Origin of the sequence: Burkholderia sp. BCC0097 (genome assembly GCF_902832985.1) — a bacterium.
GTDB classification, from domain to species: Bacteria; Pseudomonadota; Gammaproteobacteria; order Burkholderiales; family Burkholderiaceae; genus Burkholderia; species Burkholderia orbicola.
In genome coordinates, this window is record NZ_CADFDM010000014.1 from 113005 (window position 1) to 161315 (window position 48311).

Annotated in this window: 52 protein-coding genes and 6 pseudogenes (1 of these 58 running past the window's edge); 30 read left to right on the top strand and 28 right to left on the bottom strand. The window is 62.1% G+C overall.

Annotated elements, in window-relative coordinates; translation table 11 throughout:
- Positions 1-1897, bottom strand: partial view of a heavy metal translocating P-type ATPase gene (locus HWX07_RS34200; protein WP_080289699.1) — the 5' portion only. It extends 497 nt beyond the left edge of the window; 1897 of the gene's 2394 nt are visible here — the first part of the coding sequence; the start codon lies at positions 1895-1897; its stop codon lies off the left edge, out of view.
- Between the two features lie 82 nt (positions 1898-1979).
- Here HWX07_RS34200 and HWX07_RS34205 point away from each other — a divergent pair.
- The 18 genes and pseudogenes from HWX07_RS34205 (at position 1980) to HWX07_RS34290 (ending at position 14716) form a co-directional block, all read left to right on the top strand.
- Positions 1980-2402, top strand: a pseudogene (locus HWX07_RS34205) (Cd(II)/Pb(II)-responsive transcriptional regulator).
- Positions 2403-2490: 88 nt separating this feature from the next.
- Positions 2491-3477 (top strand): cation diffusion facilitator family transporter, encoded by a 987-nt coding sequence (locus HWX07_RS34210; RefSeq protein WP_027810736.1) that lies wholly within the window; start codon positions 2491-2493, stop codon positions 3475-3477.
- Positions 3478-3536: 59 nt separating this feature from the next.
- Positions 3537-3845: pseudogene (locus HWX07_RS34215) on the top strand (DDE-type integrase/transposase/recombinase); the annotation flags it as partial.
- Positions 3846-3907: 62 nt separating this feature from the next.
- Positions 3908-5176, top strand: coding sequence for an IS256 family transposase (locus tag HWX07_RS34220; RefSeq protein WP_080001177.1), 1269 nt, complete (start codon positions 3908-3910; stop codon positions 5174-5176).
- Positions 5177-5215: 39 nt separating this feature from the next.
- Positions 5216-5410 (top strand): annotated as a pseudogene (locus HWX07_RS34225) (integrase core domain-containing protein); the annotation flags it as partial.
- Positions 5411-5485: 75 nt separating this feature from the next.
- Positions 5486-5737 (top strand): annotated as a pseudogene (locus HWX07_RS34230) (sigma factor-like helix-turn-helix DNA-binding protein); the annotation flags it as partial.
- Positions 5738-5998, top strand: a pseudogene (locus tag HWX07_RS34235) (NrsF family protein); the annotation flags it as partial. It lies immediately after the preceding pseudogene.
- Between the two features lie 389 nt (positions 5999-6387).
- Positions 6388-6972, top strand: coding sequence for a cytochrome b/b6 domain-containing protein (locus tag HWX07_RS34240; protein WP_046544053.1), 585 nt, complete (start codon positions 6388-6390; stop codon positions 6970-6972).
- 4 nt (positions 6973-6976) lie between these two features.
- Positions 6977-7771: a molybdopterin-dependent oxidoreductase gene (locus HWX07_RS34245; protein ID WP_027810693.1), complete on the top strand. Its 795-nt coding sequence runs from the start codon at positions 6977-6979 to the stop codon at positions 7769-7771.
- A gap of 79 nt (positions 7772-7850) precedes the next feature.
- Positions 7851-8072 (top strand): hypothetical protein, encoded by a 222-nt coding sequence (locus HWX07_RS34250; protein ID WP_027810694.1) that lies wholly within the window; start codon positions 7851-7853, stop codon positions 8070-8072.
- Between the two features lie 239 nt (positions 8073-8311).
- Positions 8312-8962, top strand: a complete 651-nt coding sequence (locus tag HWX07_RS34255; RefSeq protein WP_027810695.1) for a DUF1109 domain-containing protein — start codon at positions 8312-8314, stop codon at positions 8960-8962.
- Between the two features lie 955 nt (positions 8963-9917).
- Positions 9918-10820, top strand: a complete 903-nt coding sequence (locus HWX07_RS34260; protein WP_143282323.1) for a hypothetical protein — start codon at positions 9918-9920, stop codon at positions 10818-10820.
- Positions 10813-11274, top strand: a complete 462-nt coding sequence (locus HWX07_RS34265) for a cytochrome c (protein WP_034175753.1) — start codon at positions 10813-10815, stop codon at positions 11272-11274. The genes HWX07_RS34260 and HWX07_RS34265 overlap by 8 nt, the downstream gene beginning before the upstream one ends.
- Positions 11275-11444: 170 nt before the next feature.
- Positions 11445-11978 (top strand): SCO family protein, encoded by a 534-nt coding sequence (locus HWX07_RS34270; RefSeq protein ID WP_223274318.1) that lies wholly within the window; start codon positions 11445-11447, stop codon positions 11976-11978.
- A gap of 16 nt (positions 11979-11994) precedes the next feature.
- Positions 11995-12519 (top strand): TlpA disulfide reductase family protein, encoded by a 525-nt coding sequence (locus tag HWX07_RS34275; RefSeq protein WP_027810698.1) that lies wholly within the window; start codon positions 11995-11997, stop codon positions 12517-12519.
- A gap of 13 nt (positions 12520-12532) precedes the next feature.
- Positions 12533-13702, top strand: a complete 1170-nt coding sequence (locus HWX07_RS34280; protein WP_027810699.1) for a cytochrome c biogenesis protein CcdA — start codon at positions 12533-12535, stop codon at positions 13700-13702.
- Between the two features lie 14 nt (positions 13703-13716).
- Positions 13717-14226, top strand: coding sequence for a protein-disulfide reductase DsbD domain-containing protein (locus HWX07_RS34285; RefSeq protein WP_048985210.1), 510 nt, complete (start codon positions 13717-13719; stop codon positions 14224-14226).
- 52 nt (positions 14227-14278) lie between these two features.
- The gene (locus HWX07_RS34290) at positions 14279-14716 is read left to right on the top strand and encodes a DUF411 domain-containing protein (RefSeq protein WP_027810700.1); all 438 of its coding nucleotides are present in this window, start codon (positions 14279-14281) and stop codon (positions 14714-14716) included.
- Positions 14717-15178: 462 nt separating this feature from the next.
- On the opposite strand, the gene HWX07_RS34295 is transcribed toward HWX07_RS34290, so the two are convergent.
- The 14 genes from HWX07_RS34295 to cueR (HWX07_RS34360) all read right to left on the bottom strand — a co-directional run bounded on the left by HWX07_RS34295 (position 15179) and on the right by cueR (HWX07_RS34360) (position 26413).
- Positions 15179-15811 carry a TlpA disulfide reductase family protein gene (locus HWX07_RS34295; RefSeq protein ID WP_027810701.1) on the bottom strand — a complete coding sequence of 211 codons (633 nt, stop codon included), beginning with the start codon at positions 15809-15811 and terminating at the stop codon, positions 15179-15181.
- A complete protein-coding gene (locus tag HWX07_RS34300) occupies positions 15808-16482 on the bottom strand; it encodes a c-type cytochrome (RefSeq protein ID WP_046544057.1) in 675 nt (224 codons plus the stop codon). Before HWX07_RS34300 ends, HWX07_RS34295 begins: the two co-directional genes overlap by 4 nt.
- 325 nt (positions 16483-16807) lie before the next feature.
- On the bottom strand, positions 16808-17422 hold the full coding sequence (locus HWX07_RS34305; RefSeq protein ID WP_027810703.1) for a class I SAM-dependent methyltransferase: 615 nt from the start codon (positions 17420-17422) through the stop codon (positions 16808-16810).
- Between the two features lie 57 nt (positions 17423-17479).
- Positions 17480-18430 carry a hypothetical protein gene (locus tag HWX07_RS34310; RefSeq protein WP_027810704.1) on the bottom strand — a complete coding sequence of 317 codons (951 nt, stop codon included), beginning with the start codon at positions 18428-18430 and terminating at the stop codon, positions 17480-17482.
- A gap of 69 nt (positions 18431-18499) precedes the next feature.
- The gene (locus tag HWX07_RS34315) at positions 18500-20887 is read right to left on the bottom strand and encodes a heavy metal translocating P-type ATPase (RefSeq protein ID WP_080289696.1); all 2388 of its coding nucleotides are present in this window, start codon (positions 20885-20887) and stop codon (positions 18500-18502) included.
- A 359-nt stretch (positions 20888-21246) separates the two neighbouring features.
- Positions 21247-21900 carry a peroxiredoxin gene (locus HWX07_RS34320; protein WP_027810705.1) on the bottom strand — a complete coding sequence of 218 codons (654 nt, stop codon included), beginning with the start codon at positions 21898-21900 and terminating at the stop codon, positions 21247-21249.
- A 141-nt stretch (positions 21901-22041) separates the two neighbouring features.
- Positions 22042-22701 (bottom strand): isoprenylcysteine carboxylmethyltransferase family protein, encoded by a 660-nt coding sequence (locus tag HWX07_RS34325; protein WP_027810706.1) that lies wholly within the window; start codon positions 22699-22701, stop codon positions 22042-22044.
- Between the two features lie 73 nt (positions 22702-22774).
- Positions 22775-23011, bottom strand: coding sequence for a thioredoxin family protein (locus HWX07_RS34330; protein ID WP_223274314.1), 237 nt, complete (start codon positions 23009-23011; stop codon positions 22775-22777).
- A gap of 28 nt (positions 23012-23039) precedes the next feature.
- Positions 23040-23708 (bottom strand): peroxiredoxin family protein, encoded by a 669-nt coding sequence (locus HWX07_RS34335; protein ID WP_159068964.1) that lies wholly within the window; start codon positions 23706-23708, stop codon positions 23040-23042.
- Positions 23683-24630 (bottom strand): cytochrome c biogenesis CcdA family protein, encoded by a 948-nt coding sequence (locus HWX07_RS34340; RefSeq protein ID WP_046544059.1) that lies wholly within the window; start codon positions 24628-24630, stop codon positions 23683-23685. The genes HWX07_RS34335 and HWX07_RS34340 overlap by 26 nt, the downstream gene beginning before the upstream one ends.
- A gap of 151 nt (positions 24631-24781) precedes the next feature.
- Complete coding sequence (locus HWX07_RS34345) at positions 24782-25030, bottom strand: DUF2933 domain-containing protein (RefSeq protein ID WP_027810708.1); 249 nt, start codon at positions 25028-25030, stop codon at positions 24782-24784.
- 56 nt (positions 25031-25086) lie between these two features.
- Positions 25087-25401 (bottom strand): hypothetical protein, encoded by a 315-nt coding sequence (locus HWX07_RS37085; protein ID WP_027810709.1) that lies wholly within the window; start codon positions 25399-25401, stop codon positions 25087-25089.
- Positions 25402-25537: 136 nt separating this feature from the next.
- Positions 25538-25891 carry a hypothetical protein gene (locus HWX07_RS34355; protein WP_143282321.1) on the bottom strand — a complete coding sequence of 118 codons (354 nt, stop codon included), beginning with the start codon at positions 25889-25891 and terminating at the stop codon, positions 25538-25540.
- Between the two features lie 60 nt (positions 25892-25951).
- Positions 25952-26413: a Cu(I)-responsive transcriptional regulator gene (cueR, locus tag HWX07_RS34360; RefSeq protein ID WP_063777000.1), complete on the bottom strand. Its 462-nt coding sequence runs from the start codon at positions 26411-26413 to the stop codon at positions 25952-25954.
- Between the two features lie 911 nt (positions 26414-27324).
- Between cueR (HWX07_RS34360) and HWX07_RS34365 the strand changes: the two genes are divergently transcribed.
- From HWX07_RS34365 to petA, 5 genes are all read left to right on the top strand, one after another.
- Positions 27325-27507 carry a hypothetical protein gene (locus HWX07_RS34365; protein ID WP_143330922.1) on the top strand — a complete coding sequence of 61 codons (183 nt, stop codon included), beginning with the start codon at positions 27325-27327 and terminating at the stop codon, positions 27505-27507.
- A 52-nt stretch (positions 27508-27559) separates the two neighbouring features.
- Positions 27560-28377, top strand: a protein-coding gene (locus tag HWX07_RS34370; RefSeq protein ID WP_085954470.1) for an IS5-like element IS402 family transposase whose coding sequence is annotated in 2 segments (ribosomal slippage) — positions 27560-27908 and positions 27908-28377 — 819 coding nt in all. Because the reading frame shifts where the segments join, the coding sequence is not laid out codon by codon here.
- The gene (locus HWX07_RS34375) at positions 28374-28601 is read left to right on the top strand and encodes a DUF4148 domain-containing protein (protein WP_080353693.1); all 228 of its coding nucleotides are present in this window, start codon (positions 28374-28376) and stop codon (positions 28599-28601) included. The genes HWX07_RS34370 and HWX07_RS34375 overlap by 4 nt, the downstream gene beginning before the upstream one ends.
- 128 nt (positions 28602-28729) lie before the next feature.
- A complete protein-coding gene (locus tag HWX07_RS34380; RefSeq protein ID WP_050068885.1) occupies positions 28730-29182 on the top strand; it encodes a DUF4148 domain-containing protein in 453 nt (150 codons plus the stop codon).
- Between the two features lie 175 nt (positions 29183-29357).
- Positions 29358-29978, top strand: a complete 621-nt coding sequence (petA, locus tag HWX07_RS34385) for a ubiquinol-cytochrome c reductase iron-sulfur subunit (protein WP_027810164.1) — start codon at positions 29358-29360, stop codon at positions 29976-29978.
- Positions 29979-30015: 37 nt separating this feature from the next.
- Here the strand turns inward: petA and cueR (HWX07_RS34390) are convergent, their stop codons facing one another.
- Positions 30016-30465 (bottom strand): Cu(I)-responsive transcriptional regulator, encoded by a 450-nt coding sequence (gene cueR, locus HWX07_RS34390; RefSeq protein ID WP_027810165.1) that lies wholly within the window; start codon positions 30463-30465, stop codon positions 30016-30018.
- Positions 30466-30747: 282 nt separating this feature from the next.
- Between cueR (HWX07_RS34390) and HWX07_RS34395 the strand changes: the two genes are divergently transcribed.
- The 5 genes from HWX07_RS34395 (at position 30748) to HWX07_RS34415 (ending at position 34339) form a co-directional block, all read left to right on the top strand.
- On the top strand, positions 30748-31104 hold the full coding sequence (locus tag HWX07_RS34395; RefSeq protein ID WP_039362793.1) for a hypothetical protein: 357 nt from the start codon (positions 30748-30750) through the stop codon (positions 31102-31104).
- Positions 31105-31338: 234 nt separating this feature from the next.
- Positions 31339-31902, top strand: a complete 564-nt coding sequence (locus HWX07_RS37090; protein WP_223274497.1) for a PCYCGC domain-containing protein — start codon at positions 31339-31341, stop codon at positions 31900-31902.
- 80 nt (positions 31903-31982) lie between these two features.
- On the top strand, positions 31983-33629 hold the full coding sequence (locus tag HWX07_RS34405) for a multicopper oxidase domain-containing protein (RefSeq protein WP_027810166.1): 1647 nt from the start codon (positions 31983-31985) through the stop codon (positions 33627-33629).
- Between the two features lie 54 nt (positions 33630-33683).
- Positions 33684-33995 (top strand): high-potential iron-sulfur protein, encoded by a 312-nt coding sequence (locus HWX07_RS34410; RefSeq protein ID WP_027810167.1) that lies wholly within the window; start codon positions 33684-33686, stop codon positions 33993-33995.
- A 26-nt stretch (positions 33996-34021) separates the two neighbouring features.
- Positions 34022-34339, top strand: coding sequence for a P-II family nitrogen regulator (locus tag HWX07_RS34415; RefSeq protein WP_027810168.1), 318 nt, complete (start codon positions 34022-34024; stop codon positions 34337-34339).
- 193 nt (positions 34340-34532) lie between these two features.
- Here the strand turns inward: HWX07_RS34415 and HWX07_RS34420 are convergent, their stop codons facing one another.
- The 10 genes from HWX07_RS34420 to HWX07_RS34465 form a co-directional block, all read right to left on the bottom strand.
- Positions 34533-34745: a hypothetical protein gene (locus tag HWX07_RS34420; RefSeq protein ID WP_223821135.1), complete on the bottom strand. Its 213-nt coding sequence runs from the start codon at positions 34743-34745 to the stop codon at positions 34533-34535.
- Between the two features lie 153 nt (positions 34746-34898).
- The gene (locus tag HWX07_RS34425) at positions 34899-36491 is read right to left on the bottom strand and encodes an IS66 family transposase (RefSeq protein ID WP_027813733.1); all 1593 of its coding nucleotides are present in this window, start codon (positions 36489-36491) and stop codon (positions 34899-34901) included.
- A gap of 39 nt (positions 36492-36530) precedes the next feature.
- Positions 36531-36884, bottom strand: coding sequence for an IS66 family insertion sequence element accessory protein TnpB (tnpB, locus tag HWX07_RS34430; protein WP_205713959.1), 354 nt, complete (start codon positions 36882-36884; stop codon positions 36531-36533).
- Complete coding sequence (locus HWX07_RS37220) at positions 36872-37294, bottom strand: transposase (RefSeq protein ID WP_027813735.1); 423 nt, start codon at positions 37292-37294, stop codon at positions 36872-36874. Before HWX07_RS37220 ends, tnpB begins: the two co-directional genes overlap by 13 nt.
- Before the next feature lie 33 nt (positions 37295-37327).
- Entirely contained in the window at positions 37328-39034 is a 1707-nt protein-coding gene (gene dsbD / locus HWX07_RS34440; RefSeq protein ID WP_080353683.1) for a protein-disulfide reductase DsbD, read from the bottom strand.
- A 62-nt stretch (positions 39035-39096) separates the two neighbouring features.
- Positions 39097-39456 (bottom strand): copper-binding protein, encoded by a 360-nt coding sequence (locus HWX07_RS34445; protein WP_027810174.1) that lies wholly within the window; start codon positions 39454-39456, stop codon positions 39097-39099.
- Positions 39453-42659 (bottom strand): efflux RND transporter permease subunit, encoded by a 3207-nt coding sequence (locus HWX07_RS34450; protein ID WP_027810173.1) that lies wholly within the window; start codon positions 42657-42659, stop codon positions 39453-39455. The genes HWX07_RS34445 and HWX07_RS34450 overlap by 4 nt, the downstream gene beginning before the upstream one ends.
- Entirely contained in the window at positions 42656-44191 is a 1536-nt protein-coding gene (locus HWX07_RS34455; RefSeq protein ID WP_027810172.1) for an efflux RND transporter periplasmic adaptor subunit, read from the bottom strand. The genes HWX07_RS34450 and HWX07_RS34455 overlap by 4 nt, the downstream gene beginning before the upstream one ends.
- A gap of 11 nt (positions 44192-44202) precedes the next feature.
- On the bottom strand, positions 44203-45495 hold the full coding sequence (locus tag HWX07_RS34460; protein ID WP_027810171.1) for a TolC family protein: 1293 nt from the start codon (positions 45493-45495) through the stop codon (positions 44203-44205).
- A 92-nt stretch (positions 45496-45587) separates the two neighbouring features.
- Complete coding sequence (locus HWX07_RS34465) at positions 45588-45956, bottom strand: hypothetical protein (RefSeq protein WP_027810170.1); 369 nt, start codon at positions 45954-45956, stop codon at positions 45588-45590.
- A 171-nt stretch (positions 45957-46127) separates the two neighbouring features.
- Here HWX07_RS34465 and HWX07_RS37095 point away from each other — a divergent pair, with 171 nt between their 5' ends.
- Positions 46128-46457 carry a four-helix bundle copper-binding protein gene (locus tag HWX07_RS37095; RefSeq protein WP_080289672.1) on the top strand — a complete coding sequence of 110 codons (330 nt, stop codon included), beginning with the start codon at positions 46128-46130 and terminating at the stop codon, positions 46455-46457.
- Positions 46415-46663, top strand: a complete 249-nt coding sequence (locus tag HWX07_RS34470) for a hypothetical protein (protein ID WP_146125846.1) — start codon at positions 46415-46417, stop codon at positions 46661-46663. Before HWX07_RS37095 ends, HWX07_RS34470 begins: the two co-directional genes overlap by 43 nt.
- A gap of 141 nt (positions 46664-46804) precedes the next feature.
- On the opposite strand, the gene HWX07_RS34475 is transcribed toward HWX07_RS34470, so the two are convergent.
- Together HWX07_RS34475 and HWX07_RS34480 are read right to left on the bottom strand one after the other, a co-directional pair.
- Positions 46805-47353: a DUF305 domain-containing protein gene (locus HWX07_RS34475; protein ID WP_226112406.1), complete on the bottom strand. Its 549-nt coding sequence runs from the start codon at positions 47351-47353 to the stop codon at positions 46805-46807.
- Between the two features lie 684 nt (positions 47354-48037).
- A pseudogene (locus HWX07_RS34480) lies at positions 48038-48311 on the bottom strand (hypothetical protein); the annotation flags it as partial.

Sequence of the window (48311 nt, forward strand, 5' to 3'; positions counted from 1 at the left end):
CGATGGCTGCGCGGCTGGTGTCCTTCACGGTGTCTGCGACCGCAAAGAGCGCCACGACGCGGTCATTATTGACCAGCATGACGACCGTCTTTCCCTGTCGCTCAAGGGTATCCAGACGGGCCTCCAGGTCCGGCGAACAACGTCCCATTTCTTCGACCAGCCGGTGGTTGCCGAGCGACCAGGACACGCCATCGATCGTGCCGCGCACGCCGCGGCCGGGAATTGCTTCGAAGTCATCGACCGGCAGACGCGGAAGATGCTGCACCTCCGCGGCGTTGGCGATCGCCAGTGAAACCGGATGATCGGAGCGACTTGCAAGACTCGCGGCCAACGCGCAGCAGTTCGCGAGGTCGACCTGCGCACGCAGTTCGAAATCAGTCTGCACCGGCTTGCCATGGGTGATCGTGCCTGTCTTGTCGAGAGCGAGCCAGGTCAGCTTTCGCCCCTGTTCAAGGTAGGTGCCGCCCTTGATCAGGATGCCACGGCGCGCTGCAGCGGCGAGGCCACTGACAATTGAGACCGGCGTCGAAATCACAAGGGCGCACGGGCACGCGATGACGAGCAGCACGAGCGCCTTGTAGATCCAGTCATGCCAGTTCCCGTTCATCACCAGCGCCGGGACGACCGCGACCGCCATGGCGATCGCGAACACGATTGGCGTGTAGACTCGTGCGAACTGGTCGACGAACCGTTGAGTTGGCGCCTTCGCGCCTTGCGCTTCCTCCACCGCGTGGATGATACGGGCGAGCGTCGTGCTGCCCGCCGCCGCGGTGACGCGATATTCGAACGAGCCCGCTTCGTTGATCGTCCCAGCGAACACCAGGTCACCTTCGGCTTTTTCGACCGGCAGGCTCTCGCCCGTGATCGGTGCCTGGTTGATGCTCGAGCGCCCCGCCACGATGTTGCCGTCGAGGCCGATACGCTCGCCCGGTTTCACGCGCACCACGGAGCCAACGATCACCGACCCCGCCTCGATTTCGGCCCACGAGCCGTCCGGTTGCCTGACGGTGGCCTTTTCAGGGGCAAGCCGCATGAGACCCTGAATCGCGTGGCGTGCGCGGTCGAGCGACTTCGCCTCAACCAGCTCGGCAATCGTGAACAGCACCATCACCATCGCGGCTTCCGGCCACTGGCCGAGCGCCAGTGCGCCGGTGACGGCGATGCTTATCAGCGCGTTGATGTTCAGATTGCCGTTGCGGAGTGCCACCCAGCCCTTTCGGTAAGTCGTGAGACCGCACGCCAGGACAGCAAGGATGGCCAGTGCGGCGCTCACCCATCCCGGCTGTCCCAACCAGCTCGCTGCTTCCGACGCAATCGCCGCCAAACCGGCTAGCGCGAGTGGCCACCACGGCTTCGCGGGCGCTTCCGGAACCGCTGCAAGCTGCCCACCGGCTTTGGCAACCTCAGGAGTAAAGTCCAGCGAGCGGATTGCGTCGAGCACCGGCGCGAGGGCGTCCGGCGCGTGGGTAACAGTCAGCACCCGCTGCATCAGATTGAACTCCATGCCCTTGACGGACGCCATTGCGCCGAGCTTGTTGCGAATCAAGGCTTCTTCCGTGGGGCAGTCCATCTGCAGAATGCGGATCGGCGTGCAGACGCTGTCACTGGCCACCGTCGGCGAGGCGAGCGCACCCAACGTTGCTGCGCCGGGAGTGCAGCAGCTGCCGTCGTGGTCGTGGTCGTGATCACGGCCATGATCATGGCTGTCGCTGTGTACGGGAGCGTGCTCATGCCAATGGGCGGTGCCACAGCAATGCTCCTGGTCGCGATCGTGAGCATGAGCGGAGCCGTCGGTTGCCGCGGCGAGCTGACCGCCATGGCTGTGAGCGGATTGATCCTGATGGCCAACCTGCTGGAGATTGGTGTTTCCGCCAGACGAAGGGGTCGTTTTGGACATTGCTGGATTCCTTAAGCGCGTTGTGGTCTAGTAAACACCTTGGAGCCGCTCCAAGGTCAAGCACAGCGCAAGGAAATTTTGTATGAAAATTAGCGAGCTGGCCATGCAGGCAGCTGCACGGCCGATACGGTCCGGTTCTACGAGAAGGAAGGCCTTTTTCCCGTTGCGGAACGGTCCGATACCAATTACCGGATCTACGGCGACACGCACCTTCAGAGGCTGCGTTTCCTTCGAAACTGCCGGGCCTGGGCATGAGTCACACCGAGATCCTGACGCTGCTGGATGCAAGCGAAGCCTCAGGCGTTGACTGTGCTGGCGTAAACGGGCTTGTCGATGAACATATTGGTCACGTTGCGGAACGGATTGACGAACTCAACGCGCTGAAAGGGCAATTGCTGTGCGCAGCCGGTGCGCCGCCAGGAATGCAGTCGAAGACTGCGGCATTATGCAGGAGCTTCGCACGACGGTGATGGCTGGTTCGCCCCCATCGCACAGCCACGTCTGAGCATTACCGCAAGTCGACATGGCGCGCGAGTGCAAGGCATCCACATTGCTATCGCGTTGGCATGACCATGAAGAACGTAGGAGCCAGGATGACACGCCCCAGCGGACACGACCATCATCACGACGACCACGGCGAGCACGCTCATCATCAGGATAGCCACGGGCATCACCACCACAATCACGCACCGCCCGCCGGGTTCGATAGCGCGTTCGCGATCGGCTCAGCGCTCAATGCCGGTTTCGTGGTGGCAGAGGTTGTATATGGTCTCGCGGCGCACTCCATCGCTTTGCTCGCAGACGCCGCACACAACCTTGGCGATGTCCTTGGACTCCTGCTGGCCTGGTTCGCGGCATGGCTTGGACGGCGAAAACCAACGCATAGTCGCACCTACGGATACAGCAGAAGCTCGATCCTCGCGTCGTTGACCAACGCGGTTGTACTGCTGGTCGGCGTTGGCGGCATTTCCGTGGAGGCGATCCGGCGACTGACTTCGGGGCTGGCTAACGACCAGGTCGGCGGCAGAACCGTCATGATCGTCGCTGCAATCGGCATCCTGATCAATGGCGCAACGGCGCTGTTATTTGCCCGCGGACGTGCGGGCGATCTGAACATCAAAGGAGCGTTCCTGCATATGGCTGCGGACGCCGCCGTCTCCGCCGGAGTCGTGATCTCGGGACTCGTCATCATGATGACCGGTTGGTCCCTGCTCGATCCGATTGTCAGCCTCGGCATCGCGGCGCTGATTCTGTTTTCAACATGGGGACTGCTGCGCGACAGCGTCAATCTGGCGCTCGATAAAGTACCGGAAGCGGTAGATGCAGCGAAGGTACAGGCCTTTCTCGCTTCTATGCCTGGCGTGCAGGACGTTCATGATCTCCACATCTGGCCGCTGAGCACGACAGAGACTGCGTTGACAGTACATCTGGTACGACCCGGGGGCGGCATCGATGATGCGTTTGTTCAGTCAGCCTGCGAGGAACTACGCACGCGCTTCTCCATCAATCACGCTACGTTTCAGATCGAGGCCGGTGATCCGTCGCATCCGTGCCTTCTGGCTCCCGCACACGTTGTGTAGCCGGGGAGTCAGTCTCAGTGTAAGCCTCCGGCGAAGTCATCTTGAAGGCGATCATCGAAAGCAAGGTCTGGGCACTCGACACGACGTACGTTCCGATGGCGCGCGGCTTCGTCTATCTGACGGCAGTCGTCGACTGGGCAAGCCGCCGTGTGCTCGCGCACCGGGTAGCCATCACGCTCGAAGCCGAGCATGCCGTCGCCGTGCTGGAAGAGGCGTTCGCGAGGTATGGGCAGCCGGAAATCGTCAATACCGATCAGGGTAGCCAATTCACCAGCGACGCGTTCACTGAGATGGTGCTCGGCAAAGGCGTCCGGCTGTCGATGGATGGCAAGGGCAGTTGGCGCGACAATGTGTTCGTCGAGCGGCTAGGACCTATCCGTCATTTTGTGGGCGGGGCATATCATGAGGTGTAAAAGCCATGGATATGCCGATGAAGAAGAAAAGACAAACCGTAGCGCGTCAGGCAGCGGCCCGCGGGCCGCTGCCTGAGTTGCCCAAGGAACTGCTGGACCAACTGGTCAAGGGGCCGATGACGCCGACCGAGGTCCAGGATCTGATGCTGGCGTTCAACAAAGCGATCATCGAACGCGCAATGGGCGCCGAGATGAATCTGCATTTGGGCTACCCGTCCGGCCAGTCCAAGCCTACCGGGCAAGCCAACGAGCGCAACGGCGCCAGCGGCAAGACGGTCATCACCGATCGTGGCCCGGTTCGGGTCGAAGTCCCCCGCGATCGCGACGGCAGCTTCGAGCCGATTCTGATTCCCAAGCACGAGCGCCGCTTCACCGGCTTCGACGAACGCATCATCGCGATGTACGCCCGCGGCATGAGTGTGCGCGAGATTCAAGGGTTTCTGGCCGAGCACTACGGCACCGAAGTGTCGCCCGACTTCATCAGCTCGGTCACCGACGAGGTGATGGCCGAGGCGCTGAGCTGGCAGAACCGCCCGCTCGAGCCAATGTACCCGGTGGTGTTCTTCGATGCGCTGCGGGTCAAGATCCGCGACGACGGCGTGGTCAGCAACAAGGCCGTCTATCTGGCCTTGGGCATCCAGGCCGACGGCCAGCGCGACGTGCTGGGCCTCTGGATCGAGCAGACCGAGGGCGCCAAGTTCTGGCTCAAGGTGTTCAACGAACTCAAGACGCGCGGCTGCCAGGACATCCTGATCGCCGTGGTCGATGGCCTGAAGGGGCTGACCGAGGCCATCAGTGCAGCCTATCCGCGGACAACCGTTCAGACCTGCATCGTGCATCTGATCCGCAACAGCCTCGAGTACGCCAGCTACAAGGACCGTAAGGCGCTCGCCACAGCCCTGCGCCCGATCTACGCAGCCGCTAGCGAAGAGGCGGCAAGGCAGGCGTTACAGGACTTCGCCGACGGCCCGTGGGGCGAGAAATATCCGACCATCGTGCAATCGTGGCAGCGCGCCTGGGAGCACGTCATACCGTTCTTCGTGTTTCCGCCGGAGATTCGACGGGTCGTGTACACAACGAATGCCATTGAAAGTCTGAACATGCAACTGCGCAAGATCATCAAGACCCGTGGTCACTTCCCCAATGACGAGGCGGCGATCAAGCTGCTCTGGCTGGCGCTGCGCAACGTGCTGGCCAAGACCGTGCGGGCCGCCTTCGACTGGAAATCAGCGATGAACCAGTTTGCTATCCTGTTCGGCGAGCGATTCACGCAGGCGCGTGGATAACCTGTTGTTCAACCGCCTCGCCCACAAAAATGCGGACAGGTTCAGCGGCTATGGCGGAGTGTGAAATATGAATAGGTATATTTAAAACCGTATGAATCGGTGAGCCAGGCCCGCGAGTCGATCGCCGCTTACATGACGTGGTACAACCGGCAACGGCCTCATTCCAGTCTGACCGACCGGACGCCGGACGAGGCTTACTTCGCGATGCTGCCTGCGATCAAAACGGCAGCTTAACGATCAGCGGCTTCCACTTTAAATCGCGAAACGACTGTCCGAACGTACGGAGCCACCTCTGCCTGCCTGATACAACGTCGCCGGGGCCGTGCGGCATCACGCGAGATGTCGCTCGACCCCGACCACGAAACCTTGGCCGGCCACGGAGCGAATCTTATGGAGGAGGCAGCCGATTCGCGGGTGCTGCGCGACGCGCCCTCCCGGTTACCACAGGGCCAGCGCGACGCGATCCGGACGCTCAAACTCGAGGAAATGTCGTTGAAGGAAGCGGCCGTCGCGAGCGGCATGACGGTTGCCGCCCTGGAGGTCGCGGTCCATCGAGGGGTCACGCTCGTGCTCACCGGTGTGCCGCTTTCGTTGACACTGCTGATCATGCTGCGCCATGCCGCACGTCTCGCGCCGGTGCCCGTGGTCATGGCGGGAAGCGTTGCCGTCTCCGCGATGACGGCGGTCGCGCTATCGCTCTATCATCCGCTCGACGCCACGATGATGATTCTCGCGTGGAACGTCGGGCTGATAATCGTCCTGTTGATCGCGAGCGCGTCGTACGGCGCGCGGCTGTTCCGTTGGGTCGGAGCGGGCGAGTGATTAGCGGATGGGATTTCGCTCTCCTTCTTGCGACGCCGCAATTGCCACGAACCTTCTTCGCAAGCACGCCAACGTCGAATCTCGACATAACAGGATGGTCGGACACGGTCTCAAGTGTTGGTCGACGCGGAGCGTGCCGGTACTTCGGCGACGAGCGGGTCTTGCAGCCGGTTCAAGCAGACGAAAGCGGCGGCAAGACGCTCGTGGCTGACGGGCGGCGGAGCTGCACGTCGTGCAGCCGTCGAAATGTGCCAGAAAATCGCGGTCGGCAGTACCAGCTAAATCTACAATCTGATACATGCGGCATCGTCACCGTCACGCATGGGCGCAAGGGACAGCGGCGAGCTGCAGGCGACCGCTCTGACGGTGTGCGGTTAAGAGAGGCGATCATGGCGATTCATCCGATCTGGCTACGCATCACGCACTGGGTGAACGCACTCGCCGCGATCGTGATGGTGCTGTCCGGCTGGCGCATCTATGATGCGTCGCCGATCTTCAAAGGATTCATGTTTTCGCCGGACATTACGCTGGGCGGGTGGCTCGCCGGCGCGCTGCAATGGCATTTCGCGGCGATGTGGGTATTGGTTTTCAACGGCATCGTCTATCTCGTGCTGAACCTCGTGACCGGGCGCCTCTTTCGTAAATTCTTTCCGCTGGCGCCGGTGGCCGTGCTGCGCGATCTCATGCGAGCGCTGGCTGGGAAGCTGCATCACGACGATTTGCACAACTACAACGCGGTGCAGAAACTCGCCTACCTGATTGCGATCATCGACTTGATCGTACTGGTGCTGTCCGGGATAGTGCTCTGGAAATCAGTGCAGTTCCCGCTGCTTCGGGAATTGATGGGCGGTTACGAGTCCGCGCGCATCGTCCATTTCTGCGCGATGGCCGTGCTGGTAGCGTTCGTCGTGGTGCATGTCGCGATGGTCGCCGTGGTGCCCCGCTCGCTGCTGACGATGATCCGCGGACGCTGAGGAGATTGCGATGTCCATTAGGCAGAAGATCAGTTTTCCTGTCAGCCCGTCGCTCGATCGCAAGTCGATCCTGAAAGACGCGCAACGCGAACTGGCGCTGCCGTCGCGGCGCCTCTTCACCCAGCGCGCGCTGACGCTCGGCGGCCTCGCGATGCTGACGGGCTGCAGCCTCACCGACGACCAATCGGTCAACGCCTTCCTGATGCGGGTGTCGCGGATGAACGACCGCGTGCAGGCGTGGCTGTTCGACCCGACCCGGCTGGCGCCGACTTACACCGAAGCGCAAATCACGCGGCCGTTTCCGTTCAATGCGTATTACGGAATAGACGAGGTGCCCGACGTGGACGGCTCGAACTACCGGCTGCAGATTGGCGGCCTTGTGACCGGAAAGCGCACTTGGACGCTACCGGAGCTGTACGCACTGCCGCATGCCGAACAGATCACGCGTCACATTTGCGTGGAAGGATGGAGCGCGATTGGCCGCTGGGGCGGGACGCCTTTCCGCGAATTCCTGCAGCGGATCGGTGCGGACACGTCGGCAAAGTATGTCGGCTTCAAATGTGCGGATGACTATTACGGAAGTATCGACATGGCGACGGCGCTGCACTCCCAGACACTGCTGACGTTTCAGTACGACGGCAAGACGCTGCCGCCCGAATACGGCTTTCCGATGAAGCTGCGGATGCCGACAAAGCTCGGCTACAAAAACCCGAAGCACATTATGGAGATGTTCGTCACAAATACGTACCCTGGCGGTTACTGGGAAGACCAAGGGTACAGTTGGTTCGGCGGCTCCTGAGGCGCGAAGGAACGCGTAGCGGGCGCCCTCGACGCAGCCGGCGATCCGTCGGAATCAAGTAATGAACAAGGAGCGCAAAATGAAGAACTTGATCATTGCTGCATGTTCCGCTGGCCTATTGATGGCGGGCGGTGCAACGTTTGCACAAGCGAGCGGCGTGATGAGTAACAATGCGATGTCGTCCGAAACGCTGGCTGCCAGCGGGACGATGGCCAAGACACCGATGAAGCATCAAAAGAAAATGATGAAAAAGCAAGACAGCGGGATGGGGAACCACGCCTCCGGCGCGAAGGGCTACTAGCCCTCTGAGCCAGAAGAGTCGCACTGCATAGTGCTGCAGGTGCCGGAGGCTCTTCGACCGGATGAGCGCGTGACGGAGGCGCAGTGGGATGCGATCCGGATCACTGGAAATGCGACGAAGCGTCGTTAGCATGGGAAGCTGCGGTGGCCAGCGGGATCCCGACGGCCACGCCGAAGGTCTGCGACACACCGGGCGCGGCACAATCAGCGTCAGCCGAGCGGAAAGCGGGGAGGCGAAGCATGACATCTACCCAGGATCTGATCGAATCGCTGGTCGCCGAGGCAAAACCGGTTCGACGCCTGCTGCCGCCTACGCTGCGGGCGGCATGCTGGCTGGCGTTTGCAGCCCTGATATTGACGCTGGTGGCACTCGAACACGGGGTGCGGCCGGACTTGATGAATAAGCTGGGTCAGCCCACTTTCGTCACCGGCGTGGCAGCAGCAACCACCGGCGTTCTCGCCGCGGTGGCCGCTTTCATCGTCAGCGTTCCGGGCCGCTCACGGCGGTGGTTGCTGCTTCCCGCGCCCGCACTCGCCGTGTGGATAGCTACCATCGGTTACGGGTGCCTCACCAATTGGATCAAAATTGGGCCGGACGGTATATCCGCCGGGGAAACCGCGCGCTGCTTCGCCACGCTGACCCTCACCGGCACGCCGCTGTCACTACTGATGCTTGCGATGCTGCGCCACGCAGCGCGCTTCGCGCCGGTGCCCGTAGCGATAATGGGCGGTCTCCGTTCGGCCGTGACAACGATAGCGCTGTCACTACTCCATCCGCTCGACGCAACGGTGATGGTTCTCCTGTGGAATTTCGGCGTTACAGCTCTCCTCCTCGTGCTCAGTGCCTGGTATGGGCCACGGCTGTTGGGGTGGCTCGCGCCGCAGCGATGACGAGCTACGCTTGTCATCGCCACTCCCGGGGCGCGAACGCGGACGTGGAGTCGTCGCCGCCACCCCACCTGACACGTCGATTCAGCGATCAGCTCGCGTGCCCCTGACGCGTGAAACCCATCCGGGACCGCCCGGGGCGACGCAGCCGCGTGCCGATACGCCGGCATCATGCGGAAATTGCTGCGATGCACTGCGCAAGCAGCGGTGGACGGATGATCGAACTTCGGCCGCCTTCTCACGCAACGTTCAATTCAATGTTGCCGATCAGCGCGAATACTTTGATATAGTCTTCGTCATGCTTGCGCCATTGCCGGGGCGTCCGTCCCCCCTTGTATGACCGCTGCAGTCCGCCTTCTCCTTTCGCTGTTCGTTTGTCTGGCCTTCCTGGGACAGGCGGGAGCGGCATTGTCAGCGTCGGGGGAATGCGCGGAAGGTTCGGCGATGGCAACGGGAACGGTGGCAGCCACCGCCGATTGCTTGCCAGCGGACGCCAGCCAGCATGCGTTGATGGGCAAGCCGTGCAAGGCTGCTACGGTGTGCAGTCCCACCATGCCGGTACTCCAAGCGGATTCCAGTCTCCCTGATTCTCAATATCAGCGGTTCCGCTATCCCCACCTCCCCTCGCATTTCATCCTGCAGGACTTCCCGCGGACGCTGCTGCGTCCTCCCAGTCTCGGCTGATTTTCCTTCGCGTCCGCAGCACGACGGTGTCGTTTCGTCGCACTGCGCGATTAGTCCGTTGGCCGATTGCCGCCTTCGACGACGCACCGCTCCGTCCGCCATACCACTGCGGAAAAGACGGATTTCGCCGCCTATCCCGCGTGTGGGATTGAAGCCTGCGCGCTGAATTGTGTCCCGTCCGTCGGCTGAGGGCCGGCGGGCGCGGTTGCGGTGCGGACGAACGGATTGACCGGAAATCGTCGGCAAACGGGAGTCGTTTGTCTTGGAGACTTCAATGAAACCCAAAAAAGACGGCAAGCGCAGAATCTTCGGACGGTGCAACTTGCCAGCACACGCGCTGAGCGTGGTTGTTGTCCTGTTCACTGGCTTGCTCGCGCTGCACGATGCCAGCGCGGATGCGCTGACGACGGCCGCGCGAAGCCCGATCGTCGCGCTCGGGATCGACGCGTCCCACCATGTGCTGCTGAAAGCTACCGTCGATGCGCTCTACCGGAGCGTCGACGACGGGCGGCATTGGAATCGAATCGCGCTGCCGCAAACGCATGGCCGCGTCTTGGCCATCGCGACGTCGGCGCGGCGACCGGGCCTGCTGTACGTCGGCGGGCCCGGTCTGGGCGTCCTTCGTAGCGACAACGACGGTCAAAGCTGGCAATCGACCAACGCGGGACTGCCCAGCCGTACCGTCGAGGCCCTTGCCACGCATGCCGATCAGGCCGATACGGTTTACGCCTATGTGGCCGGGCGTGGAATTTTCCGGAGCCAGAAGGACGGACGGGATTGGCGCCTGATGGATGCCGGACCGCGAGCCACGATCCTGCGTCTTGTTCACTCGAACATGCCCGGCAGCATGCAGACCGGCTGGCTGTTGGCCGCGACCTCGAACGGCGTCAGCCGGTCGATGGACTGCTTCTGCGGCTGGCGCAAGGCCGGCGGGCTGACCGGCAAAGTGGATGCGGTCACCTACGATCCACGCGAACCGCAGCAGATCTACGCGGCTTTGGGCAAGGAACTCCTGCTGAGCCGGGACGGCGGCGAGCAATGGACGCATCTGGCCGCGCCCGGCCCGGCGATCACCGCTCTGCTAGTCACCCCGGACGGGGTGCTGTACGCGGCTGGCGACGGCGCGCTCTTTCGCCGCGCAGATCACGCAGGAACATGGGAGCGCCTCGATGGCTAAGCCGACACCCGCCGCGTTCGCCGCGCTGCTCACGCTGGCGCCGCTCGCGCATGCCGGCGATACCTCGGCATCGCCGCACAGGTTCGACTTGCTTAAGGCCGGCCTGACGATATACCAGCAAAACTGCGCGTCGTGCCACGGGCCACACGGTGAAGGTGCACCGAACTGGCAGCAACCCGATGCATTGGGCGAGATGCCCGCGCCCCCGCACAACGCAAAGGGACACACGTGGAAGCACGCCGATGGCATGTTGTACAAGCTCGTCCACGACGGTTGGCGCGATCCGTTCAACAAGACCGAGCGGCTGACCATGCCGCCCTTTGGCGCCACGCTGACGCCGATCGAGATTCGCAGCGTGATCGAATATCTGAAGACGATGTGGACACCTGAACAACGCGCATTCCAGCGGTCCGAGAGTCGCGACGCATCGTTTCCGCCGGAGGCTCGGCAATGACACCGGCCTCCCGAACCTGTTCGCCCGCTGACGCAATCCGACAGCCGCCAGTCACGCGCCACCATAAAGGATCGTATATGCAGTTTCGCAAGCCCCCAGTGACCCATGCCAAGCCGTTGTGCACGGGCCGGCGTACCGCGTTGCGTTACCTGTCGCTCGTGCCCGCCGCGATGCTGCTGGTCGCGTGCAGTCGGACGCCCGACTTCAAGGGCTTGGACATCAGCGCATCGCCACTGACGATGACCGTCACAATGACCGACCATACGGGCCGGCGGCGGTCGCTGGCCGATTTCCGGGGAAAGGTCGTCGCGGTGTTCTTCGGGTACACACACTGCCCGGACGTATGTCCGACGACGATGGCGGAGCTTGGACGGGCGATGCAGCAACTCGGCAAGGACGCCGGTCAGGTGCAGGTACTGTTCGTGACTGTCGATCCCGAGCACGACACCTTGCCCGTGCTACGGCAGTGGGTATCCGCGTTCGATCCGCGCTTTCTCGGCTTGCGCGGCACGCCGGAGGAACTGAAGACCGCGACCAGCCAGATGAAGGTGTTTGGCGGCCGATCCGGAGAACCGAGCGATAACACCATTATGCATAACGGCAATGTCTTCCTGTTCCACACAAAGGGCGCCGTGCGCGTGCTGGAGCAGACCGGTGCCGATGCCACGACACTCGCGGCGGACATACGGCAATTGCTGGAATGAAATCATGAGGCCCGACATGACCGCGACGCGCAGATTCAGGCTTTCAATCGGCAAGGTCGCCGCCGCGCTGGTAACGGCCGCTCTTCTCGTATCCGCATACCTCGCACTGGCTCCGACGAAGTCCGTGCCGAAGGCGACCTTCGTCCTGCTGTCGGGCCAGAAGCTGACGACGGCCGACCTGCGCGGCAAGGTATATCTGGTCAATTTCTGGGCGACAAGTTGCGCGACCTGCATCAAGGAAATGCCACAGATGATTGACACGTACAACAAGTTCAAAGGGAAAGGATTCGACTTCATCGCGGTATCGATGAAGTACGACCCGCCAGTGTACGTCGTCAACTACACCCGTACGCACGGACTTCCTTTCAAAGTGGCAATGGACTCGGACGGCGGCCTCGCTCAGCAATTCGACAACGTGAACATGACGCCCACGACTTTCGTGGTCGACAAAAAGGGGGAGATCCTGAAACGAATTCTCGGCGAGCCCGACTTTCCCGCGCTGCATCATCTGATCGAGCAGGCGCTCGCGCAAGCTTCCTGATGAGTGTGCCGACATGCTGTCTCTGCTCTTCGTTCAGATTCCGCTCGCGTTCGGCGCCGGCGCCCTGCTCAATCTCACGCCGTGCGTGCTGCCAGCCATCCCCCTCAAGGTTCGCGCGATCCTGCGCGAAACCGGGCAACGGCTGAGCGCGCGCGCGATGTCGGCCGCGCTGTTTACCGCCGGATCGGTACTTTTTTTTGCGGCGCTGGGATTGGCTACGGCGCTGCTGCATTTGCATTGGGGCGTCCTGTTTCAATCGCGGATCGTGTTGACCATGTTGAGCGCGCTGCTGCTCGCGCTGGCGATCGCCAATTTCGGCTGGCGTGGGCTGCGCCTGCCCGCCGTGATCGCGTCGGCGCATGGCGTGAAGTTTCTCGAGCCTTTCGTTTCCGGCCTGGTGTGTGCGTTGCTGTCGACACCGTGCACGGGACCGTTGCTGGGCGGTGTCCTCGTATTCGCGCTCGCGCAGCCGGCACCGAATATCGTCGCGCTCTTCGTGTCAATCGGCGTCGGGCTCGCGTCGCCCTACGCTCTTCTGATTCTCCGGCCTGCGCTGCTCCTGCGTTTTCCGCGCGCCGGCGGCTGGTCCGACGTAGTGCGCCAGAGTTTCAGCTGGATCCTGTCCGGCGCGGCGATTTTCTTCGTTCGCAGTGTCTTGCCTGCGGCCTGGGAACCGCTGCTGTGGTTTGCATTTGGTCTCGGCGTGCTGGCATGGGCGTGCGCAGTCTTTGTACGCAGCAAAGACCGCGGTTCGCGCCGCGCGGTCGTCATCGTCGGCGTCGTAACAGCGGTGATGGTCAATGTCAGCACCGGTTTCGGATCATCCGCGGCGCGCAGCATCGCCTGGCAACCACTGCACGATCGCGACTTGGCAATGCTGCCGGTACTCGGGCGCCCCGCCATCGTGGAATTCACTGCGCAATGGTGCATCAACTGCAAGGTCCTTGAGCGCAGCGTGTACCAGGCCGATAACGTTGCCGAGGCCATTCACCGACGCGGCGTCGTGCCGTTTCAGGCCGACCTCACACGACCCGATCCCGCGCTCGAACGCCTGCTTGCTTTCTACGGCGGAGTGGGGCTGCCGTTCGTTGCGGTGCTCGATCGCGATGGGCGCGAGGTACAACACTTTTCCGGCCTGTTCACCGCCGGAAGCCTTGTGGACGCATTGAATGCGCTGAAGTAAATGGAGAATCCTTGATGAAGAAGAATGTCAACCGTGTGCTCGCCGCGTCGGCCGCCGTCGTCGTGCTGGCCGTCGCCGCGGCCTTCGTCTGGATCGAGGCTGGCCCGCGCGCTCACCTCCCCTCCGTCACCGACTCGCAAGCGATCGGCATGGCTGACTCGTCTCGATACGTGAGCGCCTCCGTCGCTGCACGTGACCACCACGCCGAGTTGACCTTGCATATCGCCACCGGCTGGCATGTGAACGCCAATCCCGCGTCGCTCGAATCGCTCATTCCGACGACCCTAACGCTTCAGGGCGAAGGCGCATCGCATGATGCGCAGGCCGTTTATCCGCCCGGTAGAAACAGCGGGATCGTGATCGACGGCAAGGACATTCAGGTGTACGAAGACGGTACGGTCATCCCGTTCACGGCTCCCTCGAACCTCAAGAGCTACCGTGTCGTGGTGCACGTGCAGGCCTGTAGCACCCAGGGCATCTGCCTGCCCCCGGCGAACGTCGTCGCTTCGATGGACACGACGTAACCAGCAGCATTCGTTTGTTTAGTCACTCACCTCACGACGAAGGAGTCCTGTCATGCGTTACCTCAAGATGTGCCTGCTGATGATCGCCGCGCTCGGCGTGCAATTGTCCGCGCTGGCGGCTGAAATTCCCGTGAAGATGTACAAGAACCCGAATTGCGGGTGCTGCGATGCATGGGCGAAAGACCTCGCGGCGAATGGCTTCAAGGTGGAGACAATCAATACGCCCAACCTGGTATCGATCAAGAAACAATACGGCGTGCCTGAAAGCCTGGAAGGGTGCCATACGGCGATCGTAGGCGGCTATGTCGTCGAAGGGCTCGTCCCTGCGAATCTCGTCAAGCGCCTGCTGAACGAGCATCCGGCGATCAAGGGGATCGCCCTGCCGGGCATGCCGGCCGGCGCGCCGGGGATGCCGGGGTCCCGTAAAGGGCCGCTGACCGTCTACGAATTGCAGCCAGGGCCAGCGCCCACAGTCTTTGCGAACTTCTGAGGGCTAGGATGGCGCAGCACCGACGTCCAGAAGCATGCGCGCATGCGTGAATGCCACGTCTTGCTGTCGGTGTCCCTGCTACTGCTGCGGCGCCGGGTCTAGGCGGTTGCCCGACAAGACGCACTGTGCAAGAGCGCCGCGGCGCAACGTCCACGCAGACGGTGCTGGCCGGAGAGTCGATTAGGGTGCTGTCCTGCCGTGATCGATTGTCAGGTCTCGACCGTCTTTTACGGGGCTCGCGCGTATCGCCGAGCCCCCTTTTTCACAAGGGAAAATTCAGCCCGGAACCGGCCCGGATCTCCAATCCGGCGTTTTCCGTGCTGCCCGTGACGCGCTCGCGATAAGGGAGCAGCATGGCATTGCGCGATCGCCCGATCGCAGTGCCGTGGCATGGTGGTGTGGCGTTAAAGACCCAAATCTCGATCTCCTCATGTGAGCGTGCGATTCGGGGGGGCCGCTCGCTCACGGCGTGGCCGGTAGATAACGCCGGATCAGTCGGAGCATTTGAGGATCGTCCCACGTGGCAGGCCCCAGCTTGCGGCCCACTTCGCGGCCGTTGCGGTCGATCAACAAGGTGAGCGGTATGCCCGTTGAGGCCAGAGCCGCGACATCGTGGAAGGTATCGAGATATGGGCGCAGGTGTTTAACGCCAATCTCGCGAAAGAACGCCTGCACCGCCGGCAAGCCGCCCGCGTCAAGAGAAACTGCGACGACTTCAAAACTCGGTCCGCCGAGCGCTGCCTGCAGACGATCCAGTGTCGGCATCTCATCACGGCACGGAAGGCACCAGGTAGCCCAGACGTTCAGCAGCACGACTCGGCCACGAAACGCGCTCAGGCTTGTCGCGGTGCCCTTGTCGTCTGCGAAACGCAGCGTTCCGAGCTCGCGTGGACGCGGATGAATGACAACGCCGTTTACAATATCATCCGAAAACCAGCTCCCGTAAGCAAAGCCAGCACCCGCCAGGCCCGTGACGCTCAGCATTGCAAGCCACGCTCGTCTCGACATGCGCCAGTTGCGCTCGCCGTCATGCCGCTCTGCGGTATCGCTTGGCGGGATGGGTTCGTCGGATCGGTCAGGGCGGCGTTGATTCATGTGCACTGCCTTCGAATAAATCCGGAGATTTCCTCCGGACGCGAAAAAATCACAGCGGCGCGGTCACCCCGCATGCCGGTGCCAACGAGTACGGGCGTACCCGGACGCGGGCCGTCGACGCTGCCGTCCGTTTTGAACCGCAGATTGAACTCCCAGAACGTATGTAGCTTTCCGTCGGCCGTCGACAGGCGGTACGTGTCGCCGCAGTAGTGGATGGCGGTCAGCTGCGAAGCCGCGCCTGCCGCCTTCAGGTTCGGCAGGCCCTGGTCCGGGACCGACACACGACCGCCGGAAACCGCCTCGAGATAAGCGAGCAGATCGGCCCGCGTGCGCGCGTCCGCAATGCCCGGAAAGTCCATCGCGTTGCCGGGAACCCGTGCCGCGGGGTCCTTGAGCCACGCATCCAGGTGCTCTTTGTCCCAAACCAGGCCCGACCGTTTCAGCGCATCCGAATAGCGCTGGAAACCAGCGGCTGTGCCCGCCTTGCGGCCCCATACGTTGGCGAGGCTCGGCCCCGTCATGTGTCGCCCCGGCGCGAACGAGTGGCAGGCCATGCACTCGCGGGCCGCCTGCGCGCCGCGCATGAGATCGCCTTCTGCTCGAACTGGACCGCCGAAGGCAAACGTGACCAGGGTAGCCAGAATCGTTGGGGGGCGAAGCGGCGAGATCATTGAACGGCTCCAGTTGGGTACCGGGTCAAATTGCGGCGACAGCACGCAAAACGGCGACGGGTGAAGCTCTGCCCGCGTCCTGCGGTTGTATCGTGCCCCCCATCCGTCTCGTCATCGTTCTATCCCGTGCGGCACTTTCCGCGTGAAATTCCAAGGTGTTCGATTACGACCTCCACTTGACGCGGCCGCGAACACAGCTGCGGGTCGAACGCATGCCAAAACTCGCCAACTGCCACAAATGGCGCAGTCAAATCGAAAGAATTTGGCAAGGCAATCGTTCGCGACCATGCGCCGCGGTCACGTCCGATATCGCGACGCCACGATCTCAGCATTTCCGCGCAACGCCCTCGTAGAAATACGTGAAACATCTGGGTCCCGGCGCGTAACCGGTACCGATTTGGTCGAACCCGAAACCTGCACGCTCGATTAGCGAGCGGATCGGACGGTTCAAGTGACAGCCGCCGCTGACGCAACACCAAGCGGGCGTCAGCCGATCTTGCCAGCGTCGCACACCGGGCTCCGGCGCAAGACCATGCTCGACGAACAGCAAGCGCCCCGAGGGCGTCAGCACCCGCCGGATTTCCTGCAACGCTCGATCGGCATCCGGAATCGAGCACAGCGTCCAGGTGCTGACCGCCGTGTCGATGCTCTGGTCCGGAAGCGGAATGCATTCCGCAGACGCCATCAGGAAATCGACCGGCGCGCCAGCTTGCATGACGTGACGGCTCGCCATCTTCAACAGTTCCGCCGACGGTTCCAGCGCGAATACGCCGCGTACATCTTCGCGATACAGCGGCAGATTCAGGCCCGAGCCCGAACCGACCTCGAGCACGCGTCCCGCTGCGCCTCCGACGACGCGCTCACGGTACGGGACCAGCATCGCCTGACCCATCGCCAGATCGCAGAGCCGAGGAAAAATATAGCGACTGTAGATTCCCATCAAATGCCCCTTTCGATGTCGCCGAACTCGGCGAAGGTACGCGACGGCGCTCACGTCTTACTCCCGTCGCACGATATGCGGCGCGGCCAGTCGCGCGGCGTTGTCGCCGGGCATGCCGCACGATGCCGACGCCTGTTGCGGTAGCGGCCCGGATACCTTCTTCCGCTCCAGCACGTCGGCCACATTCCGTTGCCACCCGCTCAACGACGAATAGTCCTGTCCCAGCACGAGCCGTGGCGACACCGTATGCCACGCTTGCTGGCGAAGATGCGTAAAGACCATCGACGTCATCGCATATTGGGACGTGAACCAGTACGAATTCGCTACCCGCGCGATCCGGAACACCAAGTCAGCCGATGCACCTTGCGACGCAGCCAACTCGATCATTCCAAGGAGAGCCGAGCCGTGATTGCAGTCCTGATAGAAAGTCGAGTTGTCGCAGCATGGCCGATAGGTGTTCGTCGCGACCTCGAGAGCGATTGCTTCTTGCGCAGGCGTCAGACGCATCGTGTCGATCCGGTCGAAATAGACGTAGCCGTTGCTTGCCTGACCGAGCGTCCAGCCGCCCGTGCTCGCAAATGATGGCAGCCGGACCGTTCGCATCGGGCTGTGCTCGTTGAAGCGGGCGCGTGTCGCCAAGCCGAGCGGCCAAAGCAAATGAAGCAGATACGGCGCATTCTCGGCGGAGAACACGATCGGCGACGACGACGGCCCGACGAATAGGTGCTCGACCCAATCCGGAAGGCGCGCCTTCGCACCAATCACTGCGCGGTATTTGTCGGGGACGATCACGCCCGCTGCCACCAGCCGATGAATCGCATCGCCAAAAGCGACTCTCGTGTCGACGCCCTGTCTTGGAACGACATCGTCGACGTAAATCTGATAACGCCCGTTCGATCGATCTTCGGACGCGCCGGCAGCCGGGCCGCCGTAGTATCCGGCCAGCGCTGCCAGTGCGCATAAGAAACGGCGTCGGGTGAAGCCATCGATCCCGTATGTTCGTTCCATCGTCGATCTCCCCGCTTCGCGTTTGCATTGTCTTGCGCATCGCCGTCGGGAAACGGCCATTCACGCGTGTCAAATTCTGACGCTTCTCAATCTCAACGCATTCGAGATTACCGACGCCGAGCTCAGGCTCATTGCCAGCGCCGCGATCATCGGCGACAGCAGCCAACCGGTCAGCGGATAAAGCACGCCGGCCGCCAGTGGCACGCCCAACGCGTTGTAGACGAATGCCCACGCCAGATTTTGCTTCATGTTGCGCACCGTGGCTTCGGACAACGCTCGCGCCCGCGCGATGCCGCGCAGATCACCCTTTACGAGGGTCACCTGAGCACTGTGCATCGCGACATCCGTCCCGGTTCCCATCGCGATGCCGACATCGGCTTTCGCAAGTGCCGGCGCATCATTGATGCCGTCCCCGGCCATGCCAACGACCGCGCCTTCGTTCTGCAGTCTCGACACCAGCGCCAATTTATCGGCCGGCTTACTTTCACCATGGTATTCACCGATCTTGAGACGTTCTGCGGTGGCCTTGACGGTCGCAGTCCCGTCACCGCTCGCGACGACAACCCGGATGCCGGCTTCCTGCAGCGTGCCAAGTGCCTCAGGCGTAGTCTCCTTGATCGGATCGGAGACAGCTACCAAGCCGGCGAGCGCACCGTCCACTGCGAGGTACATGACGCTCGATCCCTGCTCGCGCAACGTGTCAGCGCGCGTGGCAAGCGGCCCAATATCGGCACCGATCTCATGCATCAGCGCGGCGTTGCCAAGTGCAAGTGGCGTCCCTGCAACCGACCCGCGCACGCCAAGTCCAGCGAGCGCCGTGAAGTCCGTCGCCGATTCGAGCGCCAGCTTGCGCTCCACCGCAGCCGTGACGAGCGTGGCGGCCAGCGGGTGTTCGCTGCCCTGATCCAGACTCGCCGCCAAACGCAGCACCTCGTTGTCGGCAAAGCCGTTCGCGGCGAGCGCCTCCGAGAACGCCGGCCGCCCCATGGTCAGCGTCCCGGTTTTGTCGACGACGAGGGTATCCACCTTCCGCAGATGTTCGATTGCGGCCGCGTCACGGAACAGCACGCCGTTCAATGCCCCCTTGCCGTTCGCCACCATGATCGACATCGGTGTGGCGAGGCCCATCGCGCATGGGCACGCGATGATCAGCACCGCGACAGCGTTAATCAGTCCAAACACCCAGCCGGGCTGCGGCCCCCACAGTCCCCACGCGACGAACGTTGTCAGCGCAATCGCGATCACCGCCACCACGAACACACCGGCCACCTTGTCGGCCATGCGCTGCATGGGCGCCTTGGAACGCTGTGCGTGCGCGACAAGTTCGACGATTTGTGCCAGGACCGTTTGCGATCCCACTTTTTCCGCGCGGATGACGAAACTGCCTGACGTATTCAGCGTCGCGCCGATCACGTGATCGCCCAAATGCTTCGGCACTGGCATCGCCTCGCCGGTGATCATAGCCTCGTCGATTGTGCTGGCGCCAACTACGACGACGCCATCGACCGGGACTTTCTCACCGGGTCGCACCCGCAAGCAATCATCCGGACGAACATCGGTCAGCGGCACATCCTCTTCCGTTCCGTCCACCATGATTCGGCGAGCCGTCTTGGGTGCAAGTTCGAGCAATGATCGAATCGCGGCCGATGTCTGCGCGCGTGCCCGCAGTTCGAGAATCTGGCCGAGTAGCGTCAGCGACAGAATCACCGCCGCGGCCTCGAAATACACCCCCACCCTGCCGTCTACGACGAAAGTCTGCGGGAAGGCATCCGGCACGGCAGTCGCCACGACGCTGTAGATGAACGCCGCACCGGTGCCGAGTCCGATCAGCGTCCACATGTTCGGACTACGCTGGAGCAATGACTGCACGAAGCGCGCAAAGATCGGCAGGCCGGCCCACAGCACGACCGGCGCGGACAACGCCAGTTCCACCCAGTTCTGCATCAATGGAAATGCTCCGCCGATCCGGTGGCCGAACATGGCGATCAGGAAGGCAGCGACGGAAAACGGCAAGGTCCGCCAGAATCGACGGCGGAAATCGACCAGTTCCGGGTTTACTTCGTCGCTCGTGTCCGGTATCAGTGCCTCGAGTGCCATCCCGCACTTCGGGCAGTGGCCGGGATGATCCTGGCGGATTTCGGGATGCATCGGGCAGGTATAAACCGTGCCGTCCGGCGCTTTGCTCGGCATATCCTCTCCAGTCGAGTCGACGTATCGCGCCGGATTCGCTTTGAATTTCCGCAGGCACGATTCGCTGCAGAAACTGTATGCGTGGCCCATGTGACGAGTCTGGTACGGAGTATCCGCCGTTACGGTCATTCCGCACACTGGATCCTTCAGTGATGAAGTGTTCGCACCGTTTCGAGCGTCATCAACCCGTTTGGCTTGACCGGATGCGCTGGGTTCTGCGGTGCTGCGATGCACGCAAGAGGCGTGGTCGTCGTGCTGCTTGTCCATTCGATCTTGCTCCTTCAACGAATACGGTTGAACCGATTCGGCAACGCCTCGCGGGCACCATTGCCACGGCGCGGGATCAGCAGTTTGTCCGGTCCCGTTGTGGTGCGGCTTTAGTTACACGATCGACGTCGCCCCGGTGGGAAGGTCAAGCCGGTCGCCTGATACACACGTGCAGTTAAATCTCTTCGCAGTCGATTCACTACTTTCCCCGTCGCAGAAACTGCTCTCGCACGACTGGCGATTCCGTCGTCCGCCGTCGCGGCACAACAATTGTGTCGTCGATGAATCCCCATTTTGTCGGCGGAACCCTGCGCTAATGGGACGCCGGGATACTCTCTGGCGCCCCCGCGGATTCAGATCTAGCCAGGCTGCTTCACGTAACGAAGGTAAGGTTTCAGGGTTTTGAAACCCAGCGGATACTTCTTCTTCGCATCGTCGTCCGACACCGAGGTCGGGATGATGACGTCGTCGCCGGGCGTCCAGTTCACCGGCGTCGCGACCGTGTGCTTCGCGTTGAGTTGCAGCGCATCGAGCAGGCGCAGCACCTCGTCGAAATTACGGCCCGCGCTCATCGGGTAGACCAGCATCGCCTTCACTTTCTTGTCGGGCCCGATGATGAACACCGAGCGTACGGTCGCGTTGTCGACCGCGGTGCGCGGCCCGCCGCTCGCATTCGGGTGAATCATGTCGTACAGTTTTGCGACCACCAGATTGTCGTCGCCGATCATTGGATAGTTGATCGCGTGCCCTTGCGTCTCCTCGATGTCTTTCACCCATTTCTGGTGATCGCTGACGGGGTCGACGGAGAGCCCGATGATCTTCGTGTTGCGCTGATCGAATTCCGGCTTAAGCCCGGCCATGTAGCCGAGCTCCGTTGTGCATACCGGCGTGAAGTCCTTCGGATGGGAAAACAGGATTGCCCAGTGATCGCCGATCCACTCGTGAAAGCGGATCGTGCCCTCGGTACTCTCGGCGGTGAAATCGGGTGCTTCGTCTCCAATGCGAATAGCCATCTTGTGCCTCCATACGGAAAGTGAATCAAGAAACGACTGCCACGCTCACCGTGGCCGCCTTCGTACGCGTCAACATCGGCCACAGGTCTCGATCATTCGGGTTCGCACAGCCGACGCCTCCACGGGGCCAGCGCAAGCTTGTTACCACCTCAACGGATTCAGGAGTACGCTCCAATGGTCGAGGCGAGGAACGAACATCGGTACACGGCGCGCATACTCTTTCCAGACCGGACCGAACCGTCCAGACATTTCGCGCTCCTCCTTGCGAGCGAGACGCACATACGCGAACACGATCGCCGGAAACAGGGCGAGTGTCGCGACCGTCGGCCAGTGAACGACCTGACCGAACACGGCGAGCATGATGCCCACGTACTGAGGATGTCGTATTGCGCTGTACAGCCCGTCGTCCGCGAGTTGGTCATCGCGCCGCGCCAGATAGACCTCTCGCCAGCCAAAAGCGAGCATGGCCAGACCGAGCACAACGAAGACGCCCCCGATCAGCATTTCGAGTATCGCGCCCATTTCGCCATAGCCGAGCAGTGTTGCCCACAAGTGCCCCGTGAACGACGTACGCGGGATATCGAGACCGAAGAATCCAGACAGCAGATAGATCGTGAGCGGAAATCCGTACATCTCTGCGTACAGGGCGATGATGAAGGCTTGGACGAGTCCCGCGCCCGTCCATTCTCGCCAGCGTTTCGGTGCCGCGAATCGGTAGAGGATCCAGCTGGCTGCGACGATCATGATCGCAACCAGCCCCCAATGGCCGTAGTGCGCAGCGAAGCCAGCCTCATCATCCATGTCCTTTCTCCTTGCCATCGCCTCGACCCGGGTGCTTCACGGGACGCAATGCGCCGGCAAATACCATCCGTCACTACAATCGCCGTTCAAGTTCCCTACGGAGCAGCCTTTCCGATGGACGGCCATAGCAAACGGCGTCACCGTCGATCAACACACCCGGCGGAAAATAGATGCCGCCCTGGATGGCAAGTGCTTCGCCCTCCGCCGACTGGAAGGCAATTGTTTCGACGGCCAACGGATACTCGGCCGCGAGGCGGTCGAGTATCGCGATAGCATCGACGCAGAACACACAATCGTCCTGCGTCAGCACGGTGATTCGTAGCGTTCTCATCCGCACCTCATCCAGGGATTCGCATGCCTTGCCGCATGTCGGCGATCAGATTCGGGACCGGCAGGTACATCGTATAGTCGGGGGCGCCACCGTAATCCGCGCGCCACCGAATACGACCGTCAGGACCGACCAGAACGAACGAATGTCCGTCACGGCTTCGTCCCATCATGCCGTAGTCGTTCGCGTGATATGCCGACGACACTGCGAGATCAGGATCAGACAACACCGGATAGGACAGCGACATGTCCTTTGCCACGCGCCTCATCACGTCGACTGGATCCGACGCGATGGTGACGACGGAATCGACGCCGAGCGCGCGGAGCTGATCGGAATGGGTGGCGAGGTCTTTCGCCTGGTCCCAGCAAGGCTGACACGTCACGCCCTCCTGGAAATACAACAACACGGATTTGCCTCGCATGCCGCTCAGGTCGAAGACATTACCGTCGGTGCTCATCAATCGAATCGGCGGGGCGAGTTGACCCGGGCCCGGATCGCCTACCTGAAACCGGTACTTGCCCGCGAGCTGCCCGAATGCCCCCCCACGCCCCGCTTCCTGTTGTGCGTGGATCCAAAAGATCGCGGCCACCAATGCGACCAAAACAGCCAGGCCAGCCGACAGCACAAGCACGCGCCGTGAAGCTGCTTGCCCGTCAGAGAATGGTTGTATCTGCTTCATGATCTCCTCCATCTGCGTGATGCTTCGTTGACGGCGTGTTGTGTTGCTTTTCGGTGAGCGCCTGACCGTGCCACTGCGCGTGCGCGCGTACGGCCAGCGCGCCGACCGCGATGACGAGACCGAGTGCGGCGAGCCAGTTCGGTACCCAGGAAAGCGCGGTCGTGACGATCCGCCCCAGATGCTGCAACCTCACCGACAGCATCAGCGCCCAATGGCTCGGCGTGGGCATCGACTGATCCGCGAATGCGATCCACACCGTCGCTGCTCCCATCACGGCAAGAAGCAGCCCGCTTGCGAGCGCAGACGCCGATAACGTGCGTTGGATCGGGCCGAGCCGCCATGTGATCCGGCGTGCGCGAAACAACCCGCTCGATCGCCAGTCGACCCGGTCCCACAACAGCGACACAATGAATAACGGCGCTACCATGCCGAACACGTACGCGCTGCCGAGACCAATCGCGATCGCAATCGACGGCGCGACGCTCGACAGCGCGATCACCCCGGCGAGCACCGGCGCGCAGCATGAGCTGGCCACACCCGAAAACATCCCGAGCGAGTAGACGCCAAGCGGCCCGGCGGGCGTCGCCGCGCGCCGGCCTGGCATCGGCAGTTGCAGCTTTCCGCCCAGCAACGTGAATACCGCCATGCCGATCATCACGAGTCCGCCGGCGAGATACACGAACAGATGCCGAGTAACGAAGAGTTGCCGCAGCGCGACCGCGCCCATCACCAATGGCAGGATGATGGTCGCGATCCCAGCTGCGAACACGAAGCTCATTGCAACCAGCTTGCGGCGATTCTGAAACGAGCTTGCGAAATACGCGGGCAGCATCACCGAAATGCAGCACGGCGCAAACAGCGCGATCATGCCGGCAATGAAAGCCGCGATGACCGACCCGCCAAAGAAAATGCTGGTTTCCATCGTGTCGTCCTGTGGCCGGCTCGCGCCAGCGATACGTTGGATCGTTGCACCGCCTGCTTGTCATTCATCCGATAGGCGGTGCCCGCCACGGAAGCCGTGCTGCGATTGCATCAAGCGCGTATTTGCGACGCATGGCTTCCACCGTTCACACTCAGTGCTTTCCGTGCGATTCGTTCGACGACAGACGTTCCTTGTTCGCGTTGTCGGAAGACGCAGGCCGGTCGCTGTGCGAGTTCATGCCCTTCATCATGAAGAACATCGACAACGGACAGATCAGGAACAGGAGGAACGGTCCAGCGCTCACGACGAGCGCGCGAAACTGCGGCAACGCAAAATAGGCGGCTGCCAGGACGGCGAGCATGATGCCGCCGATGACCAGCATGTTCTTCGTGCATTTCATGATGTGACTCCTTGAGATTCAGAATTCGGGAAGCTTGGCGTCAGTCGGACGCGTTGCTATTTCGACGGTGAGGTTTGGACCTTGTCGGCGTACTTGAGCATGATGTCGCCCATCGCCTTCATCATTTCGCCGTGCATCTGCATCGCGAGTTTCTCGTTGCCCGGCGGCAATTGGCCCATCATCGGGCAACCTTGCATCATGGCGCCGCCTTTCATATGCCCGCCCATCATCGAGCCGCCCATCATGGATTGATCCATGGTCGATCGAGACGATGCCGACGAAGAATGCGAGTCGGCGGCGATGCTCAGACCGCTACCGGCGAGTAGCGTGATCACGAGCAACGGCATGACGAAAATGCGTTTGGTGTTCATGGTGTGTTCCTCCTGTCAAAGGCGTATTGGTGCACTCCTGACCAGCTCGCGATCCTTACGAAATTGGTCGAATCGACGAGGAATGGCGAGTGCGATCGAACCGCGACGGCGGTTTCCGATCAGGGAACAGCAGGAGTTAGAGTGCTTGCGGCGGGCGCTGAGGCAGTTCTGGAATGAACTGGGATGCCGACGGTACGTTACGGAGTGCGTACGTGGAGGAAGACGTCACAGGGACAGTGACGATCGTCGCCGACGGTATCGCCAGCATGGTACAGGATGCCGTGCCCGCGCTGGTTTGACAGACGGGTTGATGATGCTGACCGCCGTCCGGCGCCGTGGCATGCACGCTGGGCATCGCGTTCAACATGTGTGCCGTACCGGCCGGAGAAGTCGAGACGGGCGACGCGCTGTGCTGACAAAGCAGTGCCGGCGTGGAGAAGCCCGCAATGGGCAGCCACGCAATCAGGAACATCAGCACCAGTTTGACCATCCACCTCACGGTCGCCCCCTTGGGTCTTCGCCTAGCACGTAAAGATTCGTCCCAGCATCGTCAGCCCTGTGAATCCAAGCCGCCGATTGTTGCCGACGACGCTACAGATTGATGAGCGAGTCGGCGAATCTCCTGACCACTGTCAATCGACTCGAGAATCGGACAAGCGGGTCGGTCATCACCGGCGCAATGACTGGCCAGATGGTCGAGCGCGCTACGCATCTCGAGCAACTCCGCGATCCGCGTATCAAGCTCGGCGATCTGCAACGAAGCAATTTTCTTGACTTCGGCACTCGCGCGATCGCGCTCTTGCCAGAGCGCGAGCAAGTGCCGGATTTGCTCGATCGGAAAGCCCAGTGTGCGCGCTTGATGAATGAACCGCAGCACCTGGACATCGTCTGCACCATAGATTCGATACCCGCCAACCGTGCGCCCTGCCGCCGGCACCAGATTGATGCTCTCGTAGTAGCGGATCATTTTCGGGGTAACCCCCGACGCGCTCGCGGCTTGTCCGATATTCATGGTGTACCTCGATATCGCCGAATCTATGTTCCGCTACGCCGCGCGTGATCTTTGCAAACGGCCGCACGCAGGACCTCTCACATCTTGATTCGACTCTAGGCGATACAACGGCGGGAATGTCAAGGTTTTTTGAGGGGCGAGCGAAGAAAAATCCTCGGATAAATACTCTTGACATTCCGTTCGTGGCAATGCGCATAATTCGGGCCATCGCTTTCAACTGCCCGGCCCACCGTTCAGATACCATGCGCCGCCCTGTCAAACGAGCACTCGTCGCCATTGCCGTGATGTTCACGCTGATTTTCAGTCAGTTGTGGATTTCGGCGTACGCGTGTACGACAGTCACGGGTGACGCACGGGGCACATCGTCGATGGTTTCGGCGATCCCAGCCAACAGCCACGGCGATCTCCAGGATCATCACGTCGGTGTGACATGCCACGCGCACTGCGACAACAGCGCGCAACCGGATCACGCCGATCAACCTGTCCCGGCGCCACTCGTGTGGCTGCCCTTGATCTGGGGACACTCGAGCATTCTGACACTCGCGCTGCAGCCGGATCGGCCGGCGCATGTCGAGCCCCTCCTCGTGTCGGCGCCCCCGCCATCACGCATCCTCTTCCAGGTATTCCGCACTTAATCCCGGTCGACTGATCGTGGCCGTGCCCGCACATGCTGGCATGTGTCCGCGCTCGCACGCACCATCGCGCTTCCAGCCCTGCTAGCGCACGTGTTGACGCATGACGTCGATGCGCGGTGCGTTCGCGCGCCCGCGCTTCCGTCGTTCAATCGTTCCTCGGACGCAAGGGCTGTCGCAGCCGGAAGCGGCTTGCAGGTATCGGCGAGCGCTGAGCCCCTTTTTCGTGAATGTGCCATTGCACGTCACAGAATTTCGTCAATTTCAAGGAAGTTAATCATGAGCAAGTTTTCGCTGTTGAATCGCGCCACCATTGCCGTGGTGCTCGTTGCGCTGTCCGCCACCGCTTTTGCAGGTGGAGGCGGCGGCTCGCGTGGTCCGGGGCCGTATCCGTATGCGTCAACCGGAACAACCACCGCAACGCTAAGAGACGGTTTCAAAAAGGCCCCGTGGGGCTGTTAACTTTCGCGGTGAGCTGTTAACCTCAGGCATCGGAACAACCGAGACTGAGGAGATGGCCAAGCCGATCATCGACGATGAATTGTGGACACTGATCGAGCCGTTACTGCCGCCACCCAAGCCGCGGCGCGAGAAGAACCCGGGCCGCCTGCCTGTTTCGAATCGCGCCGCGCTGACCGGCATCCTGTTCGTTCTCAAGACCGGACTACGCTGGCGCGACCTGCCGGCCGAGATGGGATGCGGCTCGGGCGTGACATGTTGGCGCCGGCTGCGCGATTGGCAAGCAGCCGGTGTCTGGGATCGCTTGCACGAGCTACTGCTCGCAAAGCTGCGCGCAGCGGACCAGATCGACTTCTCACGAGCCGCCGTCGATTCATCATCGATTCGCGCCGTTGGGGCAGGCCAAAAACTGGGCCAAACCCCACCGATCGCGCGCGACCCGGTTCCAAGCACCACATCGTCACCGACGCCAACGGTACGCCGCTCGCCGCGATCCTGACCGGCGCGAACGTCAACGACGTCACGCAATTGCTGCCGCTGATCGACGCGATTCCGCCGATCCGCGGATTGCGTGGCCACCCATTGCAGCGGCCGCGTGTGGTCTACGCGGATCGCGGTTACGACTCCGAGCGACATCGGCGCGCGTTGCGCGATCGCGGTATCGAGCCAGTGATCGCCAAGCGCCGTACCGAACATGGCAGCGGCCTTGGCAAATATCGCTGGGTCGTCGAACGCACGCATGCCTGGCTGCATCACTTCCGTCGTCTCCGTATTCGTTTCGAGCGCCGTGCAGACATTCACGGCGCGTTCCTCAAACTCGGTTGCTGTCTGATCTGCTGGAATACCCTTCGGCGGGCCGATCAGTCTTTATGAAACCGTCTCTAACCCAATCGAGCACCGCTGATGCCGCTCCGAGTGCCCAAGGCAAGACCCGTGCGGACGTTCGCGGTGAATTGTTGCAGGCCGAAGAAGCAGGGATGCTCCCCGTGCTCAAAAACGATTATCCGATCAGTGCGACGGCGATCGAACGCAACCGTATCCGGTTTCAGCAGATCCAGCATGCGTGGGGGACGAGCGGGTTGACCACAGCGCAATAGTCGTGCCGCGATAGGTCGGGAAGCGGCCATCCGCTCCGGAGTATGACGCCGCCGGTACACCGGCGGCGCCATACAACTGAAATGATGACCAGATCCCTGACGGGCGTGCATGCGAAAACCATACCTCGATGTCGTCGTCCAAGGCGCTCGACATCGAACCAAGTTCCCAGGAGTTCAAGATGAACCGCTTTTCCTTCATCAATCGTGCCGCTTTTGCAGTCCTGATGGCATCCGTATCGGTATCTGTGATCGCTGGCGGCGGTGGGCCGCGTGGCCAGGACTATACGCAGCATCCGTCCAACGCGGTGACGATCGCATCGTCAGTTCCACTGGAGCAAGTTTCCACGACGGCCGTACGGACCGAGACCCGATTGCCACTCCCCGTCGGCATCAGCGCGCAGGGCAAGACGCGCACCGAGGTCTACGCAGAACTCGTGCAGGCTGAACGTGCCGGATTCGTCCCAAGCGGAAATGCCGACTACCCGCCCGGGCCGGTGACGATTGAACGCAACCTGATGCGATTCAAGATCGCAGAAAGCTGGTGGCAGTCAACGAATCAAGTCACCACGGCAGGAAAGTAAGCACCACGACGGCTTCGCCGCCCTCGCCACACGATAGCCGCCTTTGTGTGGCGAGCGATCGGCGCACCCGTTCAATGGCCAGCCGGTCGCGAGCAGTCACGATCAAGGTATTTGAGAACCGCAGGTTACCGACGCCACTCCAACTTGAGTCAGGCGCGGAATTACGGAGTGTGTGATGAACGACGAACAACTCGTCAGGGTCGATACGTCTCGCCGACGCTGGCTGGTCGCCACAACGACCGCGAGTGGAATCGGGATGGTGGCCGCCACCGTCCCCTTTCTGGAATCGCTGGCGCCGTCGGAAAAGACCAAAGGGCTGGGTGCACCGGTCGACGTCGACATCGCGGGGCTCAAGCCGGGAGAAAGCCTCACCGCCGCATGGCGCGGCAAGCCCGTGTTCGTCGTGAACCGAACGGATGGGATGCTGGCCACAGTTGTTTCGTCCGATTCCCAGGTCGCCGATCCTGCTACCCGGCATCCCTTTTCGATGCCTCTGCCGAGCTACTGCCGAAACGAATATCGTTCCAGAGCGGAGCGCAAGAATATCCTGGTGCTCATTGGCGTCTGTACGCACCTCGGGTGTACACCCACCGCACGATTTCAACCGGGCCCGCAGGCTAATTTGCCCAACGACTGGCCCGGCGGTTTCCTCTGCCCCTGTCACGGCTCGACTTACGACCTGGCCGGGCGCGTATTCAAGAACAAACCCGCACCCCAAAATCTCGACGTGCCGAAATTCATGTTTCCGTCGTCGATCCACCTCGTCATCGGTCGGGACGAAAGTGGCGACGCATGACGGCGCTGCCTCTGTCTGACAGCGCGTGGCGTTTGCCTCAGGGTTTTGTCGGCAGTTCGGGAGGGTTCGCCGAACATTTTCCTGAAGTCACCATCTGCCGCTCGCCACCGATCCCGTCCAGGATCGGGCACGTCGGCCGCTCGTCCCCCGCACAATGGCGCGCGAGGTGCGCAAGCTTATCTCGCATCTCGACTAATTCCGCGATGCGTGCATCGAGATCGGCGATATGTTGCACCGCGATAGCCTTGACCTCTGCACTTGCGCGCCCCCGATCCTGCCACAGCGAAAGCAGTTGCCGAATCTGTTCGATTGGGAAGCCGAGCGTGCGCGCCTGGTGGATGAAGCGCAGCACCTGGACGTCGTCTTCCCGATAGATACGGTATCCGCTGTCGGTACGCCCGGCGGTTCCAACAAGCCCGATACTCTCGTAATAGCGAATCATCTTCGCGGACACACCTGCAGCCGCCGCGGCTTGCCCAATGTTCATGACTCTCCCAACAAATCAAAGGAATACGAGGCGTCGTCCCGTTCCGCGATGACGCGGTGCATCCGACCCCGCGCACGTCCGAGATCATTCAGCTTACTATATGCCTTCCAACAAAAGGAAGGATGGCGCGAACAGTTTCCGGCGGTCAGTCCGTCGAAATTTGGCGCCGGTATGTCTACGATTCTTTCGAAACGGCCATGCCATGTCAGACCTTCCAATGGCATCCGAATAGGGTCCGCCCCGCAGTGACCGCGACGACTGACGTCGCCTATACTGGATTCCATGAAATTCCTGTCTCGCCTTGTCGCCATCGTGCTGATCGCATGGTTGCCGATTCTCGGCTACCCGGCGACGGGCTCGGCTTGCCCGGCCATGTTCCCGGTATCCGATATCCAGGCCCGACACGCGTGCAATGCGCAGCCATGCAAGATGGTGCATGACACGAAAACGCACATCGCAGACGCCAGCGCCGCATGTCGCACGACGATGGGCGGACTGTCCTGCGGAATAGTTTTCATGGCATCCGTGCCGCTGACGTTTCAACCCGTTGCCGCGCCCAGCCCCTACGCACCCAGGAACAGTGTACTGATCACCCAGTACGCGCCGGAGCCGCTCCAGCGCCCTCCTCGAGCAGCCTGATTCCTCGCGGTTCCATCCCGCCCCCCGGGTACGCTCGTCCATGTCGCCGTGAAAATGCCTTCTGTGCCGTAACGCGCGCGTTCAAGCGCAACTTGGCATGAGTTCGAGGCACAGGGCGCATTCGTCAGCATCCCAACTAGCTTGCCCAGTGCGGCTTGCATGAACCGAATTCAATGGTTGCGGTGTCGATGCCCGTCGCCCCAGCATGGCAACCCGTTGCAGCAGATACGCGATATGAAACGCAATCAACCTGATCGAACACCACCAACGCAGTCTCGCCGCAGCGCGACAAGCCGCATTGACCGCAATCGTCGGCGCATCCTGTTCTGGGTCGTGCCGACCTTCCTGGCGGCAGGCGCATCATCGATACTCTTCGAGGTCGTTACGTCGAGACGCCCGGGTGTTCGAGCCAGTGCGCCGGCTTCGACTTCGGCAACGCGTGAATCCAACTGGCGTGTCGGCATGTTAAGGCCCAACGGATTGCGCATTGTCCCGAGCGGGCGCCACGACGCGTCACGCGTGCTCGCGCCCGAGCAATTCGCGGATCCCGAAACGCGCCATGCGTATTGGGTGGCCACGCAAATCCCCGCGACCCTCAATCAACTGTATTGCTGGTGCGGTTGCGAAAACACCGGCGAACATCGCTCGAACCTCCAGTGCTTCGAGGACAAGATGGCCGTTTCCTGCCCGGTTTGCCGCGGCACGGCGGAGATTGCGTTCGACATGAAGCGCAAAGGGATCACCGACGCGGGACGCATCCAAGCGGCGGTCGATGCGAAATGGGCACCAAAGGGATAGTCGGAATGCCTCGCGCGCGGCCCACGACATGCCTGCGCGACCCGTACATTGATGCACGCATCCTGTCACGGAGATGAACGATGACGACGATCGACCGCATCACGCGCCGTACGCTATTGCGAGCGTCGCTCGCATCCACTGTGATTGCCGTCGGCCCCCGGCCGCTTGCGACGCTTCTACAGCCGAATGCGCGTGCCGCCGGCACGCCTTTCATCCCCGATGTGTCGATCGAACTGCATGCGCGGCCGGATCGGCTGAACCTGTTGCGCGGCCCCGCAACAGGCGTATGGCGTTATGACGGAAAAGTCACGCACGGCGATCCACACGCCTTGTGGTTCGTCTCCGACGGCTACGCGCCAGTTGTGCACGTACGCCGGACACAGAAAGTGCGAATCGAATTCGTCAATGACCTGCCTGAACCAACGATTGTCCACTGGCACGGCTTGCTCGTGCCCGCATCGATGGACGGGCACCCGCGCGATGCGATCGCCACGAAACAGCGCTACGTGTACGAATTCGACGTCCTGAATCGCGCAGGGACGTACTGGTTTCACGCACATCCGGATGGCCGCACCGGTGCGCAGATCTATCACGGCCAGGCGGGCCTTCTGATCGTCGATGACGAGGAAGATGCCGCCCTTCCCCTGCCCCGCGGCAGCTACGACGTGCCGTTGATGATTCAGGACCGCACATTTGACGACGACAACCAGCTTGTCTATCTGTCGCAGCAATCCGGTGGAATGATGGGTGGTCGCGGGATGATGGGCAACCGGGGCATGATGGGCGGTGGAATGATGGGCCGCGGCATGATGAACGGCGGGCAAGGCGGCATGGCCGACATGATGGTGCAGATGATGGGTTTCCTCGGCGACCGGATTCTCGTCAACGGCCGGCCCGACTACGTGCTACCGGTCGCCACACGGGCCTACCGGTTGCGTTTCCTGAACGCATCGAATAGCCGCATCTACAAACTCGCTTGGCACGACGGTTCTCCGCTGACCGTCATTGGAACCGATGGCGGCCTGCTCGACCGCCCGCTGCGGCGGTCCTATGTGACCCTGGCACCGGCCGAACGGCTTGACCTCTGGGTGGATTTCAGCGGCAAGCCGATCGGCACTGTCCTGACGCTGCAGAGCCAAACGTTCTCCGGCGACGTCGCCATGGGGGGAATGATGACGCGTACCCGGCTGCCGCTGGGTGCACGCTTTCCGGTCCTGACCGTCAAGGTTGTTCGCCGCGAACACACGAACGACGGCTTGCCCGCTACGCTGGCGCGAGTTCCCGTCGCTCACCCGCGTGACGCGATCAACTTCATGCAGCCGCGCGCGTTCGGCATCACGATGGGCATGATGACGTGGGGCATCGACGGCCGACGATTCGAGATGGACGGCGTAGCGCCGGCGGAAACCGTCAAGGCCGGCACGACCGAAATTTGGGAATTCCGCAACGACGAATCGATGATGCTGATGGCGCACGCGATGCACGTGCACGGCGTGCAGTTCCGCGTGCTCGACCGCGTGGTCGATGCGGAGTTCGCCGGCGCGCGCCACACGCTGTCGGATGGCTATGTCGATGACGGATGGAAGGACACCGTGTTCATGATGCCCGGCGAACGCGTGCGTCTGCTTGTTTATTTCGGAGAACGCACTGGCATGTACCTGTACCACTGCCACATGCTCGAGCACGAGGACTCGGGATTGATGCGCAACTATCTGGTCGAGCGATAGCGGAACGCTTCGCCTGCAGGGCTCGGCTCAAAGCAACGCCATAGGAGGTCAATCGTGAGGATCACCCGCCGCACATTCATTTCGGTCGCCGCCGGACTTGCCTCGGTGGCGACGTTCGGCCGGCACGCGCAGGCGGATGCCGGCGTCGTGCAGGAAAGCGACGCGAATGCCGTCGCGCTCGGCTACAAGACGGACGCGAGCAAGGTCGACAGGACGAAATTTCCAAAGTTTCAGGCTGGACAAGCGTGTGCGAGCTGCCAGTTCTTTCAGGGCAAGACCGGCGACACCGCGGCACCGTGCACGGTGTTTGGCGGCAAGCGGGTCAGCGCGAAAGGCTGGTGTAGCGCCTACATGAAGCGAGCCTGATCGCTCAAAACCACCGGGAGCAGACCATGGAAACACAATGCGTTGTCGCGATCGTTCGACCAGAAACGCTCGATGCGATCGAGAAAGAGATCCACTCGATTGATACACACGGCGTCACGATCACTAAAGTAAAGGGCTTCGGCGCACACCTGAATCCCTATGCCAAACATTGGGAAACCGAACACCTGAAAATCGAGATCTTCACGCGAGCATCGGACGCCGACGCGCTCATCGAGGCCATCATGCGAGTGACGCACGTCGGCGCGCCCGGCGACGGTGTCGTTGCGGTCATCCCGGTCACCGGTTTCTACAGCATCCATACGATGAAACCGGTGGTTCCTTGACCAGAAAGAGGTTGCAAACCATGGTCGATTTTTACCGCGACATCAGGACGTTATCCGCGACCATGCGCAGCACGTCGTCTCGTCGGCCGTGAAACTCCGGCTTCGGATCTCGACGCCGCGCCCTCACGGCGGTGAAAATCGTGCCGACGGGACGCCGGTTGCGACACGGGCGCCGGTCAGCGCCTGGAGCGGCTCATCGGTTCCATCGTCGCAGATGCGCGAGAAACGTATCGGCGCTGACGAATCCAACCAGTTGCGCGTCGGGCGCCAGCCGGCCTTCCTTGCCGTAGAAAATCAGTGCCGGCGGCCCGAACAATCCGAAGCGCCGCAGCATCGCAGTGTCTTCCGCGGTGTTGCGCGTCACGTCGATACGTAGCAGCGTCCAGTGCATGAATTCGTCGATCACGCGCGAATCACGTAAGCGGCTCGGCGCGACCAGTTCCATATTCGCGCGCGCATGGGGCATGATGTGAGAGCTTGGGGAGTTCCGTGAGGATCACGTGAGATCGTGCCCACGATCGTGGATCATGGGCACGATCTATCTGGATCTATGAAGCAGTCAGGCAGTGCCATGCGAGCTGACCGACGTCAGCTTGTCGACCACATTCCAAGGCAGCAGTTCGTCGACGCGGGTGATGACGTGATCAGCGATGTGGGTCAAGACGTATTCCAGATAGGCGCGCGGGTTGATGCCATTGAGTTTGCACGCACCAATCAAGCTGTACATCGCGGCGGCCCGCTCACCCCCGCTGTCGGAACCAGCGAACAGGAAGTTCTTTCTCCCGAGGCTCACGCAACGCAGGGCGTTTTCTGCCAACGCGTTGCTGATCTCGGCTTGCCCATCCTCGCAGAACAGCGTCAGCGCAGTCCAGTGATTCAGCGAGTACTGGATCGCGCCGGCCAGCTCCGACTTGCGCGACAGCGTCGCGAGCTTGGCCCGGATTCTCGTTTCGAAGGCGTCCAGCAGCGGCTTGCTTTTCTCACGCCGCACGCGCTGCCGTTCATCGGGCGGCTTGCCGCGGATGTCGGTTTCAATGCCGTAGAACTCGCCGATCATCTCGAGCAGTTTCTGGGTCTCGTCCGTCGGTGTGCTCGCGTGGATCTCGTAGTACTTTCTCCGCGCGTGGTCCCAACAAGCAGCCTCGCGGATCTTGCCACTTACGTACAACTCGTCGAAGCCGCCGTAGGCATCGGCTTGCAGGATGCCTTCGAATCCGGCGAGATGCGTCTGAGGATGGATGCCTTTGCGATCGCACGAGTACGCGAACCACACCGCAGCCGGCTCCGTCGAGCCCGAACGGCTGTCGTCGCGCACGTACACCCAGAGTCGCCCGGTCTTCGTCTTCTTGTTGCCTGGCGCGAGCACGGGGATCGGCGTGTCGTCCGCGTGCAACTTCGTGCCCGCCATCGTATACCGGCGCAGCGCGTCGGTCAGCGGGCGGCAGAGCGCCTCACACTGTCCGACCCAGCGACCCATGCTGGCGCGGTCAAGCGTCACCCCGTCGCGCGCCGCAATTTCCGATTGTCGGTACAGCGGCGCATGATCTGCGTACTTCGACACCAGAATGTCGGCAAGCAAGCTCGGATGCGCGATACTGCGCTCGATCGGCAGTCCCGGCATCGGTGGCTGCGCGATGTGGCCGCAGGCCGGACAGACCGTCTTGTGCCGGATCGTGCGGATCACCTTGAACATCGCCGCAACACGGGCGAGCTGTTCCGAGACGTCCTCGCCGAGGCACTGCATAGCACCTTCACACTTGGGGCAGATCGAATCCGGTTTGAGCACGCGATCTTCTCGCGTAAGGTGCGGTGGCAGCGGCTCACGTACGGCCGGATCGCTGCTAGTCGTGGACCTTTCTCGTCGGACCTTTGTGTGCTGAACGTCGGCGACACCGCTGCCTGCGGCCAAATCCTCAAGCCGGAGCTCAAGCTTCTCGATCTCTCGGGCAAGTTGTTCCGACTTGCGGCCGAAGTGCATTCGCTTGAGCTTGTCGATCAGGAGCTTCAACCGTGTGATCTCGAGATCGCTTGCGGCGATGTCGCGGCGCAGCTGTTCGATCTCGAGTTCCCGTTCGATGGCCGACGCGCGAGCCTCAGCCAGCATGGCCTTCAGTGCAGCGACATCGTCGGGCAGATCGTCGAGATTCGGCATGCGCCGGAGTTTACGAGCCTCCCGAGCGGTTTACAACACCTACAGCATCGACAGAGGTGCCGTACGGCGGGGCTGCCGCCAATCGATGCCTTCGAGAAGCATCGACAACTGCGCGACCGTGAGCGAGATCTTGCCGCCATCGGCTTGCGGCCAGATGAAGCGGCCGCGTTCCAATCGCTTCGACAGCAGCCAGAGCCCGTCGTCGGTGGCCCAAAGCAGCTTCACGAGATCGCCTCGACGTCCGCGGAAGATGAACACATGGCCGCACAACGGATTCTCCTCGAGCGTCGCCTGTACCTTCGTGGCAAGCCCCTGGAAGCCGCAGCGCATGTCCGTGACGCCCGCAGCAAGCCAGATGCGGGTGCCGGCCGGCAATGTGATCACTTCAGGCATTCCTGCAGGAACGCTTCGGCCCGCTCAGCAGACAGGCCGCGAATCTTCACGCGCCGCTTGCCGATCTCCACCTCGATCTCGCACACGGGCGTCGGCATCGGTACGCCGCTTGTCACCTTCGACGTCGCGTTTCCCGTAGGCTGCGGCGCTGGCAGCATCAACACCGAATCGATCACGTCAACGCTCAGCAACTCCGTGCCTGTCATGGCCGACGGCGCAGCTTCGAGTCCCGGCAGTTCCAGCTTGCCTTCCCGATATTGCTTGCGCCACCCGAACACGACGTTGGCGTTGATGTCGTGCCGCCGCGCGACGATCGACACCGACATGCCTGGTTCCAACGTTTCCCTGATCACTTGCTGTTTGAATGCCCGCGCATACGTGCGATGGGCCGGGCGCGCTGCATTCGGCATAGCTGACCGTCTCCGTCAATCTAAACGCGACTATCATGCGCCAGCAAAATCAGCATCGGGAAACGGTCGGGCCGAGTCGCTTACCGAATCACTGAACGTGAAGCGTTCGAGCTCTTTGCACGTGATGCACCAGTCGGCATAGAAATCGATCATCATGGGCCGACCGCGCGCGTCCGCGAGCGCGCGGTCCAGTTCGGCATTCGAGCGTATCGATTCGAAGCGCGCGCTCGCCTGGGTTGGCCTGCTCGCTGGAACAGACATCTGCATGAAGCCGCCCAGTGGCCGTAACGCATCGAAGTGGCCTGATGCGACGCCGACTAGCTCTGCGACGCCCACTACCAACAGCAACACACCGAGAGCCTTACCGATCCGCTGGATGCCGTGCGCGTTCGGCGGCAACGGATCGATCCCCCGCAGCGTCATGCCCGCGCTCGCGAACAGCATCGCGAGCACCATCATCAACAGCCAATCAGGCAACAGCGAATAGACAAACCAGAGCGCCGCGGCCAACAGCATGAATCCAAGCGTATGCTGCACGGGGATCATCCAACGGCCGGCTTTCGGCAATACGTGCGAGCCAAACGTGCCGAACGCGAGCAACGGCAGCCCCATGCCGATCGCCATTGCGTAAAGCGCCGCCGCACCACCGATCAGGTCGCGACTGTTCGCGATATAGAGCAGCGCACCCGCGAGCACCGGCGTGGAGCACGGACCGACGATCAGCGCGGACAGCATGCCCATCACGAACACGGGGCCCGCGCGCCCGCCCGGCAGCCGGCGGCTCCAGTTCGCGAAGCGGGTCTGCCAGTTGACGGGCATCTGCAGCCGGAACACGCCGAACATGCCGAGCGCAAATACGACCATCAGCGCACCGAACGCGGCCAGCACCCAGCTCCGCTGCGTCAATGCGACGAGCGGCATACCCGCGAGCGCCGCGACGGTGCCGGCACCGGCGTAGGTGAGCGCGAGTCCCTGCACGTAGACGAACGATAGTCTGAAGCCGCGCCACAGCGAAGCCGGTCGCGCGCCCGCGCCGATAACGGCTGCAACGATCGGAATCAGCGGATACATGCAGACCGTGGCCGCCATCAGCAGACCGCCAAGCAGAAAACCGGCGATTTCGGGCAGGCTGATTCCGTTTGCCGGACGCAGATGGATTCCGAACACCGAGAGTGTCGAATGACTTCTCGAGCCGCCGGTCTGAGCAGCAGCCGCCCCGGCATCATCGCCGGTGGCCACACGCGTCACCGTTCCATCTGTGGCAATCCGGAAGGTGCGCATCAATGGCGGATAGCAGACGCCCGCGTCCGCACATCCTTGCGAGGTGACCGACAACGTGACACTGCCTGCTGCGACGGCACGAGGCAGCGTAATGCGAAGATGTAGCGGCCGGTGGTATACCGTGACCATGCCAAACGTCGGATCCTTCTTGACCTCGCCCGGCGGCAGCGCGTCGGGCTTGACCGGCACACCGTCCGCCGCGAAGCTGAAGCGGTCTCGATAAAGGTAGTATCCCGGATGGGTATCGAAGTCGAGATCGACTTGCTGCGGCCCGCCGAGCGACACCTTCAGAGGAAAGGCACTCTCAGGCGGTAGAAGATCGGCCTCGCCGAGCGCGTGGGCGGCGAACGATGCCAGCATCAACAGCACGCCAAGCGCGATGCGCAGCACGAGCGCATGCGCCCAGCGTCCACCGAACGCCCTCGCCGTGGAATGCCATGTGTGCACTGCCGCCTCCATTCAGAGACGCCGCATGCGGGACCGGCCATCGATGGCCGGCCCGCAGGCACGGCTTTACCCCATCAAGACGATTGCTTCACCATTTTCACGATGGTCAGGGTGCCGCCGACATCCTCGACGCGCACCTTGACCTTGTCACCCTGGTGAGCCTGCTTGACCATCGCGGCGTCCTTGGCCTTGTACGCCATCGTCATCGCGGCCATGCCGATATTGGCGAATTCGCCATGCTTGAGCGTGACCATGCCGGTTGCGGCATCGACCTTCATCACCTCCGCATCGGTCAGTGCCGACTCCGAGGCTTTCTTCGATGCGGACGGTTTCATCGACATCCCCTTGCCGGACATGTCGTCGCCGGCGAATGCCGACGATGCGAACGCGCCCATTGCACAAACTGCAGCGGCAGTAATGACAAATTTCTTCATTGAGCTTCTCCAGATTGGATTGAAGGCACCTTCGTGCCGGAAGGAACTGCTTGGTGAATTCCCGCCTGGTCCACCTTGCGCGCACGACGACGCTGCAACAGGAACCAGGCTGCCGGAATGACGAACATCGACAGCAGCGGCGCGGTGACCATACCGCCCACCATCGGCGCAGCGATACGCTGCATGACTTCAGAACCGGCGCCGTGCCCGATCATGATCGGCACAAGGCCGGACAGCACGACGGCAACAGTCATCGCCTTGGGTCGTACGCGCAGCACCGCCCCTTCACGAATCGCGTCGGCCAGCACGGCCTCCGTGAATGGCGCGCCGGCTTCGAGCCGACCGTTCAACGCACCCTTCAGGTACAGCAGCATCACGACGCCGAACTCTGCCGCGACGCCCGCCAGCGCGATGAAGCCGACCGAGGTGGCGACCGACACCGCGTGGCCCAGGCCCCAGATGAACCAGAGGCCGCCCACCAGTGCGAACGGCACGGTCGACATCAGCAGCAATGCGTCGGCCGCCGAATTGAACGTCAGGAACAGCAGCACGAAGATCACGACGAGCGTGACCGGAATGACGGTGCGCAACTTCGCCGCCGCCCGCTCCAGGTACTCGAACTGTCCGGACCATGCGATCGAATAGCCGGGCGGCAGCTTCACCTGCTGCGCGACGGCCTTCTGCATCGCCTGCACGGCCGATTCGAGGTCCGTATTGCGGATGTCGACGTACACATAGCCGGACAGCCGTGCGTTCTCGCTGCGGATCATCGGCGGCCCGTCGGCGATCGTGACATGCGCGACGTCGCCGAGCTGGATTTGCGCGCCCCGATCCGTGACGATCGGCAACTGCCGCAGCTTCTCGAGCGAATCGCGGACTTCGCGCGGATAACGGATATTGATCGGGAAGCGTTCGCGCCCGGCAATTACCTCGCCAACGTTCTCTCCCCCCACAGCCGACGACACGACGGACTGGATGTCCATGACGGATAGGCCGTATCGCGCGGCCGCAAGCCGATCGATGTCGACGTCGATGTACCGTCCACCGTTCAGACGCTCCGCCAGCGCGGACGTCACGCCCGGCACGTGCTTCACCGCAGCTTCGACCTGCGTCGCGATCGTGTCGATCTGCGTCAGGTCAGGTCCGGAAATCTTGACCCCGACGGGTGTCTTGATGCCGGTGGACAGCATGTCGAGCCGGTTGCGGATCGGCGGCACCCATACGTTCGACAGGCCCGGCACCTTGACGGTCCGGTCCAGCTCGTCGACCAGCTTCTCGGGTGTCATGCCGGGCCGCCATTGACTGCGAGGCTTGAACTGGATCGTCGTCTCGAACATCTCGAGCGGCGCCGGGTCCGTGGCCGTGTCGGCGCGGCCGGACTTACCGAACACGGTCGCGACCTCCGGCACTGTCTTGATGAGCCGGTCGGTCTGCTGCAGTAGTTCGGACGCCTTTTGAGCCGAAATGCCCGGCAGCGCGGTCGGCATGTACAGCAAGTCGCCCTCATCGAGCGGCGGCAGGAACTCGCCCCCTAGTCGCGACACCGGAATCGCCGTCAGGGCCAGTGCGACGACGGCAAAACCGATCGTCAACCATGGGCGACGCAGAGTCGCTTCGAGCAGTGGCCGGTACAGCCGGATCAGCACGCGGTTGATCGGGTTCGCGTTCTCATGCGGAATGCGGCCGCGGATCAGGTAGCCCATGAGCACCGGCACCAGCGTGACCGACAGCCCGGCTGCGGCCGCAATCGTATAGGTCTTCGTGAACGCCAGCGGCGAGAACAGCTTGCCCTCCTGCCCTTCGAGCGAGAAGACCGGGATGAACGACAGCGTGATGATCAGCAGCGAGAAGAACAGCGCCGGCCCGACTTCCGCCGCGGACGCGGCAATCAGTTCCCAGCGCTGCGCTGCGTTTATCGGCACGCGAGGATGGGCATGTTCGTAGGCCTCAAGATGCTTGTGCGCGTTCTCGATCATCACGATCGCCGCGTCGATCATCGCGCCGATCGCGATCGCGATACCGCCCAGCGACATCAGGTTCGCGTTCACGCCTTGGTAGCGCATCACGATGAATGCGGCCAACACACCGAGCGGCAGCGACAGGATTGCGACGAATGCGCTGCGCAGGTGGAACAGGAACACTGCGCATACCAACCCGACGACGATGAATTCCTCGATCAGCTTGTCCTTCAGGTTGTCCACCGCGCGTTCGATGAGTTGCGAGCGGTCGTACGTCGTGACGACTTCGACGCCGGGCGGCAGCGAGCGCTTCAGCTCGGCGAGCTTCGCTTTGACCGCGTCGATGGTCGTCAGGGCGTTCTTGCCGGAGCGCATCACGATGACCCCGCCCGCGACCTCGCCCTCGCCGTTCAATTCGGCGATGCCGCGGCGCATCTCCGGGCCGATCTGGATGCGCGCGACGTCGCCGAGCAGTACCGGGGTACCCGCTTCGTTCGTGCGCAGCACGACGTGGCGGAAGTCGTCGAGCGAGCGCAGATAGCCGGACGAGCGCACCATGTATTCCGACTCGGCGAGTTCGACGACCGAGCCGCCCGACGCCTGATTGGCCTTGCCGAGCGCGTCGGCCACCATCGACTGCGTGATGCCGTACGCGCGCAGCTTGTCCGGATCGAGCACGACCTGGTACTGGCGCACCATCCCGCCGATGCTGGCGACCTCAGACACGTCCGGCACGGCCTTCAGCTCGAACTTCAGGAACCAGTCGTTCAGCGCGCGCAGTTGCCCGAGATCGTGCTGTCCGGTCTTGTCGACGAGCGCGTACTCGTACACCCAACCGACACCGGTCGCATCTGGGCCGAGCGACACCGTCGCACCCTGCGGAAGGCGGCTTTGCACCTGATTTAAGTATTCCAGCACGCGCGAGCGCGCCCAATACTGATCGGTCTTGTCATCGAACAGCACGTAGACGAACGCATCCCCGAATGACGAATACGCGCGGATGGTCTTGGCGCCGGGCACGCCGAGCAGCGTGGTCGTCAACGGATAGGTCACCTGATCCTCGATCACCTGCGGTGCCTTGCCTGGATACGACGCCTTGATGATGACCTGCGTGTCCGACAGGTCGGGCAGCGCATCGAGCGGCGTCTCCTTGAGCGAGTAGACACCCCACGCCGCGACGAGGATGGTCACGAGCAGCACCATGAACCGGTTGCGAATGGACCACCGTATGAGATGCGCGATCATTGGACGCCTCCGGCCGGCTCAACCTTCGTCAGTTGGTAGCCGTCATCCGTCTGCTTGAAGGCGAAGTGCACGGCCTGGCCAACCTTCACGTCCGGAAAGGCGTTCGACGCCGGCTTGTTGAACGTCATCGTCATCGCGCCCCAACCAAGCGCGGGAACCGGCTGATGCGAGAACGTCATGTCGGCCGCAGTCACCTTTTCGACCCTGCCGGTGGTCTCGTAGGTTGGTGAAGCGGCTGCCGGCGCGGACGCCGCTGTCGCCGCACCGGCACCCTTCCCGCCCTCCAGCCGCGGCAGCACGGACTTCAGGCTGGCTTCCGAATCGATCAGGAACTGACCGGACGCGACGACGGTGTCGCCGTCGTTCAGGCCGCTCAGCACTTCGGTTTCGTTGCCGACGTCGTTGCCGACCGTCACCGACGCGGGCTGCAGACGGCCGTCGCTGTTTTTGACGATGACGATCGAACGCTTGCCGGTCGTGATGACCGCTTCGGACGGCACGAGCAACCGCGACACGGCCTTCTGGCCGCCGACGCGCACGCGCATCAGCATGCCGGGCGTCAGCTTGAGCGCACTGTTGTCGATTTCAAGGCGCGCCTGAAGCGTGCGGCTACTGGTGGTGATGCCCGGCAGGATCTCGCGGATACGCCCGGTGAAATGCTGCGTCGGATCGCCCGAGAACGTCGCGTCGACGGTCATGCCCGGACGCGCATCGAGCGCGAGCGCTTCCGGAATCTCGACGATCAGCCAGAGCTTCGAGAGGCCCGAAATCTTCGCGAGCGTCTGCCCCGGCGCGACCATCGCACCGTCGCGCACGTTCAGTTCGCTGACGACACCCGCTTCCGGCGATGCCAGCGTGAGGTGCGTTTGCGCCTTGCCGGTACGGTCGAGCGCCGCGATCATGCCGTCGGGAATCGACAGCGCGCGCATGCGCGCACGTGATGCATCGAGCAGACTATGATCCATCCCGCCGCGCTTGAGAGCGAGATATTCCTCCTGCGGCGCGAGCCAATCCGGCACGAATAGCGACGCGATCGGCGCGCCCTTCGCGACGCGTTGCATCGGCGCGCTGGCATACAGGTGATCGATGTAGCCGGTGACACGCGACTGAATGACGTCCGCTCTCGACTCGTCAAACTGCGTCGTGCCAACCGCATCGAAGCCACCGGCCGTATCCTGGCGACGGACGGTCGCGTAGCGTATGCCGAGATTCTGCTGCAAGCCCGGGTCAATCTTGATGCCGCTCGATCCGCCACCTTCGTCCGCGAAGACGGGTTCGAGCTGCATGTTCATGAAGGGCGATTTGCCCGGCTTGTCGAAGTGCTGGTTCGGCACCATCGGATCGTGCCAGTACAGTACTTTTCGGCCGGTTTTCGGGTCGATCTTGTCGCCCGCCGCGGACATCGATGGCGCGGCAGCGCTGGTCGGAAAGCCGTCGCCTGCGTGTCGAGTACCCGCAAAGTAGCCGGCGCCGAGCAGGGCCGCCCCGGCAAACAGCATCAACACTGCGCGCACGAGCGTGGTCTTCGTCATGTTGTTCTCCTTCACTGTGCGGCGGCCATCGTCGATGGCACGACCTGATATTCGAGTTGTGCCCAGGTTTGCGATACCTCGCGCTTGAGGTCGAGCACTTGCAGTTGCGCTTCCAGTTGGGCGCGTCGGGCCGCGAACGTATCCGCGAGCGAGCCGCTTCCGGCGCGATAAGCCGCGTTGGCAAGCTGCACGCGCTGATCGGCGGCCGGCAGCAGCGACTGGCTCAGGTTGGCGATGCGCTCGCGCCCGCTTGCCAGCGTCGCGGACTGCGTGCGGATGTCCGCCTGCACCTGGCGCAGCGTGTCCTCGTAGGTCAGCCGCGCCTTCGTCGCAAGTTCGGTCTTCTGCGCGAGATCACGGTCCTGAAGATTCTTCCGATTGAGCGGCAGCGGAATCGTGACCCCGATCGACACCATGTTCGAATAGGCCCCGCCACGTTGCTGATAGGCGATTTGCCACGTCCAGTTCGGGCTGCGCTCGCTGCTGGCCACCGCGGTATCCGCCTCGGCCACCGCCACGTCGTCGGATGCCGCCACGAGTGTCGGGTGCGCAATGCGCAGTTCGTCCGGCGGCAGCGCGGAGACGAACGATTCGGGCGCCGGCGGCTCCCCCGTCACGTCTGACACCGGTACGGCAGTCCAGCGCGACAGGCCGATCAGCGCCGTCTGGTAGGTCTGCTGCGCCTTGAGAACCTGATCCTGGGTTTGCGCCAGCATCGCTTGCGCCTGAACGACGTCGGCAGCGCTCGCCTTCGCTCCACGGTAGGACGCTTTCGTGGCTGCCAGTTCGTGCGTCATGTGGTCAAGCAAAGCCTGTTGAAGCGCGACCGCCTGCTTGGCGTAGACGGCGTTCAGCCACGCCGTCGCGGTTTGCTGACGGACCGTCGCGAGTTGCATCAGATAACCGGCTCGCTCGCGACCGACCATTTCATCGGCCAGCGCTGAACGCAGTTGCCGCTTCTTGCCCGACACCCACTCCTGCTGGATGCCAATGCGGCGCATCGTCATGAAGTCCTGGCCGATCGTGAAGCGCTGCGCGCCATTGATCGGCAAGTTGTCGACACCGGCCGAGAGCATCGGGTCGGGCAACTGGCCGGCCTTGACGGCCGCCTCGGAGCTGGCGCGAACGGACGCCTGCGCCGCCTGCATCGATGCGGAATGGTCGGTCGCCGATTGCAGCGCGGCGTCGAGCGTGAAAGGTGCTTGCTCGGCGTGAACGACGCCCGCAAGCAGTAGCGCGGCAACAAGAGAATGCGCGCGCATCGAAGCTCGCCGACCCCGCGGCGTGCCGAAAATGAATGGCATGTTCTAACCCCAACGACGGAATCCCATAGGGATTCCACGTCCTGGCAAAGGACGAACCTCACCGCATACGCGGTGAACCTGTCAGCGTGGGATCAGACGAGACGCGGAGGTCGCCACAACCCGTTCGGGTCACGGCTCGGGAGGGAGTCGGCGTAGTGGAAAATGACCGGGCTGACGAGCGCAGCCGGCCGACTGACACTGACCTGCACCGTTGGGTGGTAAAGGCTGCCGAACTGGCACTGGGCGGTCACTTTACAGAAGACGCCCTTCATTTTGGCGTGGCCGGCGGATGCCGACTTCATCAAGTCGCAGCCGGGCATATCGGCTGACATGCTCGAGTCCGTGTTCATGGACATGGTTTGCTGCATCGGACAGTCGCCCGTCAAGCCACTCGCTGCCAGCCCGCTAATGGGCAGCATCGCGCAAAGCAGCAAGAGGATGAAGGTCCGGAGCAATTTCATAACGCGCATTATAGTCCGCCCGTACCGGCGCTTGCATCGGAATTGTACTTATGTTTCCGCCCTTAAACATGCAGTCAACACGTGCACGGTCACGCGTTCGTCTTGGATTTGGGTACGGCGCTTGCGCGATGCGCCCGGCCCGATCCGGGCAGCCCAGTCAAGGAGAATCAAATGGCACACCAACAGTATCAGTCCGGCATCTCCGCCTGCGATGATTGCGCAGCCGCATGCTATCACTGTGCAACTGCATGCCTCAATGAGAGTGAAGTTGCGCAACTCGCGGATTGCATCAAACTAGACCTCGATTGCGCGGCCTTCTGCCGACTCGCGTCGGGCGCGATGGCGCGCGGAAGCGGGCAAACAAAGGCGCTATGTTCGAGCTGTGCAAATATCTGCGAAGCTTGCGCGGCCGAGTGCGAGAAGCACCCTCACGAACATTGCAAGGAATGCGCACTCGCATGTCGAAGATGTACCCAAGAGTGCCGCTCGATGGCACAATAGACTCGGACCACAAAATGAAGGACGACGGCTTCCGCGTCGGCGCGAAAGCCGTCGGTAAATTGATCGTCTGCTGTCCTTTGCTCCCGCGCCATCGCGTACTTTTTATCGTTTCATCACCGGTATCAACGTCGGGCATAAATGGCCATTGGACGGTGGCCATCGGCGAGGAACATCGCGTGGTTCTCTCCGGTTCCGGTACGCACTAATGCTGACCCCGGATCGCAATTACGGATGTGCGGTGCCATGCTCATTCGTTCGATCCCACGCACACGTTGCGCTCCCGATAATGCGGCGTGCGGCGGCATCTTCGGGCAGTTCAGACGGAAATTGTCTATCCACCCGGCGGATCAGTCGCCCCCACTGTGTTGTCCCCGAGGACTCGCATGCTCGGTCTGAAGCGGTCGGGCATCGCTGAACGGCTGATAATCGACAACCCCAAAATCCTGCTCCAGCAGTTCACGCATCTCGTCGACCGCCGATGTCTGTGCATGCCACATTTCGGAACACAGCCGAATCAGAGCATCATGACGCCGGTCAACACCGGTCATGCAAGCATTCAGCGGTTCAAAAAGCTCATAATGGTGCCGGGCGAATATCTCGAGGTACGCGTGGTCAAATGCTCTGCCTGGTTGCGCATGCTCAAGTATTGCAATTGCTGCTTGTTGTTCTGAACGGACCTTCGGCTGGTAGTTGACTCCGTACCAGACACGCAGAAACTTTTGAAGCTGAATGATCTGTTCGCGCTGACCACGGTTTTCCATCCGCGCACTAGACCTAATCTCTACCATTGAGGCCTTCGCGTTTGTCGCCGGATAGGACGGCGTCGGCGATGTCCCTTCATATGCAGACAGTTCGGTACTCCGCCGAGTATCCGTGCCTGCGGCGAGCTCGGTCATTCTGAGTGCAGAATAATGATGATCTATTACCTGCTCCATTAGCGCGACTTCAAATTCCGCTGTAATTCCACGACCGGGCGCGCTCGCGAACGCCATAGTAGGGCCCAAGAATGTTCCCACCATCAGACCCAGTAGCGGGAGTCGCACAATTCTCCTAAGGCTCGTCAAGCGCGCTCGCGGTCGCTCACCCTTCAAGTTTGCAATGCTTTCCATATCGCCTCCGTCGAAGTAGGGCCATCACCGGAAGTCGCAGGGCACGATTCGCTAGTATCAGTGATAATGGCCCGCCGATACCGAGCAGTACATATGCCCGAGGATACCGATGGAAATGCTGAGCACCGAAAATCTTAACTCTCTAAGTTGTGCACAACATGTCGCGTCATTTGCCAGCGCATGATGTGGCCCACGGACCGGCTACGGGCCCGCAAATAATGACATTAAGATGAAGTAAACGTCATGTGTGCGTCATCAAACGGGCTCGGATAACTGCGAGTTGTCGCAAGCCGTTTCGCTCGTCGTGGATTTATTTATTACCAACGCCACCTGTCCGCGTCGTCGGCAGCACCGCAAACGCAAACGTTACCGATGATCTGAACGAACGGGCGAATAAGTCTCATGAAAATTGCATTCATTGCGGCCCGGGCGTCGAAGTGAAATTTTTTTACTTCGCAAACGGCGACAATTTTATTTTGTGCTAGGGTTTGGGCGGCGCATCCCCCAACCCACCAGTTGATCGTTCTCTCTAGCAGAGGTTTTTCTCGTCAGCCGGGCGTGGTACTTCGCCGCCTCGCGCCGCATCCGTGCCTCTTCCGGCGACACGTAGATCGACGTACTGGCCAGCTTGCGCCGTTCGGACTCAGTGAGATCCGACATCACCGCGAGCAGCTGCGCGATCGCCCATTGCGTGAGTCCGCGCGCGCCGCGCACCGAATAGCCGCCCCGCGCTGCGGCGCCGGCT

Excerpts from the sequence above, each read along its gene's own strand:
- HWX07_RS34295 (WP_027810701.1), bottom strand. The coding sequence starts at position 15,811 with ATGAATCAACGCCGCCCTGACCGATCCGACGAACCCATCCCGCCAAGC.
- HWX07_RS34315 (WP_080289696.1), bottom strand. The coding sequence starts at position 20,887 with ATGGACAAGCAGCACGACGACCACGCCTCTTGCGTGCATCGCAGCACC.
- HWX07_RS34285 (WP_048985210.1), top strand. The coding sequence starts at position 13,717 with ATGAAGAAGAATGTCAACCGTGTGCTCGCCGCGTCGGCCGCCGTCGTC.
- HWX07_RS34290 (WP_027810700.1), top strand. The coding sequence starts at position 14,279 with ATGCGTTACCTCAAGATGTGCCTGCTGATGATCGCCGCGCTCGGCGTG.
- HWX07_RS34365 (WP_143330922.1), top strand. The coding sequence starts at position 27,325 with ATGAGCAAGTTTTCGCTGTTGAATCGCGCCACCATTGCCGTGGTGCTC.
- HWX07_RS37090 (WP_223274497.1), top strand. The coding sequence starts at position 31,339 with ATGAAACGCAATCAACCTGATCGAACACCACCAACGCAGTCTCGCCGC.
- HWX07_RS34340 (WP_046544059.1), bottom strand. The coding sequence starts at position 24,630 with ATGGAAACCAGCATTTTCTTTGGCGGGTCGGTCATCGCGGCTTTCATT.
- HWX07_RS34240 (WP_046544053.1), top strand. The coding sequence starts at position 6,388 with ATGGCGATTCATCCGATCTGGCTACGCATCACGCACTGGGTGAACGCA.
- HWX07_RS34470 (WP_146125846.1), top strand. The coding sequence starts at position 46,415 with ATGTCGAAGATGTACCCAAGAGTGCCGCTCGATGGCACAATAGACTCG.
- HWX07_RS34250 (WP_027810694.1), top strand. The coding sequence starts at position 7,851 with ATGAAGAACTTGATCATTGCTGCATGTTCCGCTGGCCTATTGATGGCG.
- HWX07_RS34270 (WP_223274318.1), top strand. The coding sequence starts at position 11,445 with ATGCTGCTGGTCGCGTGCAGTCGGACGCCCGACTTCAAGGGCTTGGAC.
- HWX07_RS34335 (WP_159068964.1), bottom strand. The coding sequence starts at position 23,708 with ATGAAGCAGATACAACCATTCTCTGACGGGCAAGCAGCTTCACGGCGC.
- HWX07_RS34305 (WP_027810703.1), bottom strand. The coding sequence starts at position 17,422 with ATGGGAATCTACAGTCGCTATATTTTTCCTCGGCTCTGCGATCTGGCG.
- HWX07_RS34210 (WP_027810736.1), top strand. The coding sequence starts at position 2,491 with ATGACACGCCCCAGCGGACACGACCATCATCACGACGACCACGGCGAG.
- HWX07_RS34450 (WP_027810173.1), bottom strand. The coding sequence starts at position 42,659 with ATGATCGCGCATCTCATACGGTGGTCCATTCGCAACCGGTTCATGGTG.
- HWX07_RS34300 (WP_046544057.1), bottom strand. The coding sequence starts at position 16,482 with ATGATCTCGCCGCTTCGCCCCCCAACGATTCTGGCTACCCTGGTCACG.
- cueR (WP_027810165.1), bottom strand. The coding sequence starts at position 30,465 with ATGAACATTGGGCAAGCCGCGGCGGCTGCAGGTGTGTCCGCGAAGATG.
- HWX07_RS34380 (WP_050068885.1), top strand. The coding sequence starts at position 28,730 with ATGTCGTCGTCCAAGGCGCTCGACATCGAACCAAGTTCCCAGGAGTTC.
- HWX07_RS34325 (WP_027810706.1), bottom strand. The coding sequence starts at position 22,701 with ATGGATGATGAGGCTGGCTTCGCTGCGCACTACGGCCATTGGGGGCTG.
- HWX07_RS34260 (WP_143282323.1), top strand. The coding sequence starts at position 9,918 with ATGAAACCCAAAAAAGACGGCAAGCGCAGAATCTTCGGACGGTGCAAC.
- HWX07_RS34355 (WP_143282321.1), bottom strand. The coding sequence starts at position 25,891 with ATGGTCAAACTGGTGCTGATGTTCCTGATTGCGTGGCTGCCCATTGCG.
- HWX07_RS34395 (WP_039362793.1), top strand. The coding sequence starts at position 30,748 with ATGAAATTCCTGTCTCGCCTTGTCGCCATCGTGCTGATCGCATGGTTG.
- HWX07_RS34275 (WP_027810698.1), top strand. The coding sequence starts at position 11,995 with ATGACCGCGACGCGCAGATTCAGGCTTTCAATCGGCAAGGTCGCCGCC.
- HWX07_RS34280 (WP_027810699.1), top strand. The coding sequence starts at position 12,533 with ATGCTGTCTCTGCTCTTCGTTCAGATTCCGCTCGCGTTCGGCGCCGGC.
- HWX07_RS34220 (WP_080001177.1), top strand. The coding sequence starts at position 3,908 with ATGAAGAAGAAAAGACAAACCGTAGCGCGTCAGGCAGCGGCCCGCGGG.
- HWX07_RS34445 (WP_027810174.1), bottom strand. The coding sequence starts at position 39,456 with ATGAAGAAATTTGTCATTACTGCCGCTGCAGTTTGTGCAATGGGCGCG.
- HWX07_RS34455 (WP_027810172.1), bottom strand. The coding sequence starts at position 44,191 with ATGACGAAGACCACGCTCGTGCGCGCAGTGTTGATGCTGTTTGCCGGG.
- HWX07_RS34425 (WP_027813733.1), bottom strand. The coding sequence starts at position 36,491 with ATGCCGAATCTCGACGATCTGCCCGACGATGTCGCTGCACTGAAGGCC.
- HWX07_RS34475 (WP_226112406.1), bottom strand. The coding sequence starts at position 47,353 with ATGACCGAGCTCGCCGCAGGCACGGATACTCGGCGGAGTACCGAACTG.
- HWX07_RS37220 (WP_027813735.1), bottom strand. The coding sequence starts at position 37,294 with ATGCCGAATGCAGCGCGCCCGGCCCATCGCACGTATGCGCGGGCATTC.
- dsbD (WP_080353683.1), bottom strand. The coding sequence starts at position 39,034 with ATGGAGGCGGCAGTGCACACATGGCATTCCACGGCGAGGGCGTTCGGT.
- HWX07_RS34265 (WP_034175753.1), top strand. The coding sequence starts at position 10,813 with ATGGCTAAGCCGACACCCGCCGCGTTCGCCGCGCTGCTCACGCTGGCG.
- tnpB (WP_205713959.1), bottom strand. The coding sequence starts at position 36,884 with ATGCCTGAAGTGATCACATTGCCGGCCGGCACCCGCATCTGGCTTGCT.
- HWX07_RS34460 (WP_027810171.1), bottom strand. The coding sequence starts at position 45,495 with ATGCCATTCATTTTCGGCACGCCGCGGGGTCGGCGAGCTTCGATGCGC.
- HWX07_RS34310 (WP_027810704.1), bottom strand. The coding sequence starts at position 18,430 with ATGGAACGAACATACGGGATCGATGGCTTCACCCGACGCCGTTTCTTA.
- HWX07_RS34415 (WP_027810168.1), top strand. The coding sequence starts at position 34,022 with ATGGAAACACAATGCGTTGTCGCGATCGTTCGACCAGAAACGCTCGAT.
- HWX07_RS34345 (WP_027810708.1), bottom strand. The coding sequence starts at position 25,030 with ATGAAATGCACGAAGAACATGCTGGTCATCGGCGGCATCATGCTCGCC.
- HWX07_RS34255 (WP_027810695.1), top strand. The coding sequence starts at position 8,312 with ATGACATCTACCCAGGATCTGATCGAATCGCTGGTCGCCGAGGCAAAA.
- HWX07_RS34405 (WP_027810166.1), top strand. The coding sequence starts at position 31,983 with ATGACGACGATCGACCGCATCACGCGCCGTACGCTATTGCGAGCGTCG.
- cueR (WP_063777000.1), bottom strand. The coding sequence starts at position 26,413 with ATGAATATCGGACAAGCCGCGAGCGCGTCGGGGGTTACCCCGAAAATG.
- HWX07_RS37085 (WP_027810709.1), bottom strand. The coding sequence starts at position 25,401 with ATGAACACCAAACGCATTTTCGTCATGCCGTTGCTCGTGATCACGCTA.
- HWX07_RS34375 (WP_080353693.1), top strand. The coding sequence starts at position 28,374 with ATGAAACCGTCTCTAACCCAATCGAGCACCGCTGATGCCGCTCCGAGT.
- petA (WP_027810164.1), top strand. The coding sequence starts at position 29,358 with ATGAACGACGAACAACTCGTCAGGGTCGATACGTCTCGCCGACGCTGG.
- HWX07_RS34320 (WP_027810705.1), bottom strand. The coding sequence starts at position 21,900 with ATGGCTATTCGCATTGGAGACGAAGCACCCGATTTCACCGCCGAGAGT.
- HWX07_RS34465 (WP_027810170.1), bottom strand. The coding sequence starts at position 45,956 with ATGAAATTGCTCCGGACCTTCATCCTCTTGCTGCTTTGCGCGATGCTG.
- HWX07_RS37095 (WP_080289672.1), top strand. The coding sequence starts at position 46,128 with ATGGCACACCAACAGTATCAGTCCGGCATCTCCGCCTGCGATGATTGC.